Here is a 57,671-nt window from a genome sequence, read left to right on the forward strand (position 1 = left end):
CGAGCCCGTGCCGAAGGTTCCCCTGCGCCTCATCCGCGTCAACTACAGGCAGGGCTTCAAGGAGGCGGCGCGCATCCTCTCGGACGCGGACGGCGCGGCCACCTTCGACTCGGTCCCGGGTGATGGCTACCGCAGCTACGTCCTGGTGGCCGGCGTCGGGCGGAACGCGCTGCTGCACCCGGGCCAGGTGCCGTTCTACGAGCGCCATCAGCCCGGGGACGTCCAGTCGGCGCTCGTCTTCACCGATCGCGCGGTGTACCGGCCCCAGCAGAAGGTGCTGTGGAAGGCGGTGGCCTTCAGCGGCCGGGGCGAGCAGGCGCGCTACCAGACGCTGGCGGACCGCCCGCTCCAGGTGACGCTGTTCGACCCGAACCACCAAGTGGTGGAGTCCCGGGAGGTCCACACCAACGACTTCGGCTCCGCCGCGGGCGAGTTCACGATTCCCACCGGCCGGATGCTGGGGGCGTGGTCCGTGATCGTGAGCGCGGGGGGGCGCGCGGCGATTCGCGTGGAGGAGTACAAGCGGCCCACCTTCGAGGTGACGCTGAAGGACGCGAAGGCGCAGCTGCGCCTCAACCGGCCCGCGACGTTCCAGGGCGAGGCCCGCTACTACTTCGGCATGCCGGTGACGTCCGGCTCCGTGCGGTGGCGTGCGTACCGCGAGCCCGTGCTGCCCTGGTGGTGGTGGGGCCCGCCGTCCGGGGCCTCGCAGCGGCAGGTGGTGGCGACGGGCACGTCGCCGCTGGGCGCGGACGGAGGCTTCACCATCGGCTTCACCCCCGAGGCGGATGAGCGGTCCGCGGCCACGCCGGGGCTGACTTGGAACTACCGCATCGAGGCGGATGCGACGGACGAAGGCGGTGAGACGCGCTCGGCCAGCCGGGCCTTCCGGCTGGGCTTCGTCGCCGTGGAGGCGCGCGTGGACCTGGACACGGGGTTCCTCCGCGAGGGCGCCGCGGCCGAGGTCCGGCTGACGCGCTCCACGCTGGATGGCGCGCCGCAGCCGGGGCCGGGCAAGTGGCGGCTGGTGGCGCTGAAGCAGCCCGCGCAGCCCCTGCTGCCCGCGGACGAGCCCTACGGCCTGCCGGAGTACAAGGACCCCGAGGCGGTGTTCACGCCCACGCCTGGAGACAATCTGCGTCCTCGGTGGTTCGGGGCGTATTCGCCGGAGTCCACCATTCGCGGCTGGACGGATGGGGCCGAGCAGGCGACCGGCTCGGTGCAGCACGACACCGAGGGCCTGGCCGTGCTGAAGCTGCCGTCGCTCAAGGCGGGCGCGTACCGGCTGCACTACGAGACGACGGACGCCTTCGGTCAGACGTACACCGTGGGGCGCGAGCTGGTGGTGGCCGGGAAGGCGACGCCTCTCGCGGTGCCCGCGATGCTGGTGGCCGAGCGGGAGACGGCGCGGGTGGGAGAGGTGGTGCGGCTGATGGCCGTCTCGGGGTTCAAGGGACAGCCGCTGCTGCTCGACATCTACCAGGGAGAGCGGCGCATCTCCCGGCGCAAGCTCACCGCGGGCCAGACTTCCGGAGTGGTGGAGGTGCCGGTGACGGCGGAGCTGCGCGGCGGCTTCACCGTGGCGCTGTCCACGGTGCGTGACTACCAGTTCCTGCTCTTCTCGAAGTCCATCTTCGTGCCCTGGGACGACAAGGAGCTGCAGCTGGAGTTCGCCACCTTCCGCGACACGCTGCGCCCGGGCGCGAAGGAGACCTGGCGCGTGACGGTGAAGGGGCCGAAGGGCGCGAAGGTGGAGGCGGGCACTGCCGAGCTGCTCGCGTACATGTATGACCAGTCACTGGACCTGTTCGCGAAGCAGACGCCGCCCAGCGTGGCGTCGCTGTATCCCCAGGAGCACGCCCATGTGGACATGCAGTCGTCGGCGAGCCTGGGGGACACCCGGTGGGTGGTGAACGCGCGATATGGCGAGGTGCCGAGCTGGTCAGCACCTGAGCCTGACGCCTTGCTCTTCGGGGAGGGGTTTGAGGTGGGCGGCCCAGGCCGGCGGCGGATGCGGCAGATGGTTCGTGGTGAGATGGGCGGCATGCGGGAGGGCGCCGCGCCAAGGGCCGCCATGCCCATGGCCGCGCCACCGGTTCCGGGCGCGCCGCCCCCGCCGCCCGCCGAGGCGTCTGTTCGGGCCGAGGCGAAGATGCAGTCGGACAAGGAAGAGCGCTTTGGGCGTGGGGGCGGGACTCCGGACGCGCCGCAGCCGCTGCGCTCCAACTTCGCGGAGACGGCGTTCTGGGCGCCCCAGGTGCTCACCGGGGCGGATGGCTCGGCGACGCTGGAGTTCACCGTGCCGGACTCGGTGACGGCGTGGAGCGTCTGGGTGCACGCCGTCACGCGTGACTTGAAGGGCGGCTCGCTGCAGCGCGCCTCCCGGAGCGTGAAGGAGCTGATGGTGCGCCCCTACGTGCCGCGCTTCCTGCGCGAGGGCGACCGCGCGGTGTTGGAGGTGATGGTGAACAACGCGGCGTCGCGCCCGATGCAGGGCACGCTCACGTTGGACATCCAGGACCTGGAGCTGCAGAAGAGCGTGCTGTCGGACTTCGGCGTCCAGAAGGCGTCGCAGTCCTTCCGCGTGGAGGCGGGGAAGGGGACGCGCCTGCGCTTCCCGCTCACCACGCCCACGCGGGTGGGGCCCGTGGCCTTCCGTGTGGAGGCGCGCGCGGAGAATCACAGTGATGGTGAGCTGCGCCCGCTGCCGGTGTTGCCAAGCCGGATGCACCTGGCGCAGTCGCGCTTCGTGACGCTGAAGGGCAAGGACTCCAAGACGATGCAGTTCGAGGACCTGCGCGCGGGCGGTGACCCGACGCGGGTGAACGAGCAGTTGGTCGTCACCGTGGACACGCAGCTGTTCTACTCGGCGCTCCAGGCGCTGCCGTATCTGGTGAACTACCCCTACGAGTGCACGGAGCAGACGCTCAACCGCTTCGTGTCGACGGGCATCCTGTCCAGCCTGTACGGGCAGTACCCGTCGGTGGCGCGGATGGCCAAGCAGCTGAGCGAGCGCCCGACCCAGTTGGAGACGTGGGACTCCGTAGACCCCAACCGGAAGATGGCCCTGGAGGAGACGCCCTGGCTGGAGATGGCGAAGGGCGGCGCTGGGCCGGACGCCGGCCTGGTGAAGGTGTTGGACCCGAAGGTCGCCGCCGCCGAGCGCACGTCCGCGCTGGCGAAGCTCCGCAAGGCGCAGACGTCCAGCGGCGGCTTCCCCTGGTGGCCGGGTGGTCCGCCGTCGCCGTACATGACGCTCTACATCGTGCATGGCCTCTCCCGCGCGATGGAGTTCGGCGTGGAAGTCCCGCCGGAAATCACCCAGGGCGCCTGGGGCTACCTGGCGCGGCACTTCCGCGAGGAGTACGCGACGAAGCTGATGAAGGAGGAGCGCGGTTGGGAGTTCCTCACGTTCCTCAACTACACGGCCTCCGCGTATCCGAACGCGAGCTACACCGGTGATGCCCTCACCGCGGCGGAGCGGGCGCGGATGCTCGCGTTCAGCTACAAGCACTGGAAGAAGCACTCGCCCTACCTCAAGGGCTACCTGGCGCTGACGCTGAAGCGCGCGGGGCGCGGCGCGGACGCCAACCGCGTCTGGGAGAGCGTCATGGACTCGGCGAAGACGAGTCCCGAGCTGGGCACCTACTGGGCGCAGGAGGACCGCAGCTGGCTCTGGTACAACGACACCACGGAGACGCATGCCTTCGCGCTGCGCACGCTGACGGAGCTCAATCCGAAGGACGCCCGCCGTGAGGGCCTGGTCCAGTGGCTGCTGCTGGACAAGAAGCTCAACCACTGGAAGTCCACCCGGGCCACGGCGGAGTCGCTGTACGCGCTGGTGAAGTACCTCCAGGCGGAAGGCGCGCTGGGTGTGCGCGAGGACGCCCAGGTGACGGTGGGCCCGCGCGTGGTGCGCATGTCCTTCGCTCCGGACGAGTACACGGGCAAGAAGAACCAGGTCGTCGTGCCCGGGCCGGAGTTGAATCCGGCGACGATGAGCTCGGTGGTGGTGGAGAAGACGACGCCAGGCTTCGCCTTCGCGTCCGCGACGTGGCACTTCTCCACGGAGAAGCTGCCGGACAGCGACCGCGGGGACTTCTTCCAGGTGTCGCGGCGCTACTTCCTGCGTGAGCGGCAGGGGCGGGACGCCATGCTCGTGCCGCTGGCCGAGGGCGCCGTGGTGCTCCCCGGTGACGAAGTGGAGGTGCAGCTCTCCCTGCGCGCGAAGCACGCGGCGGAGTACGTGCACCTGAGGGACCCGCGCGCCGCGGGCCTGGAGCCAGAGAACGTGCAGTCCCGCCACCGCTGGGATTTGGGCATCGTCTGGTACGAGGAGACGCGGGACTCCGGCACCAACTTCTTCTTCGAGCAGCTGCCCGCCGGTGAGTACACCTTCAAGTACCGGCTGCGCGCCAACATGGGCGGCCAGTTCAAGGTGGGCCCCGCCACCGTGCAGTCCATGTACGCGCCGGAGTTCACCGCGTATTCCGCCGGGGCGGTGATCACGGTGGGCGCGGCGAAGTAGCGCGGTCCGCCGCGGGGAGTGGGCCCTTCAGTCCGGGCTCATTCCCCGCAGGTGGCCTTGTCGTCCGTGGGATGCAGGGTGGCGATGCCGTAGGTGCCATTGCGTGTGCCACACCAGACGCGCCAGTTCGTCCCGCCCAGGTCCGGCGCCGAGTACACGCCGCCTTCCTTCTTGGCCCCGCCGCGCGCGCAGCACCGGGCGAAGGCGCGCGTGCCAATGGACATCAGGCCCACCGCGTCCGGCGCGCGAGAGAAGCCACCGACGCGCTTCTCTCCGCAGGACCAGGGCGCCACGCCCTTGAACCGGATGAGGTAGGCGTCACCCTTCAAGGCCGCGTCGCCGCGCACCGGGCCCTGGTAGCAGAGGCGGCCCTCCGCCTCGAGCTGGGCATAACGCGGCAGGAAGTGCAGGCCGCCAATGGGGCCGCGCTGCCAGTCGTCGCCGCAGAAGACGTGCGTGAAGGCGTTGCGAGGCCCGGTGCTGACCCAGAGGCCCGTGAGCCAGTCGATGTTGGCCTGCCGCGCGCCGGGCCGTCCCGCCACGGACAAGGCCCGCTGGAGGCGCGGGTCGTCGTAGTGGCGGGAGAGGAAGCGCCGCACGTCGCCTTCACTCACGCTGACGTCGGGACGCGCGGGGCACAAGTCCAACACCTCGCGGTCCATGGCCGACAAGGGCGGCGGCTTCGCGAACAGCGGCGCGCTGTCACACGTCGCCGCGCAGCCGGTGGCGGGCTTCCAGCTCGCGGAGCCGGCCAGTTCCTCGTCGCCGTCGTTGTCAGCGTCACGCGCGGCCGCGTTGCCCGCGGGGCCCCGCATCGCCACCTGCCGCGCCGAGTGGGCACGGTCCGCGGCCACCAGGGCCGCCGCGCTCGGAGCAGCGGGCGCGGCGGACTCCGGCGCGCCTTCACACAACACCCAGCCTTCGGCGGACGCGCCGCTCAGCTTGCACCAGGCGCGGTTGGGGCCGCCCTTCTTCAACAGGGGGTAGGGCCTCCCGGCCTCCACCGTGAAGAGGACCTTGCGGGACTCGGGCTGCTCGACGGCGTCCACCGTGACGTCGGACACGAAGACACCGCGGCCCGCGAGGGCGGGCAGCGAGGCGCTCAGCAACAGGGCGAGACAGGGGAGGGAAAGACGCATGGCGCACGGGAGTCTACAGCAGTCCCCACCGTGCCCCTCGGAGGGAGGGGCAGGGGGGCTCGTCCTGCGCCTGCGACGGCCGTCACCGGCCGGAGATTCAACCGAGCTTCACGCGGGCGACCTTCAGCTTGCCCACCTGCACCGTGTATTCACCGGCGCCCAGCTCCGCCTTGGGGTCCTGCACCTTCTCGCCGTTGACGCGCACGCCGCCCTGCGCCATCAGCTTGCGGGCCTCGGTGGCGGACGCCACCAGCTTCGACTCCGGCAGCAGCTTCGTCACCGGCAGCTTCTCCGCGCCGCCCAGGGACACCTCCACCAGGGGCAGCTCGTCCGTGGACAGCTCCTTCTTCGCGAAGCGCTTCTCGAAGTCCTCGGCGGCCTTCTTCCCGGCCTCCTCGCCCTGGAAGCGCGCCGTCATCTCCTGCGCGAAGCCGAGCTTCACCGCCTTGGGGTGCAGCGCGCCAGACTCCACCTGGGCGCGCATCTCCGCCAGCTCCTTCCGCGTCTTCGCGGAGAGCAGCTCGTAGTAGCGCCACATCAGGTCGTCGGTGATGCTCATCAACTTGCCGAAGATGGTGTCCGCCGGCTCGTCGATGCCCACGTAGTTGTCCAGGCTCTTGGACATCTTGTCGCCGACAATCTTCCCGTCGACCGCCTTCGCGTTGAGGCCCTCCAGGATGGGGCCCGTCATGATGACCTGGGGCGCCATGCCCTCTTCCTTCATCAACTGGCGGCCCACCAGCAGGTTGAAGAGCTGGTCCGTCGCGCCCAGCTCCACGTCCGCCTTGAGCACCACCGAGTCGTAGCCCTGCAGGAGCGGGTAGAGGAACTCGTGGATGGAGATGGAGACCTCGCCGCGGAAGCGCTTCTTGAAGTCGTCGCGCTCCAGCATGCGCTGCACGGAGTAGCGCGAGGCCAGGCGGATCATCCCTTCCGTCCCCAGCGTGTCCAGCCAGCTGGAGTTGAAGCGCACCTGCGTCTTGGCCTCGTCCAACACCTTGAAGACCTGCTTCTTGTAGGTCTCCGCGTTGGCCTTCACCTCGTCGCGCGTGAGCGCCGGGCGCGTGGCGTTGCGGCCCGTCGGGTCGCCAATCAACCCCGTGAAGTCACCGATGAGGAACACCACCGTGTGGCCGAACTCCTGGAAGCGCCGCATGCGCGTGAGCAGCAGCGAGTGGCCCAGGTGCAGGTCCGGCCGGCTCGGGTCGAAGCCCGCCTTGATGACCAGCGGCTTGCCCGTGTCATACGAGTACTGAAGCTTCTTCTTCAGGTCCTCGGGCACGTGGAGGTCCACCGTGCCACGGGTCACTTCTTCGAACTGCTCCTCGGGGGTCGCCTTGCGCAGCGCGTCCGGATTCATGACGCCGCAAGCTACCCGAAGTGCGCCAGCCGTGGACGCACTTCCTCCACCGGGTTTCAGGTGCCTGGCAGGTGCTCACGCACGCGGTGGATGCTCCGTCCCCGTCCGGTGGCGTCGTCGATGTCCACCACCACGCCTTGCAGGTAGACGAGCCGCTCCGCCACCTCATAGGGCGCCGGCTTGCCCAGGAAGCGCGTCAGCGAGGACTCCTTCTTCATGCCGATGACGGAGTCCAACGGACCGCACATGCCGACATCCGTGATGAAGGCCGTGCCACCGGGGAGGATGCGCTCATCCGCCGTCTGCACGTGCGTGTGCGTCCCCACCACCACGGACACCCGCCCATCCAGGTGGACACCCATGGCGTTCTTCTCACTGGACGCCTCGCAGTGCATGTCCACCAGGATGCAGGGCGTCTGCTGGCGCAGCTCCTCCACCAGCCCTTCCACCACCTCGAAGGGGCTGGCCTCGGTGCGCATGAAGACGCGCCCCTCCAGGTTGATGACGCCCAGCGCGCGCCCATCCGGCAGCTTCACCACGCTGTGGCCCTTGCCCGGTGTGCCCTTGGGGTAGTTGGCCGGACGCAAGAGCAGGTCCGGATGCTCCTTCACCCAGGGGAGGATGGCTTTCTTGGAGTAGAAATGATTACCGCTCGTCAGCAGCTGGACGCCGCTGTCGAGCAGGTAGTGGGCCGTCTCTGAAGTGATGCCCGAGCCCTGGTCGCTGTTCTCCGCGTTGGCGACCACCACGTCCACGCCGTGCTGCGCGCGGACCCTCGGAAGGAGCGTGCGGACCGCCTGGAGACCCGGGCGGCCCACCACGTCCCCCATGAAGAGGACTTTCACGTATCGAGGAAGTCCCAGTCGCGGTACAGGCCGCGCAGGGACTCAGACTCCGTTACGACCAGGTCCATGTCGACGTCATCCCCGGTCGTGGGCAGCACGGGGACGACCTGGTCATTGAAGGCCAGGCCCACCCGACGACTGCGCTGACTGGCCGCGCGGAGGGTGGCGTCGTAGTAACCGCCCCCGCGCCCCAGCCGCTTGCCTTCCCGGGTGAAGCCCAGGCCCGGCACCACGAAGAGGTCAATCTGGTCCACCGCGATGAGGTCCGCGGAGTTGGTGGGCTCACGCACCCCCAAACGTCCCGGTTCCAGCTCGCTTTCCGACTTGATGGCACGGAACGAAAGAATCCGCCCGTGAACATGTGAGAGCGGGTAGCAGACAATCTTGCCGTCTTGCAACGCCGCAATCAGGATATCCCGGGTTGGCACTTCCCCCCGAATGGGGGCGTACAGCGCCACCGTGCGCGCCTTCTGATAATACGGCGCCGCCAGAAACCGAGACTGAACCTTGAGACCCCGCGTATCGATGAGATCCGGCGTCATCGCCTTCCGGCGCGCCGTGAGCTCCTCTCTTAGGGTCTGCTTCCTCGCCGCCGCCTCTTCCACCACCGTCTCGCTCACCGACGCCGCTCCAAAGAAAAAGTCCCCCGCAGCATGGCCGTGTGCCCGGCGTCCATTGAACCCTCAAAAAGCCAGGTGGGGACCGAAATCATGTCTCCGCAGGCTTCCCTCATCCCCCGTGAGGAGGGAGGGCTTGCACATGGAGACCGAAACGGACCCCGGAATGGACGTATCGGTTCGAATTTCTGCCGAGCATCACGCGCCCCGCAGGGGACAGCCCTTGAACAAAGCTACAGTGCTTCCAAATCCTCGAATCTATTGGGAATTCCCGCCAGAGTCTTTGGAAATGATAAGGACGGGGGGCGGCGGGGTCAAGGCATCCTCGCGCGTTTACAAGGCAGGCGCGGGACCTCTATGATGGAAAGAGCCCGAATCCACCCACATATGCCGCCCTCGCTATTGAACAAGGGTCTTGCGACGGTTCTTTCCGTTGCCTCCGGCCTCGCGTGGGCGGGACCGCCCACGGTGTCGAGCTCCTATCAAGGGGATTCCTATGGCGTGGTGTCCCTGCGCATGCAGGGAGACCAGCTGGTGGGGGTCGCGACTGGCGGACCCTGCGGATTCGAACCCGATACGGAGGTGCTCTCTGGCGAGTTCCAGGACAACGTCCTGGTGGGCCAGGTGTTGCTCTGCCAGTTGGGCCCCCACTGTGAGCCGCGGGTGAATCTGCCCGCGCTGGTCGTGTTCAACCCGGAAGATGGGGTGATGACGGCCCTGTTCCGCCTGAAGGACGGTTGCCGTTCGCCGGTGTTGAAGAACGACTCCCTCCTGCTGCTGCGGCCGCTGTCCCGGGACGCGGACGCGGTGTCGCCGGCGCGCGCGGCTTCGGCGACCACGGCCGTGGCCGCCTCGGCCACGCCGGACGGCGCGAACTCGTCCGCGGCGCAGGTGGCCGCGGGACTGGGCCGGCAGGGCGAGGTGTCACCCTTGGAGGAGGGGCAGCGTCAGCTGGCCGCGGGCAACGCGGGCGTGGCGCAGCGCCACTTCGAGCTGGCCCTGTCGAAGGACCCCCGCAGCGCCGCCGCGGTGGTGGGCCTGGGGGCCAGCCAGTTGATGCTCAATGACGTGAGCCGCGCGGTGAAGACGCTGGAGGCGGGCAGGGCGTTGGGGCGCGCGGACGTCCACCTGTGGCTGGCCTACGCGTATCAGCGCGAAGGCAACCGCAACCGCTCGCGCGAGTCGCTGCGCAAGGCCTTCGATCAGGGCTGGATGCCCGCGGGCCGCGCGGCGGAAGCGGTGGCGGAGCAGGCGCTGCGCGAAGACATCAGGGACATCGAAACGCTCATGCAGCAGCAGCGGACCCGGAAGCGGGTTCCCGTCCGCCCGCCGGCGGGGGCCGGAAACACCACGCCGTGAGCCAGCCGACTCCCCCGCAGAAGACCACGCGGGTCTTCGGCAACTACGAAGTCCTCTCCGTGCTGGGCAAGGGCGGGATGGCGGAGGTGTACCGGGCCCGGGTGTTGGCCGGCCCGCGTGAGGGCTGGACGGTGGCGCTCAAGCGCCTGTTGCCCGCGCTGACGCGGGATCCGGAGTCCGTGGCGCTCTTCGCCCGCGAGGCGCAGCTGTCCAAGCAGCTCCACCACCCCAACATCGTCACGGTGCTGGATGCCGGCGCGCTGGAGGGCATCTACTTCATCGTGATGGAGCTGGTGGACGGCCGCGACCTGGGGCAGATCCTCCGGCGCTGCAAGGTGCGCGGGATTCCACTGCCGCTCGACTTCGCGGTGTACCTGGGCAAGGTGCTGCTGGAGGCGCTCGCGTACGCGCACTCCGCCACGGGGCCCCAGGGCGAGCGGCTGGGCATCGTCCACTGCGACGTGTCGCCGTCCAACGTCTTCATCTCCCGCGTGGGCGAAATCAAGCTGGGCGACTTCGGCGTGTCGCGCGTGCTGGTGGACGGCAAGCTCCAGGGCGGCGACGTGCTGGGCAAGCCCTACTACCTGTCCCCCGAATCGCTGCTCGGCGAGGTGAGCCCGGAGGCCGACCTGTGGGCCGCCACGGTGGTGCTCTACGAGCTGCTGACGCTGGAGCGCCCCTTCACCGGCACGACGCCGGACGCCGTGTTCAACGCCATCCGCGCCCGGCAGTACCGGCCCCTGCGTGAGCTGCGGCCCGACATCCCGGAGGCGCTGGAGGCCGTGGTGGCCCGGGCCTTCGCGGAGCGTCCCGAGGACCGCTTCCCGACGGCGGAGGAGTTCGCCCAGGCGCTGACGCCCCACTACGACGAACGCGTGGGCACGCCGCTGGCCATCGCCGCCGTGGTGCGCGGCCTCTTCGGCGCCAGTGATGAGGTGCCCGCCACGCCGCCGCCCGGTGGGACGCCGCCGACGCCGGGCTCGCGCGCGGGGTAGGGGAGCGGGCACGCTGTTGTCCGCTCCACCGTCCCTGCCCACCTCCCAGGACGATGACGACCTTTCCTTCCGCCGCGCGGTGTCGCGTGGGGGGAGGAATTCACATGGCCAACGAGCCCAAGCAGCCGAAGCCGGAGCAGTCCGCACCCGAGCCCAAGGAGCGTGAGCGTCCGCGGATCTCCAAGGCGGATGAAGCCCGGGAAGACGGGATGCCCGGTTACGGGCAGCCCGACGAGGATGTTCGCGAGCAGCTGCTCCCGGAGCAGTCCTGGTAGCGACGCTGGAGGGCGTGAGGCGCTGGTTTTGCCTCGCGCCTGTCCAACAGCGTGCATCTGGCGCGTGACGGTGCCCCCAAGTCCGAGGGAGAGGCTTGGCCCCGCGCAGTCGGATTGTTAGGTCCCAGAAGAGGAGCGCGCTGAAAGTGTTCCTGCGCACGCTCATTCTGGCGGTCGAGTGACGCGAGCTTCCCCCCGCCAAGTGATGGACCCTGAATGGATCGCCGGACGTGGTCGCTCTTCGAGACAGGCATCCCGAGCTTCGACGCGTTGCTGGGCGGAGGCATCCCCCGACGACAGTCCCTCATCGTGGCCGGAGACCCGGGCAGCGGGAAGACGGTGCTGTGCAGCCAGCTGGCCTTCCTCGCCGCGGCGCGAGGGTTGCCTGTCGTGCTGGTCACCGTCACGTCCGAGCCCCACGACAAGCTCGTGGGCGAGCTGACCAGCTTCAGCTTCTTCAAGGAGGAGCTGCTGGACGACAAGCTCTTCGTGATTAGCGCCTACTCCTCGCTCAAGCAGGGCGCGAAGGAGACGCGTGACCTCATCGTCCAGACGGTGCGCAAGCGGGGCGCGAAGCTGCTCTTCATCGATGGCCTGCGCGCCATCCGGGACCTCTGGCAGGACGAGGCGCGCCTGCGCGAGTTTCTCTACGAGCTGGGCATTGGACTGGCCGCGGCGGATTGCGTCGGCCTCTTCACCACCGAGTACCCACTGGAAAAGCTGCTGACGTTGCCCGAGGCCACCACGGTGGACGGCATCGTCTCCCTGTCCGTGTCGAAGCACGGTGCCCGCCGCATGCGCCGCGTGGAGGTCGTGAAGCTGCGCGGTCGGCCACACCTGTCGGGTGAGCATCTGATGCGTATCGACGGGGACGGGGTGTCCTTCATCCCTCGGCTCGAGGCGCTGGAGCCCACCGGCGTGGACGTGGAGCCGCCCGTGAACCGCGTCAGCTTCGGCCTGCCGGAGCTGGACGTCTTGATGGAGGGCGGACTGCCCCGCACGAGCGCCACGCTGCTCGCCGGAAGCATGGGCATCGGGAAGACGCTGCTGGCCGCGCACTTCGCGGTGGAAGGCGCGCGCCGGGAGGAGCACGCCCTCTTCGTCTCCTTCCATGACTCCACGGCGTCACTGGCCGCCCGGGCGCGGCGCATCCAATTGGACGTGGCGCGCTTCGTGAAGAGCGGCATGCTCACCTACCTGTACATCCCTCCGATGGAGCTGGAGGCGGACCTCGTGGTGGACCGCATCCTCCAGGAGGTGGCGCGGCTGGATGTGAAGCGGCTGGTCATCGATGGCCTCACGACGCTGGAGTCGTCCATCATCGAGCGGGAGCGCCGGCCGCTCTTCCTGGCCGCGCTCGCGGAGAAGCTGCGCCGGGCGGGGGTGACGACGCTGTACACGCGGGAAGTCTCGAAGGTGGCCGGCACGGAGCTCGACTTCAGCGACGCGCCCGTCTCCATCCTCGGGGAGAACCTGCTCCTCTTGCGCTACGTGGAGTTGCGCGGGCGCATCCACCGCATCCTGTCGGTGCTCAAGATGCGGGACAGCAAGTACGACAATGACTTGCGCGAGTTCCAGATCGCCGATTCGGGGATGAAGGTCCTGGCGACGATGCGCTCCGCGGAAGGGCTGCTGACAGGGCAGGCCCGGCCGATTGGGACGAGCATCGGGGTCGTGGAATGAGCGGCGTCCTCATCGCGGAGGACGAGGAAGCCCTGCTCGAGGTCTTCGCCGAGGTCGTGGAGGCGCTCGGCTACCGCGCCATCCGGGCCCACAATGGAGAAGACGCGCTCATGTTGGCGCGCACGGAGCCGCCAGACCTGGTGGTGAGCGACCACATGATGCCCCGCCGCACGGGCATGGAGTTGCTGCGCGCTATGCGGGCGGAGCCGAGCCTCGCGTCGGTTCCCTTCGTGCTGCTGAGCGCCGCGCGGCCCGCGGGCCGTGAGGAGGCGGATGTCTTTCTCGCCAAGCCGGTGGACCTGACCGCTTTCGAGGATGCCGTCACCAACGCCCTTCGCGAGCGTCCGCCCGTGGCCGTGCCCACCCTCTCCGAGCCGAAAGCCTCCTCGAACGCGCGCAGGGGGCCCATCCTGGCCCGTGAGGAGGTGCTCAACTGGGTGGCCCACGAGCTGAAGACGCCGCTCTCCTCGGCCCGCCTCCACGCGCAGGTCCTGCTGCGCAAGGTGGGGAAGCGGGGCGCGGAGGACGAGGTCCGTTCGACGGAAGCCGTCCTGCGGCAACTGGACCGGATGAACCACCTCATCTCCTCCATCCTGGACGCCTCGCGCCTGGCCGAAGGCAAGGTGGAGCTGAGGCCCATGCAGGGCGACATCGCCGCCTTCCTCCGGGAACTCATCCAGGAGTGGCGAGATTTGGAATCGCAGGTGGACTTCGTGCTGCTGGGCGCCGGGGAGCCCGTGTTTCTTCCCTTCGACGGGGAGCGGGTGCGGCAGGTGCTCAACAACCTGCTCTCCAACGCGGTGAAGTACGGGGGCGAGACACGGCGCGTCGAAGTGGGCCTCTCACAGCATCCCGGACTGGCGGACATCCACGTCCGGGATTGGGGCATCGGCATCTCGGCGGGGGCGCTTCCCTTCGTCTTCGAGCGCTTCCAGCGGGCCGACGGCGAGCCCGCCCAGGGCCATGGGCTGGGGCTCTACATCGCCTCGTCGCTGGCGAAGCTGCACGGCGGCTCGTTGTCGGTGAAGTCCGAATTGGGGGAGGGGTCGACCTTCCACCTCCGGCTTCCCCTGAGCCGGCGTCCCGTGTCCTAGCCGGCCAGCGCGCGGACGTTGGGCACGTGCCGGACGAGCGCGTCCACCACGTGCGCCACGTCCGCTTCCTTCGTGCCGGGCCCCAGGCTGAAGCGAAGGCTGCCTCGGGCCTGCGCTGGCGACAGGCCCATGGCCCGCAGGACATGCGACGGCGTCAGCGTGCCGGATGCGCAGGCGGCGCCGGACGACACGCAGATGCCCTCCAGGTCCAGGGCGATGAGCAGCGACTCACCCTCCACGCCGTCGAAGCGCAGGTTGCTGGTGTTGGGCACGCGCGGGGCAGCGCCGCCGTTGACGTGCACGTCGGGCAGGCGCGTCGTCACCTCCCGCTCGAACGCATCGCGGAGCGCGGTCAGCCGCGCCGTTGTCTCGGGCAGCTCCGCGTCGGCCAGCGCCAGCGCCAGTGCCAGCGCCTCGGCATAGGGCACGTTCTGCGTCCCCCCGCGACGGCCGCCTTCCTGGTGGCCCGGCGTGAGCGCGCGGACATCCACGCTCTTGCGCACCATCAGCACGCCCACGCCCGGAGGGCCGCCGAACTTGTGCGCGGACAGGGACAGCAGGTCCGCATCCACCTCGCGCAAGGACAGGGGCACCTTGCCCGCGGCTTGCACCGCGTCCGTGTGGAACAGCACGCCACGCTGTCGGCACGCGCGCGCCACCTCCCGCGCGGGTTGGAGCACGCCCGTCTCGTTGTTGGCCCACATCAACGAGCACAAGGCCGCGTCCGGCGTCAGGGCCTCCAGCATGTCGGCTTCGCGCACGCGCCCGTCCGGACCGGGCGCCACCCGCACGACGTGGGCGCCTTCCCGCTCCAACTGCGCCACCGCGCCCAGCAGGGCAGGGTGCTCCACCGCGGATGTCACCACCCGCCGCCGTTCGGGATGAGGGCGAAGGTGCCAGGCGCCCACGAGCGCCAGCGCGTCCGCCTCACTGCCGGAGCCGGTGAAGCTGACTTCCTTCGGCTCGCAGCCGAGCACGCGCGCCACCTTCGCCCGTGCCGCGTCCAACCGGGCCCGGGCCGCGCGGCCCTCCTGGTGCACGCTGGACGCATTGCCATAACCGCTCGACGCGAAGGCGCGCGACAGCAGCGTCGCCACCTCCGCTCGCACCGGCGCGGCCGCGTTGTAGTCCCAGTACGTCACGAGTCCTGCGCGTACAGCAGCGACACCGGCCGCTCGTTGGCGACGCCGAAGGCCTCCAGGAACTTGGCCACCAGCTCGCGCTTGAGTGCCTTGCGCTGCGCCAGCTTCCCGGACAGCGGCAGCCGCGCTCCGGCCATGCTGCCGTGGCCGCCGGAGGAGCCGCCGTAGTCCTCGCAGATTTCGCGGATGAGGCGCCCCGCGTTCATCCGCCGGTCCTTCACGCGCAAGCTGAGGAAGAGCTGGTTGCGGTACGTCCCGAAGGCCAGCGACCACTTCATGCCTTCGAGGAACATCAGCCGCTCGGCCACCTCCGCCACCATGTCCGGGGAGTAGACCTCCTCCAGGTCGGTGACGATGGCCGTCCCGTACACCTTCGCCCGCTCGTAGGCCGTGTGGTACAGCTGGAAGTAGCGCGCGGGCAGCTCGGGGTGCTCAATCTGCGCCAGCAGCGTCTTGTCCATGCGCGGGAACAGCCACAGGTAGCTGTCCACGTCTGTGGGCGTCGTCTCCCGGCCCAGGTCGCGCGTGTCCGCCTTGATGCCGTAGAACAGGCCCGTGGCCACCTCCACGGAGGGCTCCAACCGGGCCGCGCGCAGGTACTCCACCAGCATGGTGGACGTGGCGCCGAAGTCGCCGCCCACGTCCGCGAAAGGGGCCTCCAGGCTCTCCTGGCGCAGCGGATGGTGGTCCACCACCAGGTGCGCTTCCAGCCGCGCCGGCAGGGAGTGGTTGCCCACCTTGGGCTGCGTGTCCACCAGCCCGAAGAGGTCGTACTCATCGAAGTCGATGGTCGACACGTGCGAGACGGGCAGGCGCAGCACCTTCACGAAGGCGATGTTCTCCGCCCGGCCGATGATGCCCCCGTAGCCGATGTGGGCCTTCAGCCCCGCCTTGCGCTCGAGCAGGTGCGCCAACGCCACCGCCGCCGCCAGCGAGTCCGGGTCCGGATTGTCGTGGGTGAGGATGAGCGCCTTGTGGTGGCCTTGGGCCACTTGCAGGAGCCGCTCCAGCTTGGCACGGGCTGGCATATGGGCCAATCGCGCTGGCGGAGGCTCCGTCAGCTCGCCTCCCGAATTTCCGGTTCCGCGGCGGCTGTTGAGGGACTGTGTCACAGGCATGGGTATTCTTCTTACTTCCTCCCGTCCTGGGATTCGAGAATCCGGGGTCTGTTGCCAACACACCAATGGTGTCGACGGACCCCGCATCCTTCACGACGCGCGAGAGGAGCGTGAGCCTGCGCGCTCCCTCGCCGGGCCGCCGCGGGACGTGGGCTAGCTGTTCAGGGCCTTGTACTTGCGCCCCAGGTCCCTGAAGTACTTCATGCCGTTGTCGAGCGAGTTCTCCATCGCGTCCATCAGCACCGTCCGGAAGCCCGCCACGGGTCCCCGGAAGGACTCGTAGTAGCGCTGCCGGTCGATGGAGTGGATGACAGCGGGCATGTAGCCGTTGCGCAGCAGGATGAGGTTGCTGCACATGCGCCCCACCTTCCCGCTGTGCTCGGTGAAGGGGAAGATCTGCACGAACTTGTGCTGGACCGTGGCCGCCTGCTTGATGGGGTGGAACTCGCGGAACTCGGCGCTGGCCGTGTAGTCCACGAGCTTCTCCAACTCCGGCTGGATTTTCGCCGGCTGGGAGATGTCGTGGAAGTACGTGCGGTGCAGCGGCATGTCCTTGCGCAGCCCGGACCTGTCGCGTTCCTTGGCCAGCTCCTTCTCCGTGCGCTCGCGGCGCTCCATGCGCGCGCGCTCCGTCTGGGCCTCCGGCGTGTTGCCCAGGAAGAGGTCGTGCATCCGCTTGATGGTGGTCAGCGTGATTTGCGCCTGCTTCTTCGCGCCCGCTGCCTCCTCACGGATGAAGTCACAGACGGCCTTGTGGTTCCGGATTTCGAGGACCACCGGAATCATGGAGGCTTCCGCGCTGGTTCGATGAGGGAACAGCGCGGCCATCAGTTCCTGATGCGTGTAGACGACTCCCTCTAGCGCGGCGTCGTGGTAGATCCACGACATCTCCATCTTGTCCAAGAACTCGCGCGCGTCAGGCTTGTCCTTGTAGATGTCGAGGTACCCACGCAGCGTTTCGTTCTTCTCGTCGATGTCCTGGTAGCGTTCCTTCACGGACTGCGGCTCCTTCTCGCTGCGGGTCCGCCGCGGGCGGTACTCGAAGCATGCGGCCGAGCGGTACAACGGCGCGTGGATTCTAGAAATTCCGCGCGGTTGTAACAACGAAATCATCACAGATTGACGAGGAACACCTCGCACGCCTGGTCGAGCAGGTCCTTGGAGAGCGCCGGAGGTATCTGCCGGTAGCGCGCCGAGTCCCGAATGAGGCTCACCAGGTCCCGAGGGTGGCACGAGCGAAGCTCCATGCTCCGGGGCTTGTAGTAGTGCTCGATGAGGTACGTGACGGCCTGGTCCACGTACGGGATTCCCGCTGCCTCGCAGACGCGACTGAAGATTTCCCGGTAAGCCTCTTCGTCGGGATTCCCGACCTCAATCTTGTACTTGATGCGGCGTAGGAAGGCCTCGTCCACCAGTTCCTTGGGGTCCAGGTTGGTGGAGAAGACGAGGAGCTGGTCGAAGGGGATTTCGAACTTCTTGCCGGTGTGGAGGGTGAGGAAGTCCACCCGCTTCTCCAGGGGGACAATCCACCGGTTGAGCAGGTCCGTGGGGTGGACCTTCTGGCGGCCGAAGTCGTCGATGAGGAGCATGCCGCCGTTGGCCTTCACCTGGAACGGGGCCTCGTAGAAGCGGGTGCTCTCCGAATAGATGAGGTCCAGCATCGCCAGCGTCAGCTCGCCGCCCACGACGACGGAGGGCCGGCGGCACACGAGCCACCGGTTGTCCATTTCGAAGGTCTGCCGGCGGCCGGAGGCATCCCGGCCGACCTCCAGCGACACCGGCGTGTGGATGAGCCGGTCGTGGACCTGGATGATCTGATTCCCAATCTCCAGGCAGTGGGGGACGAACACCTCGCCGCCGAACATGTTGGAGACGGCCTCGGCCAGGCTCGTCTTTCCGTTGCCAGGGGAGCCGTAGAGGAACAGCGAGCGGCCGGAGTTCACCGCCGGGCCCAGCTTGTCCATCAGCTCCGCGGGGACGGTGAGGTGGCTGAGCGCCATCACCAGCTCCTCCTGGCTGACGACGGGCGTCTCCTCCGTCTGGCTGGTGATGAGCGCGTTGTACTGCTCGATGGGCACCGGCGCGGGGCCCACGTAGGTGGTGCGGGTGAGGGCGTCTCGCGCGTACTCGCGGCCCTTCTCCGACAGGATGAACTCCACTGACGCGCGGCCAAAGCCCTTGCCGCCGCGCAGGTCCACCAGCTTCTCCGTGGCGAGGAAGTCCACCACGTGCTCGATGACGCCCGGCCACGGCAGCCGCATCTCGTCCGCGATGCCCATGCCCGTGCCCGTGCCCGCGTAATAGAGGTACTTCAGGGCGATGTCGGACAGGATGCCCATCTTGAGCCCCGTGTCCTCCACCGACTTCGGCTCCGGTGGAGCGATGTCGAGGATGGATGGGTTCTCGAGCTTGAACGGATTGTCGTCGTAGTCGTAGCCAGCGGGAGGAGCCATCAAGCCCCGTTCTAGCCCATTCGATGGGCGGTCGGGCGCGGGACGTGGCGTCTTCCCTGGCTGCCCGCCCCCCTCCCATGCCGAAGAGGGGGGGGCGAGGCGGGGTGGCTCAGATGTACGTGAGCCAATCCGCGTAGCGCGGCTCCTGGCCACGCACGATGCGGAAGTACATGTCCTGCACGTACCGGGTGATGGGGCCGGGCTTGCCGTCGGCCACCTGGCGGTTGTCCACCTCGCGCACGGGGGTGATCTCCGCCGCCGTGCCGCAGAGGAAGATCTCGTTGGTGATGTAGAGCGCGTCGCGGGTGAAGGTGACCTCCTCCACCGTGCGGCCGCTGTCGCGCAGGATGTGCAGCACCGTGTCGCGGGTGATGCCGTCCAGGATGGGGCCGGACAGCGGGGGCGTCTTGATGATGCCCTTCTTGTTCACCTGGAAGATGTTCTCGCCGGAGGCCTCGGCCACGAAGCCGCTGATGTCCAGGAGGATGGCCTCGTCGTAGCCCGCCATCACCGCCTCGCGCTTGGCGAGGATGGAGTTGACGTACTGGCCGGTAATCTTCCCGCGCACCATGTTCACGTTGACGTGCATGCGCGTGTACGAGCTGACCTTGGCGCGGATGCCTTCCTTGATGCCCTTGTCGCCCAGGTACGCGCCCCAGTCCCAGGCCGTCACGGCCGTGCGGGTGGGGTTCACCGCGCCCAGGCCCATGGCGCCGTCGCCCATGAAGGCCACCGGCCGCAGGTACGCGCCGTTGGCGAACAGGTCCTTCTGTGCGCGGAGCAGATTCACGCACGCGTCGAAGAGCTCGTCCTCGGTGTACGGAATCTTCAGCATGATGATGTGGGCCGAGTCGAGCAGCCGGCGGACGTGCTCACGCAGCCGGAAGACAGCCAGCCGTCCGTCGTGCGTCTTGTATGCGCGGATGCCCTCGAAGACACCCAGGCCATAGTGAAGCGCGTGCGTCATCAGATGCACGTGGCCTTCGTCCCATTTCATCAGTCGGCCGTCGAGCCAGATTTGCTCGGCGCGCACTCCACTACTCGAGGTCGAGCTCATTCGATGTTCCTTCGCCTGGATGTGTGAGGGGACAGCCCGGGCCTTCTAGTCAGTGAAACCTATGAGGTCAAAGCGTGTTTCTCGTTCCGAAAAAGTCACAGCACCGGTGGCAGGGGGGCAAGCATCCGTCGGAGGAACGGGAGGTCCTCCGCCAGTGCGGTCCTGCCAAAGTGTAACGCCTTCGAGGCGAGTTCCACCGACGGTACGACGTCCAGCGGTGACAGTGTTCGCGGAAAGCGTTTGACGTGGTGCGTATAGGGAAGGTTCGGCGCCACCGTCATCGCGGCCAGCCGCTGGAGGGGCAGCCAGAAGGGCGTGGTCAGCTTCGGGGCGAAGCCGTCGAGCGCGAGGATGAACGCGTTGCGCGTGCCGATGCGGCCCCGGGCCACTGCCTTCCACGCCGCCTTCGCTGGCAGGTTGTCCACCAGTCCTCCGTCGATGAGCCTCGCGACGCCGTGCTGGCCCATGAGTCCTTCCACCAACGTGTGCATGCCGGGGTCCTTGCGCAGCACGTCGTAGTGGATGACGCCGGGCAGCGCGGATGAGAAGCCCGCGGCGTCGAGCGCGTCGAAGTCGCCGGTGGTGTCGTCCGCGCCCAGGTAGAGGCGGGTGGTGATTTCGGGGCGGGTGAAGAGCTCGGCCATGGCGCCCATGGCGGCCTGGATGCGGCGTGCCACACCCGCGGGGTTGAGCAGGCCCAGCGGACTGGTGCCCAACAGGCGCTCGTAATACTCCAGCGGCCGGGGAAGCATGCCGCGGCGGATGCCTCCCACGGCGATGAGCGTCGGCACCGGCAAGTCCTTGAGCCGCATGCCGCTGCTCTCCGGTCCCGCTCCGAAGAAGCGGCCCAGCCCCGCGCGCAGGAACAGCCGCAGCGCGGCGGGCAGGCCATAGCGGCTCTCCGTGGAGATGAAGCGGAAGAGCTTCCGGAAGGACAGCCCGCGGACGATGTTGATCATGTCCGTGGGGTCGAAGCGCGTCAGGCGCGAGCGCATGATGGCGAGGATGGCGCCCATGGACGTCCCGGCGAGCAGGCGCGGCTCCAGGCCGTATTCGTCCAGGATGCTCATCACCCCCAGGTAGACGTAGGCCGTTCCGCCGCCGCCGCCGGTGACCAGCACCAACTCCTTGTGCCGGATTTCCCGGTCCAGTGCCTCCGGTGGAACGCGCCCGCGCAGCCGTTGCGCCACCATGTCGCGCGCCTTGGCGGCGTGCTGGCGCAGGTCCTTCACGTGCGGCATCAGCCGGTCCCGCGTGGGCGGGAAGGGGGCTTGGAGGACGGGGCCCAGGCGGCGCTCCACCTCCTCGCGAAACGGGGTGAGCAGCGCGCCCACGCCCACGTCGAGTTCGCCGTGCCGCACCTTGTAGAGGCGCGCCAGCGACAGGGCGGTGCGGAGGATGGCTTCCTCGCGCGGGTCGACGAGGGCCGCGTTGGCCAGCGACGCGCGCACGAGGCGGAGCTCCATCTCCTCGAGCGGCCGGGTGATTTGGAAGCGTTCCTTCAGCAGCACGCGCTTCGAGGGCCCGTCAGGCCTGGGCAATCTGCGAGAGGTTGGCCTTCGCCTTCTCGATGTCGCCTTCGTATTTGAGGACGAGGTTCAGCGTGGAGGCCACCACGTCGGCGGTGAGCTGCTCCGCGTTCAGCAGCGCCAGGCTCTGGGCCCAGTCGAGCGTCTCGCTGATGGAGGGCGCCTTCTTCAGGTCGAGCGAGCGGATGGCGGCCACCGCTTCCACCACCTGCTCCGCCAGCACCTGCGGCACCTGGGGCAGTCGCGAGCGGACGATGCGCAGCTCGCGCTCGCGGTCCGGGAAGTCGATGTGCAGGTGGAGGCAGCGGCGCTTGAGCGCGTCGGACAGCTCGCGCGCGGCGTTGGAGGTGAGCAGCACGCGGGGGATGTGCTTTGCCCGGAAGGTGCCCAACTCGGGGATGGTGACGGCGTTGTCGGAGAGCACCTCCAGCAGGAAGGCCTCGAACTCCGGGTCCGCCTTGTCGATTTCGTCCACCAGCAGCAGGGCGGGGCGCTCGGAGAGCTGCGCCTTCAGCACGGGGCGGGGCAGCAGGAAGCGTTCGGAGAAGAACACCGCGTCGCTGGAGGCCAGCCGGTCCGCCGCCTGCGCCAGTGTGGTGGTGCCTTGCACCATGTCCCCAATCTTGTCCTTGAGGAGCTGGGTGTAGAGCAGCTGCTTGGCGTACTCCCACTCGTAGAGGGCCTTCGCTTCGTCCAGGCCTTCGTAGCACTGGAGCCGGATGAACTCGCGGCCCAGCGCCTGGGCCAGGGCCTTGGCCAGCTCCGTCTTGCCGACGCCGGCGGGGCCTTCCACCAGGATGGGCTTGTCCATCCGGTCCGCCAGGAAGGCCGCCGTGGCGATCTCCGGCGAGGATAGATAGCCCACCTGCTCCAGGCGCTTTTCCGCGTCCTCCACGCTGGTGAAGGCGTGGCTCTCAACCGTCGAAGGGGTGCTCACCCTGTGAACTTAACCGACGCCCTCCGGTCGACTGCGGCAAAAATGCCAGGGTTCCGGCGTCGTCACCGTGGCCCGTTCGCCTCGCTGCCTGGCAAACCCGCGTAACTGTGGAGGGAAATTTTCTGCGCAACGTGGGCACACGTCGTGCATCTCATGGATTCGAATCGGTATTCAGGGAGGTGAGCGGTCATGGTGTGGGCGTGGTTGCGGATGGTGATGATGGTGGCGGTGGTCCTGCTTCCGGGCGGCTTCCCGCTCCTGCTGGCCTATGTCTCCTTGCGTACACTCCGCAACAGTTGGCGCCGTGCCCAGGAGGAGGCCCAGACGGGGGGCCGCGTGGTGTCGCTCCGGGACGTCGTCTCCACGCTCCACTTCAAGGAGCTGGTCCGCGAGGCACGCGCCGCGCTCTGAGCGCGGATGGAACCGCTCGACGCTTCCTGGGTTGGAACTGAAACGGCCCTGACACACCTGCCCGGCTAGGGCACGGATGTCAGGGCCGCTTCATTGAGGCCTCGGGGTTTCGAGGCCGAGGCCGTCGGGATTCCGGCGGGGTGCCGGAATCCCGGCGCCGTTACTTGTCCAGCTCGTCCACCAGGGCCGTCCAGTCGTCGTCTTCCTTGGCCGTGGGCAACTGGATGACCAGGGTCCGGTCGGTGGGCTCGGACTCGTCACTCAGCGCCGCCGGCGGGGCGGGAGCCGGGGCAGGGGCCTTCTTCGCGGCGGCGGCCTGGGCCGCAGGCTTGGCGGCCGGCTTCTTCGCCGGGGCCTGGGCTGCAGCGGGCGCGATGACCTGGTTGAGCTGCGTCCTCACGGCCAGCTCGTCGTCCTCGGCCGCGGCGGGCTTGGCGGCGGCCTTGGCCGGGGTGGCCGCGGTGGCGGACTTGCTCTTGTAGCGGGCCAGCTCCAGCTCGGCGACCTTGAGGGCCTTGCTCTTCTCCTGCACGGACTGCTGCAGGCGGGCGACCTCCTGCGCCTTGATGGCGTCGCGACGCTCCAGCTCCGCCTTCTGCTTGGCGGTGAGGTCTTCCTGCTCCTTGGCGTGCCGCGCCTCCAGGTCCTTGCGCTCCTTCTGCGCGGCGGCCAGGCGGGTGGAAGCCTCGTGGGCCTTGCTCTCGGCGGCGGCCACCTTGGCGTTGAGCTCCTTCTCTGCGCGGGACTTGGCGCCCTGCGCGTTCTCCACCGCCAGCTCTAGGTCCTGGATCTTCTTCGCCCGCGCGCTCAGCTGGCCCTGCAGGTCCTTGGCCCTGGCGTCGGCCTCGGTGGCCTGCGTCTGGGCGTCCTGCGTGAACTGGGCGATGCGCTGCTCGGCCTTGGCCAGCTTCGCGGCCAGTTCGTCCGCCGCGCGCTTGGCGTCGGCACGTTCCTGGTTCGCCTGCTGGACCTGCTGCTGGAGCCGGGCCTCGGCCTGCTGGACCTGGCCCGCGAGGCCGTCCCGCTCGGCGGTGAGTTTCTGCTGGGCGGCGCCCGCGGCGCGCAGCTGGTCCTCGCGGCCCGCCAGCGCCTTGCGGCCCTGTTCGAGCTGCTCGTTGAGACCGGTAATCTGCTGACCCAGGCCCTCGGCCTGACGGTGGGCCTCGGTGGCCTGCGTCTGGAGCTTGGCCTCCAGGGCCTTGAGCTGCTCGGTGCGGGTGGCGACCTCGCGGTTGAGCACCTCCGCCTGACGCATCTTCTCCTGCGTCACGTGGGTGAGCTTGCGGAGCGTGTCCGACAGCTCCGTGCCCTTCTGCGTCAGGTCGTTCTGGAGGAGCTCCTCGCGGCGCTGCGACTCCTCGGTGAGCGTGTGCAGCCGCTCCTCGAGGTGGGCCCGGGTGTTCTCCGTCTGCGCCAGCGTGGCGGTGAGCTGCGTCAGCTCGGCGACGCGTGTGCCCAGCTCGTGCTTGGTGAGGGTGAGGTGTTCGCCCAGGTCCTCGCCATGGGCACGCGCTTCGGCCAGCTGGCCTTCCAGCGCGGCCTGGGTGCTCGCGGCGGCCTTCCGGCTCTCCTGGTGCGCGTGCTGCTCGCGCGCCAGCGCGTCGCGGGTGGCGGCGAGCTGGCCTTGGGTCTGCTCCAGCGTCTGGCTGGTGGCCTCCAGCTCGGAGCGGAGCCCGTCGCGCTCACTGGTGAGGTCACCGATGTGCGCGCTCGTCTCCTCGGCCAGCTTCTCGTGCGCGGCCCGCTCGGCCTCGTAGTTGCCCTGCGTCTCGGACAGCTCGCTGCGGAGCTGACCAATCTGCCCGGTGAGGTCCTGCTCCAGCGCGTCCTTGGCCGCGCCCAGGTCCGCCAGCTCCGCGATGCGCTGGTCGCGCTCGCGGGTGGTGTGGGCCAGTGTGTCGCTGGTCTCCTGGAGCGCGCCGCGCGTGTCCTCCAGCGCCGCATGCGTCTGCTGGAGCGTCTGGGAGGTGGCCTCCAGCTCGCCGCGCGTCTGCGCCAGCGTGTCCTCGGTCTGGGCCAGCGTCTGCTGCGTCTGAGCCAGCGTCTGGGAAGTGGCCTCCAGCTCGCCGCGGGTCTCCGCCAGCGCGCCTTCCGTCTGGGCCAACGTCTGCTGCGTCTGGCCCAGTGTCTGGCTGGTGGCGTCCAGCTCGCCGCGCGTCTGCGCCAGCGTGTCCTCGGTCTGGGCCAGCGTCTGCTGCGTCTGAGCCAGCGTCTGGGAAGTGGCCTCCAGCTCGCCGCGGGTCTCCGCCAGCGCGCCTTCCGTCTGGGCCAGCGCCTGCTGCGTCTGGCCTAGTGTCTGGCTGGTGGCGTCCAGCTCGCCGCGCGTCTCCGCCAGCGCGCCCTCGGTATCCGAGAGGCGCGCCTGCGTATCCGCCAGCGTCTGGCTGGTGGCGTCCAGTTCGCCGCGCGTCTCCGCCAGCGTGCCTTCGGTGCTGGCGAGCGTGTTCTGCGTGTCGGCGAGCTGCTGCTCCGTCTGCGCCAGCGTCTGTTGTGTCTGCGTCAGCGTCTGGCTGGTGGCCTCCAGGTCTCCGCTCAGCTCGGAGATGCGCTGGTCGCGCGCGGCCACGTCCCCTTGCAGGGACTCGATGGTGGACTCCCGCTGGGTGACGGTGTCCTCCAACTGGGCCACGCGCGCGGAGAGCTGTTCGCCGGTCCGCTGCGAGTCATCGAGCTGCCGCTGCGTCTCCTCGAGCTGCGAGGTGAGCGCCTGAATCTGGCCGGTGAGGTCCGCTTCGAGCTCGGCCTTGGCGGAGCGCAACTCCTCCAGCTGACGGGAGAGGTCCGCCTCCAGCGCGTCCTTCGCCTGGGAGAGGGCCTGGAGCCGGTCGTTGAGGTCCGTCTCCAGTTCGTCCTTGGCCTGGCCCAGCGCCTGGAGCTCCGCGGTCAGCTCATTCTCGCGGTCCTCCAGGTGCGTCTTGACGGCCTCGACTTCGCCCTCGAGCTCGCCGATGCGCTCCAACTGCTGCTGGATGTTGGCGTTGAGCTCCGCCTCGGTGTGCTCGTTCCGGGCGATGGTCTCCGACAGCTCACGCTCGAGCGTGCCGAGCTTCGCGTCACGCTCCTCGACGCGCTGGGTGAGCTCGGCCTCCTGGGCGTCCTTGTCCAGCCGGAGCTGGTCGCGCTCGCCCGTGGTGCGCGCGAGGTCCGCCTCCAGGTCCGCGACCTGCTGGCTGAGCTTCGCCTCCAGCGCATCACGCTCGGCGTTGAGCCGGTGGATTTCCGCGTCCGCCTGGGTGCCGTGCTCCTCGGCGCGGGCAGCGCGGGCTTCCAGTCCGCGCACGGTGGTGTCGCGCTCCTGCTCGGTCTGCTGCAGCCGCTCCTGGAGGGCCTGGATTTCACCGTCCAGCTCGGCGAAGCGCTGGTCACGCTCGCTGATGGTGCGGTTCAGCTCGGCCTCGAAGTCGTCACCGCGCTTCGTCAGCCGCGCGATTTCGCCTTCATTCGCGAGGACGGTGTCCTGGAGCTTCTGCTCCTTGACCTCGAACTCGAGCGTGACGACGCCGAGGTGCTTCTCCAGCTTGTCGTACTCGTTGCGGCCGTGCTCCAGCTCGCCGGCGCGGCGGCTCAGCTCCTCCTCGGCGCGGGAGACTTCCCGGCGCAGGAGGTTGATGTCCTTCTCCTTGGAGGCGACGACCTCGATGAGGTCCTTCTCCGCGGAGAACTTCTGGAGGAGCAGGTCGTCGACGGTGGCGCCGTGCTCGCGTTCCTTCTGGATGGTGGCCTGCTGGGCCTCGTTGAAGCGGCGCAGCAGGTCGTCCACCTGCATCTTCAGGCCCTGCAGCTCCACGTCCTTCTCGTGGATGCGGTCCTCGCCGGAGAGCAGCTCGCGCTCGCGCACGTTCCAGATCTCGGAGAGGCGGGCGAGCTGGGCCTCGCGCGTCTTCAGCTCGTCGCGGAGGATTTGAATCTTGCCCTCGGGCGTGCCCATCAGCTCGCGCCGCGGCGGCGGACGCTTGAGCTGGCGGGACTCGGCGAGCAGCTCCGCCTTGCGGTCCGCGATGGACTGGAAGGTGCGGTCGAGGAACGCGCGGTCCTCTTCCGTCATCGCGCTGCGGCGCTCGCGCTTGGGCAGCTTCGGCGGCCCACCCGCGGCGGCCTTGAGTGACGGAGGCATGGGCGGCGGCGCCTCGCGCGTCCCGTTCAGCGCGGCATCCAGCGACGCGCCCGTGTCATCCGTGCCCGGCGGCACGATGCCGTGGCTCAGGGCGGCCAGCTCGCCCATCTCGAATGGGATGGCGAGGTAGCCGTCCGCGGCCTGTGGCGTCTGACGATGCTGCGCCAGACCATCCACGCCGCTCTCGGAGGAGAGCAGGAGGACCTTGAGGTTCTGACCCCACTTGCCCTTCTTGATGTTGCCGCAGAGGACGAAGCCGGACTGATCCTTCAGCTCCGCGCGGAGGACGACCAGGTCTGGCCGGCGCTTCTCCAGCTCACGCTGTGCGTCAGCCGCCGTCTCAGCCAAGGCTGTCTGGTATCCCGCGCCCTTGAGCACGGTGGCCATACTGAGCGCAAAATCATGCTCGCTTTCGACGATGAGGACCCGACGCTCCATGAAGCCCTTTGTCCCGGAAAAAGTGCTGTGAAAACCGGAACATCCTATCGGGCGGGTGCGACCCTTGGAAAGTTTCCAGGAGCAGGTCGGTTGGCTGCCTCACGAGTTCTTGCCGCGGACGACGACTTCCGAACGGCCTGAGGGGGCCGGGTGGGTGGGGTTCGTGGGCTCGTCGCGGCCGGGGAACGTCGTAGGGGGCGTGTGCCGGTCGAAGCGGATTCCGTCGGGGGGGCAGTACCCGTGCGCGAGCTGGGCGAACCACGGGTTCAGCGTCGAGGGGACGGGCTCCGGGGCGGGGCCCTCGTCGTGGGGCTCGGGGGCCACGTCGGCGTCGGCTTCCTCGAGGTCGTCGTCCGATTCGATGAGCTGCGCTGCACTGCTAACGGAAATCTCCGCTTCCTCCACTTCGTCGCTGCTGATTTCGTCCGGCTCCTCGGGCTGGGGCAGCGCGCGGGAGAGGCTGTCGTCGTCGCCCTCGTCGATGGACTGGGCTTCGTCCTCGGAGATTTCCTCGGGCTCTTCGTCCTCGCCGCTGGGGACGGGGACCGAGGCTGAGGCCTTGAGCGCCTGCGGGCTGACGGGTTCGAGCCGGGGGGGACCGTCCACGGACTGGAGCCGGGGCGGACGCTGCCGGGGAACGGGCGGGGGCGCCGCCGCGCGCGGAGGCAGGGCGGGGGGCTGGTCGGCTTCCGGCGTCGAGGTGCTCTGGCGGAGGGTCGGAGGCGGGCGCTCCGGTGTGCTCGCGGATGCGCCTCCCCGGATGGGCGGCAGGCGCTCTGCTTCGGAGGCACCCGGGCGGGAGATGGGCGGCGGCCGTTCCGTGTTCGTGGACCGCGGCTGTGGCGTCAGTGCCGTCATCCGTCCGACGGGCGTCTCCATGCGTGCGGAGATGCTCCGGCTCGACAGCGAGGAGGGCGCGGGGACGATGGGCGTGGGGGTGGGGTGCTCTTCCGGCCGGCTTGAGGAATGGGGGCCACGGCTGCTGGATGAGCGCGTGGGGATGAGCTCCTGGAGCAGCTCGGTGGGCACGCGGATGATGGGCGTCGGCGCGGGTGGCTCGTCCCGCTGGCGGTCGTAGGGCGAGCGCACCACGGGCGTGGCGGAGGAGGTCTCATCCCGTTCCGTCTCGAAGGGCGAGCGCACCACCGGCGTGTGCGAGGGCGGCTCGTAACGCGCTCCGATGACGGGGCTGCGGACGACCGGGGTCGGCGCGGGGGCTTCAGCAGAGTCCCCGGCAGGTTCGCTGGTGCCCGCGTCCGTCCGGTTCAGCGCGGCGGGCGCCTTGATGATGGGCGTCGCTGATGAGGTTTCGCTGGAATCCGCGCCCACGGGCGAAGGAGACCGGCCCGGAGGTGGGGGGACCTTGACGACGGGCGTCGTCGCCGAGGCTTCGCTTCCGTCCTCGTTCAGCACCGACGGCAGTCGGCCTGAAGACGATGGCGCCTTGACAATGGGCGTCTTCCCCGAGGCTTCGCTGTCGTCGTCACTCTGCACGGAGGAGAACCGGCCCGATGAGGAGGGCGCTTTCACGACGGGCGTCGTCGCCGCGTGCTCACTCGTATCGTCGCTCACCGTCGAAGAGGCCTGCGCAGACGGAGCCGGCGCCTTGACGATGGGCGTCGGCGACGGGGGCGCGTCCGCGTCTTCGACCTCTGTTGCCTGCACGATGGGAAGCGCGCTTTCAGAATCGTCGTCGTCGCTCGCGTCGTGCGCGGAACCTTCCGGCGTCGCGTCCTTGCCGGCCACGCTGGACGCGGAGGCCTCGCTCTCGCGGACCGTGCTGGTCGCGGCATCGGCGGCCGCTGCGAAACGCTCTCGCAGCGGCGCGCCCATCACCACGGGCGGCTCGATGGGATTCGTCTCGAGCTCCGTCTTGATGAGGCGCGTGTCGAGCCCCTCCTCGAGCACCTGCCCCATGACCAGCGGCAGGTCTTCGCGCGCACGCCCCGTGGCAGGCGCGTCCTTGTCCTTCCGAGGCTCCGGCGCCTTCTTGGAGACCGGTGCCGCCGTGGGGGCGGGCTCGGGGGGCAGCAGCGCCGCCAGCCGGTTCGTGGGCGTTCCCGTCACCGTGGTGGGCGCGGGCAGGTTGTCCTCGCTCGTGGTGGAGACTGGCTCCGACCGCTTCTCCAGCAGCGAGTCATACAGGTCCAGGAGCTTGCCGCGGATGAGCCCCGCGTCGAGCGCCGCCTCCGCGTGCGCCCGAGCCACCTGGCCCAGCTCCATCCGGCGCTTCACGTCGCGCGCCAGCTCGATGATGCGGTCGGCCAAGGCCTGGCTGTCGCCCGGAGGAAAGAAGACGCCCGCGCCAGCCGGGATGAGCTCCCGCGTCACGGGCAGATCCGCCGCGATGATGGGGCGGCCCGCGGCGCAGTACTCCGACACCTTCGCCAGCGGTCCGCCCTGAACGCGATTGCGCTCCACGTCATCCATGGGCAGCACACCCACGTCCGCGAGCGCGAGCACCTTGGCCAGGTCGTCGTGGTGCACCGGGGGTTGGAACTCCACCCGGTCGCCCAGGCCCAGCTCCTTCGCCAGGTCATCCAGGTGCGGCTGCCAGTCCGCGTGGCGCGCGCCCACCACCGTGAGGCGCACCTCTTCCTTCCGGGCCGCCACCTCCACTGCGCGCAGCAGCGTGGACAGGCCCTGCCACCCCACCTGGCTGCCCAGGTACATCATCCGGAGCGGTTCGCCGTCCGGGGCGCCCAGCACCTCGGGCGTGAAGGGCTGGAGGTCCACCGGCGCGGGCAGCACCCGGACCTGCTCCTCACTGGCGCCGAGCGACTGGATGTACGCGCGCGTCGTCTCCGAGCCAGTGACGACGAGGTCCGCGTTCATCAGGCAGAACAGCTCCTGCCTGCGAATCTTCGACAGGAAGCGCCGGTCCCCCTCCGTCTGCGGGTGGGTGTACCGCAGCTCCTGCGAGGGGAACGTCTGGGCCTCGTAGATGAGCCGGTACCCGTAGTCTCCCTTCAGCTCGCACAACGCGTATCCGCCGAAGGGGTCCGTGAAGTGGGCGAGCGCGTAGTCCTCGCTTTCGAGCTGCCGGCGCACGGCCCGCTCGAAGGCCTGGATGCGTGAGGCCAGGTCCCCCGAGCCTACCGGGACGCGCAGCAGCCGGGCGCCCTGGTACTTCTCGATGTGGGAGTGGTCAGGCGTCTTCGCCGACAGCACCACCACGGAGAAGCGGTCCGGCAACGCCTTCAAGTATTCGGTCAAACGCCGGGATGAACCCGACGGACCGGGGATGACGTCGAAACTGCACAGGAGCAGTCTGGGCAGGTCGCTCAAGCGTGGGCAGGATACCTAGCCGCCCCCTGAGTGTCATCGGGTGATGAAACGAAAGGGGGTCGGGCGAAGAACACATGTAATGCTGGCACGTTGACCCTCTACGACCAGCGACCTAAAGGCCTGCTTGCCTATGGAAGACCTCAAGAGCGTGACGGTCAGCTACCTCAGGGAGTTGGCACGGAAGCACCTGGGGAGCGGCTACAGCCGGATGAAAAAAGAGGAGCTGCTCGCAGCTCTGGCCGCCTACGTCCCCGCCCTGGCGAAGCTCGCCCGGTTGGCAGGCATCCGCGTGCCTCCCAAGCGTTCGGCCGCGAAACCCGCAGCGTCTCCTGCCCGGGCCTCCGCCGCCAAGAAGGCCAAGGCGCCCACCACTGACGCCGCGAAGGCGCCCCGGAAGTCGAAGACCCCGACCGCCGCGAAGCCCAAGACCGACGGCGCGCAAGGCCAGGGGAGGGTGTCCGCGCCCAAGCGGGTGGCCGCCAAGCGGGCCTCCGAGAAGCCCGGGAGCAAGCCGGCCGTCAAACCCGCGAAGGTGGTCACGTTCCCGCCCAAGCCCCGAGTGGAACGGGCGCGTGAGCCGGTGACGCCCGTCATGCCTTCCGTCACGAGGCCGCCCGTTCCCGTGCCGGAACCGGTGCCGCAACCCGTCACGCGGCCCGCTCCCGTGCAAAAGCCCGCGGAGCCCGTGGTGGAGGGCTTCTTCGTGGCGCGCGTGGCTGGCGAGGAGGAGGCGCGTAGCCACCACCTGGTGGAAAGCGTGCCTGTTCCGCCTCCGGCCTCCGCGGATACCGAAAGATTGGGTGAGCTGCCGGAGGGGTATCAGGACGACGCCGTCCTCCTGTTGCCCAGGGACCCGCACACACTCTTCGTGTCCTGGGACTTCAGTCTGGGGGCCCTGCTGCGCGCGCGGGATGCACTGGAGGCGCCGCGTCCCGTGCTTCGCGTGTTCGGTGATGAACAGATGGAGCGGGAGTTGGACTTCGCGGTGGAGGCTCCCGGCTTCTACATCCACGGGTTGCCGGCGGGGCGGACGTATCGCGTGGAGGCGCACTTCGCCGGTCGTGATGGGCGGAGCCGCCGCATCGGTGCTTCGAGCAACCGCGTGACGCTGCCTCCCGCGGGTGTCTCCACGGATTTGACGGTGCGTTTCCTTCGGGTTCCTCCGCTTGAGGCGGCGCTGCCCGCGGCGGTCGTGGAAGCGCCGCCGCCGGAAGAGGAGCGCGAGTACGTGTCGTGGCGCCGGGTGAACCTGCCTGGCAGTGGCGGCGTACTGGATGTGCCGGAAGTCCACAGACAGCGTCGTGGCGGTGACATGACGGAGGCGCACCTGGAGGGCCCCGCGCGAGCGCCGGGCGCTTCGGACCAGCGGTACGTGGAGTCGGTGGAACGCGTGCCTGGGGCTTCGGACCAACGGTACGTGGACTCGGTGGGGCGAGCGGCGGGGGCTTCGGACCAGCGCTATCAGTCGGACGCGGCGCAGCGGAATGCGCGCGAGGTGCGTGGCCCCGTGACTGCTCCCGTGTCGCGCTACCTGGAGACCCTGGGCCGTGCACCGGGGGCTTCGGATATGCGTCATGCGGAAGGGGACGCTCGCGAGGCGGGGAGGGGGCAAGGGTCCCGTGCGTATCTGGAGGTGAAGGGCGTCCCGGGCGCATCGGACCTGCGCTACGCGGAAGGCGGCGCGGCACGCCAGGCAGGCAGTGACACGTCACCGCACCGCTACCTGGACGTGAAGGGCATCCCGGGCGCATCAGACCTGCGCTACGCGGAAGGCGGTGCGACGCGCGCGCCGGTCAGCGGCGCTTCGCCTTATCGCTATCTCGATGTGAGGGGCATTCCGGGTGCATCGGACCTCCGCTATGCGGAAGGTGCGGCGACTTCGCATCAGCATCACCTGGACGTAAGGCGCATTCTGGGAGCGTCGGACATGCGCTACCTGGAGTCGCCGCCCCGCGCGCCGGGTGCATCGGAGCAACGCTACCTGGCGCCACCTCCACAGCGGGCAGGCGCCTCGGATCTTCGTTACCTGGATGCCCCGGAACGGGCGTCGGGTGCCTCGGAGCGTCGCTACCTGGAGCCATCGCAGCCGCAGCCGGGCGCATCGGATCGCCGCCACCTGGATTCTCCTCGGCAGGGGACAGGCGCCTCGGGTCGTGGCTTCCTCGAGGCTCCGACTCAACCGTCGGGCGCTTCCGACAGCCAGCACGCGGACGCGTCGTCAGCACGCACAGAAACCGGAACCACCGCCAAGGATGCTCGCGGCTCCGGTACTCAACCCCCTGCGGTCGAGGAGAACCACCGCGACTTCGAGGCTCCTCCACGTTCATCCCGCGCCACGGTTCCGGGCAGCGACGCCCAGGCGCAGGGAGACGCCGGCGCGGAGGAGAACCACCGCTACTTCGAAGTGCCCCGGTCCCGAGCGGAAGGCGCGCCACATCACCGCACGGCGGCTCCTTCCTCCTTCGAGGCCCGCGACGGCCATGCCACCCCCGACGCGGCCGAGCCACCTCCCCAGAAGCCGCCTTCGGACGACGGCCGCTCCTGAACCCGCACGGAGACATTGAACGACCATGAGTCTGGGCTCCCTCGCGCTGGTGCTCCACGCGCACCTTCCCTTCGTCCGGCACCCCGAGCATGAGGACTTCCTCGAGGAGGACTGGCTCTACGAGGCCATCTCCGAGACGTACCTCCCGCTGCTCCAGGTCTTCGACGGACTGGCGGAGGACGGCGTCCCGTTCCGCCTGGCGATGACGCTGTCTCCAACGCTCGTCTCCATGCTGCGCGACGAGCTGCTGATGAGCCGCTACGCACGGCGGCTGGACCTGCTCTGCGAACTGGGCGCGCGAGAGGCGCACCGGACGCGAGACGACGCCACCTTCGGCCCCATTGCCCGCTTCTACCGGGACCACTTCGAGTCTCTGCGCCGCGCGTTCCACGACCGCTACAAGCGCGACCTCGTCTCTGGGTTCCGGCGGCTCCAGGACGCGGGCTACCTGGACATCCTCACCTGCAACGCGACGCACGGTTTCCTGCCGTTGATGCAGCAGGTGCCCGAAGCCGTTCGCGCCCAGGTGACGGTGGCCGCGAATCACTACCGCCAGCACTTCGGCAGGGACCCGGCCGGTATCTGGCTCGCCGAGTGCGGCTACTACCCGGGCCTGGAGCGCCTGCTGGCCAGCGAGCGCATCCGTTACTTCTTCGTCGACACGCACGGCCTGACGGACGCCGTGCCCCGGCCCTTGCATGGCCCCTACGCACCCGTCTTCACCGAGGCGGGCGTCGCCGCGTATGCCCGAGACCCGGAGAGCAGCCAGCAGGTGTGGAGCACCGAGCACGGCTACCCGGGCGACCCGGACTACCGCGAGTTCTACCGGGACATCGGCTGGGACCTGGACCTGGACTACATTCGCCCGTTCATCCAGCCCACCGGCGAGCGCAAGAACACCGGCTTCAAGTACTTCCGCATCACCGGGAAGACGAACGACAAGCGCCCGTATGATCCGCTCGCTGCGCGTGAGCGGGCCTCGGTGCATGCGGGCAACTTCCTGTTCAACCGCCAACGGCAGATTGAAGACCTGGCCTCGCGCCTGGGTGGCCGGGAGCCCGTGGTCGTCGCGCCCTATGACGCCGAGCTCTTCGGCCACTGGTGGTTCGAGGGGCCCCAGTTCCTCGACTTCCTCATCCGCAAGGTCGCGTATGACCAGACGACGTTCCGGCTGGTGACGCCGTTGGATGACCTGCGGGAGCATCCGGAGAACCAGGTGGCGACGCCGCCGCTGTCCTCGTGGGGCGCGGGGGGCTACGCCAACATGTGGCTCGACGGGAGCAATGATTGGATCTACCGCCACCTCAACCACTGCGCGAAGCAGATGGTGGAGCTGGCGCGGGACTTCCCGGATGCCGGTGAGCTGCAACGTCGCGCGCTCAATCAGGCCGCCAGGGAGTTGTTGCTCGCCCAGTCCTCCGACTGGGCCTTCATCATGAAGACGGGCACCATGGTGGAGTACGCCCAGCGCCGCACGCGCGAGCACATCCTGCGCTTCCAGCGCCTGCACGAGCAGCTGCGCGGCGGCAGTCTGGACGAGGGCTGGCTCACCCACGTGGAAGGCCGGGACAACCTCTATCCAGAGCTGGACTACCGCCTCTATCTGCCTGCCTGAGGCCAGGGGGAAGCAGGGTGGGGCGATGTGTCCTCCTGTCGCCACGGCAGACGGTTTGGCTTGCGGGGCGGGTTTTCGGCTTTAGCTTGGTCTGCATATGAACCGTTCGACCGTCTCGTTCCGGAAGGCGCTCGTCGCCGCGCTCCTGGTCGCGTTGCCCCCCGCTGGTGCTGTCGCCCAGGCGCCGAAGTCGCCGCCCGCGGCCACCCAGCCAGGCGCCGGCAACGTTCTCCAGCCCGCGACGCGGGAGGCCCAGACGCTTCCGTCGCTGGCGCCGCTGGTGGAGTCGGTGAAGTCGGCGGTGGTCAACGTGGACGTGCAGGCCCGAGGGGGCGGCATGCCGCGTGGGATGGAGGACAACCCGCTCTTCGAGCGCTTCTTCGGTGGAGGCCGCGAGGGCGGCAGTCAGCGCCGCGAGCCGCTGCGACAGGGGGCAGGGTCCGGCTTCATCATCGACCCGAAGGGCGTCGTCCTCACCAACAACCACGTGGTGGAGGATGCCATCAGCATCACCATCCGCCTGGATGACGGACGCAGCTTCAGTGGCGAAGTGGTGGGGCGGGATCCGCTCACCGACGTGGCGCTCGTGCGGCTCAAGGAGAAGGTGGAGAACCTGCCCACCGTGAAGCTGGGCGACTCGGACGCGCTGCGTGTGGGTGACTGGGTGGTGGCCATCGGCAACCCCTTCGGTCTGGCCTCCAGCGTCAGCCTGGGCATCGTCTCCGCGCGGGCGCGCGAGATTGGCGCCAGCCAGTACGACGAGTTCCTCCAGACGGACGCGGCCATCAACCCGGGCAACTCGGGCGGCCCGCTCTTCAACATGAAGGGCGAAGTGGTGGGCATCAACACCGCCATCGTCGGCGGTGGCTCCGGCATCGGCTTCGCGGTGCCCAGCAATCTCATCGGCTCGCTGCTGCCGCAGCTGGAGAAGGAAGGCTCCGTCACGCGCGCATGGTTGGGCGTGGGCATCCAGGATTTGACGCGGGACCTGGCCAGCGCGCTCAATCTCCCCGTGAATCAGGGCGCCATCCTCACGCAGGTGATGCCGTCTTCTCCCGCGGCGAAGGCGGGCCTGAAGCAGGACGACGTCGTCATCGCCATCGACGGGCGGACCGTCACCTCCAGCGGCGAGCTGACGCGCACCGTGGCGCTCAAGCGTCCCGGAAGTACATCCACGCTGACGCTCTTCCGCGACGGCAAGAAGCAAGACGTGAAGGTGGCGCTGGGCACGCGCCCGGACCTGGAGGGAGTGGCCTCGGCGAAGCAGCGGCCGGAGGACCAGCAAGAAAGCTCCCGGCGCGTGGGCGTCAGCCTCCAGAACCTGGATGCGCGCACCGCACAGCAGGCCGGCTTCACGGACAGCAGCGGCGCGCTCATCACCGACGTGGTGCCCGGCTCGCCGGCGGACCGCGCGCAGCTGGAGCCCGGCATGGTCGTCATCGAGGCCAACCGCAAGAAGGTGGAGAACGCGGACGCCCTGGCCCGCATCATCAAGGGCGCCGCGTCCGGGAGCACCTTGCTGTTGCGCGTGACGGCGCCGGGTGGGGCTCGCAACCTGCGCGCCCTGCGGGTGCCGTGAGTCCGGAGCGTGGGAGCGGCGGATGAGCGTCAACTACGTCGCGCTGGGAGACAGCACGGCCGTGGGCGTGGGGGCGGCGCGAGGAGGGGGCTATCCCGAGCGCCTCGCCTCCCGGCTGCGCGCTGTCGGCCTGCCCGTGGGCCTCACCAACCTGGGGCAGAGCGGCGCGCGCATCCGTGACGTCTTCACGGGGCAGGTGAAGCGCGCCGTGGCCGTGCAGCCCACGCTGGTGACGCTGGGCATCGGGACGAATGACCTCTGGCGCGGCACGCCTGTGGAGGACTTCCAGGACGATCTGGACCGCATCGCGCGAAGGTTGAAGCAGACCGGAGCGCCGCTGGTGGTGGTGAACCTCGCGGACCTGGCGCTGGCCCCGGTGGCGCGGCTGGTGCCCGCGGCGCTGTACGAAGGGCGCATCGAGCCCTTCAACGCCGCCATCGCGGAGGTGGCCCGGGTGCACGGCATGCACCACGTGGACCTCTTCACGGCAAGCAAGGACATGATTCCCAGGGGTCCGCACTTCTTCTCGGACGACGGCTTCCATCCGTCGGCCGATGGCTATGAGGAGTGGGCGGACCTGCTGCTGCCCACGGTGCAGACGCTCGTGAGCCGCTGAGCGCCTACGCTTTGGCCACGCCACCCGGAGGCTTGGGGGCGGCAGTCACGGCGGGAGGCTCGGCCGTGGGCGTGTGCGGGCCCCGCTCGCGGCCCGGGTGCAGCTCCATGCCACCTTCGTACAAGGTGGTGCGGTTCCGGCCGGTGCGCTTGCTGAAGTAGAGCGCCGCGTCCGCGCAGTCCACCAGCTCTTCCTGGGCGGAGGCATCGGAGGGGAAGTGCGACACGCCAATGGACACCGTGATGTGGTTGCCCGGCAGGCCCGGCTGGACCAGCGCCACGGATTCCGCCACGGCCCGGCGCAGCTTCTCCGCGACCTCCATGGCCTCCGTCTTGTTCGTCTGGGGCAGGAGGATGACGAACTCCTCGCCGCCGTAGCGCGCCAGCGTGTCCACCTTGCGCACGCGCAGCCGCAGCACGTCGCACACCCGGCGCAGCGTCTCGTCACCCACGCGGTGGCCGGCCAGGTCGTTGATGCGCTTGAAGTGGTCCACGTCCACCATGAGCAGCGCCAGCGGGGTGCCGAAGCGGTTCGCGCGTGCCAGCTCCAGCTCCATGCGCTGGAAGAGGTGGCGGCGGTTGGGCACGCCGGTGAGCGGGTCCGTCATGGTGAGCTTCACCGTCTCCGCGTGCAGCCGGGCGTTCTTCACCGCCGTGGCCACCACGTCCGCCACCGCGGTGAGCAGCTCGATTTCCTCCGCGGAGAAGCTGGCCACCTCGGGGCGCTGGAAGTTCATCACGCCCAGCAGCGTCTCCATGTGCACCATGGGCGCCGCCAGCAGCGCGCCGCTGTTCAGCCCGCCCTTCACCAGGTCCGGCCTGGCGAACACGCTGGAGCGGTCCGCCGTGTCCGGCAGGTACACCGACTTGCGCGTCTCCGCCGCGCGCCCGCAGGCGCCTTCGCCCAGCGCGAAGGTGAGGCCCTCCGCGCCGCGGCCCTCCGGCCAGGCGTGCTTGATCTCCAGCAGGCCCTCCGGGTTCATCAACATGATGGAGAACTCGGGGATGCGCAGGCGCTCCGTCACCAGCCGGGTGACGGCGTCCAGCAGCTCATCCAGCTCCAGCGTGGCGTTGAGCGAGCGCGCCACGTCGAAGAGCAACGACAGCTCCTTGAGGCGGTCCTCCAACTCGTCCTTGAGGGCCAGCTTCTCCTTCACCAGCTCCAGGTCGCGGTGGGTGTCGATCTCCTCCGCCTTCATGGAGGTGAGCCGCGCCAGCATCTGGTTGAAGGCCGCGCCCAGCTGCGCGAGCTCGTCGGTGCCTCGTGCCTCTGCGCGCACCAGCAGGTCACCCGCCTCCGCGCGCCGCATGGCCACGCTCAGCTTGCGCAGCGGGCGGGTGAGGACGAAGTGCAGCGCCAGCCCGGTGATGAGCGCCAGCAGCACCACGAACAGGCCCATGGAGCCGAGCGCCGCGCCGAACACGGACGACAGCTCCTGGTGCAGCGCCGGCTCCGCCATGCGCAGCTGCAGGATGCTGGCGCCCGGCACGTCGCCGGAGGTGTGGCAGCCGGCGCACTCCGGCCCGCCGAGGGGACGGATGACCTCCGTCATCTGCGCCACCGAGCGCGCCCGCTCGGGGCCAGGGGCCGTCAGCCGCGCGGCCTCCGGGTGCGTCGTGCCTTCTTCACCCGTGCGGCGGGACCAGAGGATGCGCCCGTCCGGCGTCAGCACCCGGACGTCCTCCACCGAGCGGAAGAGCCGGGTGTCGGAGCGCATCACCTCCGTCACCGCGCCATGGGCCGGAGCCCCGCGCGCCTGCGGAAGGGTGAAGGTGGAAGCGACGAACTCCGCCAGCGCCAGAGACTCCACCTGGGTGGCGTCCTGGACCGCGACCCGCGCCTCACGCCAGAAGTGGCCGACGCCCAGCAGTGCCACGAGCAGCCCGGGCAGGGCGATGCTCCACAGCAGCTTGCGACCAACGGTGTCGGGACCCAGGGGCATGCGGGTGCTCGCAGCTCTCGAGCGCGAAGTTTCGGACTGGTTTCACGGAGTTCGGACGGTCCGTGAATTGTCTGGTGGCTGACGCTACCTGTCAAACGAAGCGGCGAAATCATCCTACGATTGCGCTGACGTTGGATCACCTCTTGGTGCATCAATCAGGTGGATTCCTGGAGATTCCATGTCGACCGAGTTTCTCACCTCCGCGCTGTTGCCGGTGCCGCACGGCTTCACCACCCGCGCTGGCGGTTGTTCGGAGGGGCCCTACGCGTCACTCAACCTGGGTTTCTCCGTGGGCGACGAGCGCTCGCGCGTGGAGGAGAACCACCGCCGCCTGGCACAGGCCGCTGGCGCGCCGCTCGAAGCGCTGAGCCGCGTGTCGCAGGTGCACGGTGATCGCGTGGTGGAGGCCCGGAGCGGGGAGGGGGCCCAGGGGCTGCGCCCCACGGAGGGCGAGGCGGACGGACTGTGGACGCAGGCACCGGGAAGCTGGGTGGCGGTGGGCACGGCGGACTGCGTGCCGGTGCTGCTGGTGGACCCGGACGGGCGCTGCGTGGCGGCGGTGCACTCCGGCTGGCGGGGGACGGACGCGGACATCAGCGCGCGCGCCGTGGAGGTGCTGGTGGCGCGCGGTGCGAGGCCAGAGCGGCTGCTGGCGGCGGTGGGGCCGTCGATACAGGTCTGTTGCTACGAGGTGTCGGAGGAACTGGCGCAGCGCTTCAGCGCGCGCTTCGGGGATGAAGTGGTGCGGTGGGTGGAAGGCAAGCCACGGCTGGACCTGACCCTCGCGGTGCGTCAGACGTTGGTGGGGGCGGGACTCAAGCTGGCCCACGTCGATGTGCTACAGGCCTGTACGGCGTGTGAGCCCACGCGCTTCTTCTCCCACCGGCGGGACGCGGGGCGGACGGGGCGGCACCTCAATTACGTGGTACACCGCTTCTAGCCACCCGGTGTGGGGGCCGATTTCTTGACGCTCTCTGACGGGCCTTCCTATCCTCGGGGGGACCCCTCTGCTGAAAAAGGCCCGTGCCCGCGCGCTCCGTCATCTTCCGTCTGCTCGCCGCCGCGCCCCTGTGTGCGCTGGGCGCTTGCGCCACCACCGCTTCCTCGGATGCGGAGGTGAGCGCGCTGCGCTCCGAGCTGCGCACGCTGCGCGCGTCCCAGGAACGGCTGGTGGAGCGGGTGGCCCGGCTGGAGGCGCACGACGCCGTGTCGCGCGCGGGGGCTTCGAGTGAGCGCCCGCCCGCGCGTTCCATTCCGGTGAAGGTGGAGGCGTCCGCCCAGGAGTCGATGGGCGCCACGCCGGAGCTGGCGGTGGTGAAGCTCAAGCCGCGCCACGAGCCCGCGCCGAAGCTGCCCACCGCCGTGGCGGTGATGGAGCCGGACGACGAGCAGATGGAGATGTTCATCAGCCCCGCGCCAGACGAAGGGCCCGCCTCGTCGGCGAGCGCCGAGTCGGCCGCGACCATGGTGGCGTCGAACGAGGACGCGGGGGAGCAGCAGGACCCCGACGTGCTCGACGCGGAGTTCGACAAGGCCGTGAACATGCTGCGCACCGGGAACGTGGAGGGCGGGGTGGAGAAGCTGCGCCGCTTCGCCGATGAGAACCCGCGTCACCCGCGCGCCGACAACGCGCTCTATTTCAGCGGGTTGGGCCAGATTGGCCTCAACGAGTTCAAGGGGGCCGCGAAGACGTTCGAGCGGCTCATCGACAAGTATCCCGCCGGGGACGCCATGCTGGACGGCATGCTCCGGCTCGCCGAGTGCCGGATGCGGCTCAACCAGGCCGCGGATGCCAAGGTGCTCTACACCCGCGTCGTCACCCAGTTCCCGGGGACGGCGGCTGCTACCCAGGCGGAACAGCGGCTCGCCGCGATCCCCCAGTGATGCTTCTTTCGAAAGGACGTCCCGCGATGCGCTCCCGGATTCTCACCTCGCTGATGTTGAGCCTCGCCGTCGCGCCAACCGTGTACGCCCAGCAGGAGAACGAGGAAGAGCAGGACACGGGCGGTGAGATGGACGGCGCCGAGGTGATGGACGAGGCGCCCGATTCCGCGCGGCCGACCTCCGTGGCCATTCCGCCCGGCGCGCCCCGGGGCCGTGAGAGCGCCCCCGGTGAGGTCCACTCCGTGGAGTCGGGTGACACGCTGTGGGACTTGTCCCAGCGTTACCTGGGCAGCCCCTGGTACTGGCCCAAGGTCTGGTCCTACAACCCGGAGATCGCCAACCCGCACTGGATCTACCCCGGCAACCAGGTGCGCTTCTTCGCCGCGGGCGAGGAGGTCCCCACCCAGGTGACGGAGATGGTGGTGGACGAGGGCGACGTGACGGCCCCCATGGAGATGGCCTCCAACGACCAGGTCACCGTGACGGGCAAGATTGGCTTCGACGTGGCCAGCTCCGTCCCTGTGACGACGCAGGGCTTCGTCACCCAGCGCGAGCTGGACGAGGCCGGCCGCATCGAGGGCTCGCCCTCCAACGCGGTGATGCTCTCCTTCCCGGACAGCGTCTACGTGCGCTTCAAGCGGAAGGGTGACGTGAAGGTGGGGGACCGCTACGTCGTCTACCACACCACCCAGGCCGTGAAGCACCCGGTGAACGGGCGTCAGCTGGGCTTCCTCACCGACTTCGTGGGCACCCTGCGCGTGCAGCGCGTGGGCGACGGCATCGTCACCGCGCAGATCATGGACACCTGGGACGGCATTGAGCGTGGCGACCTGGTGGGCCCCGTGGGTGAGCGCCTCACCGAGCGCGTGGCGCCGAAGCCAAACGCGAAGCAGGTGGACGGCACCGTCATCACCGCGCTGGTGCCGTACCTCACGGTGCTGGGTGAGAACCACAGCATCGTCGTGGACAAGGGCAGCGCGGACGGCGTGGAGCTGGGCAACACCTTCAACATCCTCCGCAAGGGCGACCCGTCCCGCCACGTGCTGGGCCACGACGTGCGCAAGCCGTCCAAGGAGGAGCAGTCCTTCCCCTGGCGGAGCATCGGCGCGTGCATGGTGACCGAGGTCAAGGAGCGCACCTCCAACTGCCTCATGACCCGCTCCCTGGAGGAACTGGTCCCCGGCGACCGCGCCCACATGTCCGCGGGCTCGTCGCCCTCGGCCAGCCGCTGAGCGGCGCGGCAGGAAAAGTGCAACGGGCCCCTCGGATGGAGGGGCTGAGTGCTTGACCGGTGGCGGTCCGGTGTCTATGTGTCGCGCCCCTCCCAGCGGCCCCACCTTCTATATAGGTGGGTATCGAGCGGGGGACGGGTATGGCGGACGCTGAGACGGACAGCCTCACGGCGGAGCAGCAGGCATGCCTCGCACTCTGGGCCGTTCCCGGCCTGGGGCCGAGGACGCTGGTCGCCCTGCGTGCGTTCGCGGACGGAAGCCTCGCGCCGCTCGCCGCGACTCCGGTGCGAGACTGGGTGTCCCAGGCGCCGGTTTCCTCACAGGTTCGTCGCAAGCTCGCCTCCGTGGAGCGCCTGGCGCCGGTGGCGTGGCGGGTGTGGGACGCCTGCCGGACGTCGGGCATGAAGGTGGCGTTCCAGGGGCAGGCGGCCTATCCAGAGCGGCTGGCGGAGGTGGTGGATGCGCCGCCGGTGCTCTTCTACCGGGGCGTGCCGGGGCTGCCGCGGCGCCGGCTGGCCATGGTAGGCAGCCGTCATCCGGATCAGGGCTTCCTGCCGTTCGCGCGGCGCTTCGCCCGGCAGGTGGCGGAGTCGGGCGTGGGGGTGGTGTCAGGGGCGGCGGCGGGGGTGGACCGGGCCTGTCACTGGGGCGCGCTGGAGGCGGGGGGAGAGACGTGGGCCTTCCTGGGGTCCGCCCTGGATGCACTCGACACGGCGCAAGCCCGCCTGCTTCCTCATTTCCTGGACCGAGGGGGCGTGTTCTTCAGCGAGCTGCCTCCCGGCGTCCGGGCAAGCACCACGACGTTTCCCCGGCGCAACCGGCTCATCTCCGGGGCATCCGACGCAGTCTTGGTGCTGAGGGCGGGGAAGGATTCGGGGAGCCTGTACACGGCGGAGGCGGGGCGGGCGCAGGGGCGGCCGGTGTTCGCGATGCCCGGTGACGTACGCCAGGAGGAGGCGGCCGGCTGCAACGCATTGCTGCGGGACGGGGAGGCGGCGGTGTGCCTGGGCCCGGATGATGTGTGGAGGGTGCTGAAAGTCGACCCTCTGGCGGCGGTTCCTCCTGGGACGATGGGCTCATGGGAGGACCTCTCCGTGGAAGCGAAGGGGGCCTTCGCGATGTTGGACCGGGTTCCCCGGAGCTTCGACGAGGTGCTGGTCGGCAGCACCTTCTCACCGGCGGCGCTCGCCAGCGCGCTGGTGGAGCTGGAATTGACGGGGCTGGTCATCCAGCACCCCGGAAGGCTGTACGAAAGAATCTAGGTAGGAGAGTCATGGCCACGCGGACGAAGAAGAAGGTGGAAGAGACTGAGGCGGCCGAGGTGAAGGCGCCCGCCAAGAAGGCCGCCGCCAAGAAGAAGCCTGCGGCCAAGAAGAAGGCCGCCGCCAAGAAGAAGACGGCGGCCCGCCGCCGCACCAAGAAGGGCGACGAGGACGAACTCCCCACCGTGGAAGCAGACGCGGAGGAGGAGGTCACGCCCCGTGGCAAGGGCCCGCACTACCTGGTCGTCGTGGAGTCTCCCGCCAAGGCGAAGACCATCAAGAAGTACCTGGGCTCCGGCTACACGGTGAAGGCCTCCGTGGGCCACGTGAAGGACCTGCCCAAGAGCAAGATGGGCGTCGACGTGGAGCACGACTTCCGGCCCGAGTACACGGTCATCAAGGGCAAGGAGAAGGTCCTCAACGAGCTCAAGAAGATGGCGAAGTCGGCCGACCGCGTCTTCCTGGCCACGGACCCCGACCGCGAGGGCGAGGCGATTGCCTGGCACATCAAGGAGGAGCTGGCGCATCCCGACGCGCTCCGGGTGACCTTCAACGAAATCACCAAGAAGGCCATCCAGGAAGCCATCGCCCAGCCGCGCCAGCTCAACCAGGACAACTACGACTCGCAGCAGACGCGCCGCATCCTCGACCGGCTGGTGGGGTATCAAATCTCCCCGCTGCTCTGGAAGAAGGTGCGCCGAGGCCTGTCCGCCGGCCGCGTGCAGTCCGTGGCGGTGCGCCTCATCGTGGAGCGCGAGGACGAAATCAAGGCCTTCGTCCCCGAGGAGTATTGGACGCTGGACGCGCTGCTGGAGGGACCCGCGGGCCCGCCGCCGTTCAAGGCCAAGCTGTCCAAGCTGGACGGCAAGAAGGTGGAGCTGAAGGAGCGCGTCTTCACGGAGAGCCTGGTCGCCGAACTCCAGACGGCCAGCTTCGTGGTGGCGAAGGTGGACCGCCGCGAGCGCCGCCGCAACGCGCCCGCGCCGTTCATCACCTCCAAGCTCCAGCAGGAGGCGGCGAACCGGCTGTCCTTCACCGCGAAGAAGACGATGACGCTGGCGCAGCGCCTCTACGAAGGTGTGCCGCTGGGTGACGAGGGCCAGACGGCGCTCATCACATACATGCGTACGGACTCCACCCGTCTGTCCGACGACGCGGTGACGCAGGTGCGCGAGTTCATCGGCGGCAAGTACGGCAAGGACTTCCTGCCCGACGAGCCCATGGTGTACCGCAGCAAGAAGAGCGCCCAGGACGCGCACGAGGCCATCCGGCCCACGTCGCTGGAGTACCCGCCGGAGCGGGTGAAGTCCTTCTTCGAGGCCATGGGCGAGGAGGACATGTACCGCCTCTACGAGCTCATCTGGAACCGCTTCGTCGCGTGTCAGATGAAGCCCGCCGTCTATGACCAGACCAGCGCGGACATCGCCGCGGGCCGGGCCACCTTCCGCGCCTCCGGCAGCACGCTGAAGTTCGCCGGCTACCTGGCGGTGTACGGCGCTGGCCTGACGCCGGAGGAAGAGGCGGAGAAGGAGAAGGCCAAGGCCGCAGGTGACGAGAACGCCGAGGGCGCCGACGCCGTGGGCGACCTGCCGGTGCTCAACGACGGTGACGCGCTGAACCTCCAGAAGCTGCTCCACGAGCAGCACTTCACCCAGCCGCCCCCGCGCTTCAGCGAGGCCACGCTGGTGAAGGAGCTGGAAGAGCGCGGCATCGGCCGTCCGTCCACCTACGCGGCCATTCTCTCCACCATCCAGGACAAGAAGTACGTGGAGAAGCTGGAGGGGCGCTTCCGGCCCACGGACCTGGGGAACATGACCAACGAGATGCTGGTCAAGCACTTCCCCCACGAACTGGACGTCACCTTCACGGCGACCATGGAGGAGAAGCTCGACCAGATCTCCGAGGGCGGCGCCAACTGGAAGTCCGTGCTGCACGACTTCTACGGGCCCTTCAAGGAGACGCTCGAGAAGGCCGAAGCGGAGATGCGCGACGTCAAGCGGGAGGAGATCAAGACGGACATCCCCTGCGAGAAGTGCGGCAACCTCTTCGTCATCAAGTTCGGGAAGATGGGGCACTTCCTCGCGTGCTCGAACTACCCGGACTGCAAGAACACGAAGGACTTCAAGCGCGACGCCGAGGGCAAGATCGTCATGGTGGAGGAGGAGACCACCGACGAGATTTGCGAGAAGTGCGGCAAGCCCATGGTCATCAAGCGGGGTCGCTTCGGGCGCTTCCTGGCCTGTTCGGGCTACCCGGACTGCAAGACGTCCAAGCCCATCTCCATCGGCGTGTCGTGTCCGGAGTGCAAGGAGGGCTACCTGACGGAGCGCCGCAGTGGCCGCGGGAAGATCTTCTTCGGCTGCAACCGCTACCCGGACTGCAAGTTCGCCGCCTGGGACCGGCCGCTGGCCGAGCCGTGCCCCACCTGCGCGTCGCCCTACCTGCTCCAGAAGTTCTCCAAGCGGGACGGCCCGTACGTGGCGTGCCCCAACAAGGAGTGCGACTACCGGCGCGAAATCACCGAGCAGCCCGGGGGCCCGGGTGGGTCACCCGAAGCCTCCTCGGCTGCTTGAAAGCCCAGTAGTTACATGGGCATGGCCCGTCCTCGGCTTGACAGCCTTGGCGGGCCCGCCCTAGAAGTCCAGGCTGCTCCCTCCCCGGGAACGTCGAACGGGTGCCCGCCTCTGGATGGGCGCGCCCCGGGGGGCGGGCGTCGAAAGGACTCTGGGCGCAATGATTCCCTCGGTAAGCGAGCTGCTGCTGGACGTGACCCTCGCGGCCACGGAAGGGGGCAAGCTGGGCGTCACGGACTCCGTCATCAAGTTCTTCAAGGATGGCGGACCGTTCATGTTCGTGAACCTGTTCTGGCTGGCGTGCTCGCTGGCGGTCGCGCTGGAGCGCATCGTCACCCTGGTGTTCCGCTACAACCTCAACGCGCCGCCCTTCATGGAACAGATCGCCAAGCTGGTGCGCAGCGGCAACCTGGACCGGGCCGTGAAGGTGTGCGCCATGGCGCCCAACGCGCCGTTGGCCAAGGTGGTCCGCGCGGGCCTGGTGAACGCCAACCGCGGTGAGATTGAGGTCTCCAAGGCGGTGGAAGAGGCCATCGTCGAGCACAGCCCGAACGTGTCCAAGCGCATCCCCTGGCTGTGGTCGCTGGCGAACATCGCCACGCTGGTGGGGTTGGTGGGCACCATCTTCGGCCTCATCGGCACCTTCCAGGCGCTGGGCAACGTGCCGGCGGAGCAGAAGCAGGTGCTGCTGTCGGACGGCATCTCCAAGGCGATGAACAACACCGCCTTCGCGCTCTCCATCGCCGTCATCTGCATCATCTTCCACCTGTTCCTCACGTCGTACGCGAAGAGCATGGTGGAGGGGCTGGAGCTCAACGCGCTCAAGCTGGAGAACCTCCTGTCGCGCCGCGGTTCCGTGGACCCGGCCACCACGGAGCTCGAGGCGCGCGCGTCGTAGAGCGCAAGGGCACGCGGCCATGGCGTTCCACTACTCCCGGCGCAAGCTGAAGGTTCGTGAGGAAGAAGAGGCGGGCGAGCTGAACATCGTCCCGTACCTCGACATCCTCATGAACCTCATCATCTTCATGCTGCTGTCCATCACCGGCCTGGCGACGTTCGGCATCATCAACGTCAACGCCCCCGCCTACGGTGCGCCGACGACGGGCATGGCCCAGGAGAACCCGGACGATGCGCCGAAGCTGACGCTGTCCGTGCTCATCTCCAAGAAGGGGCACTTCGTCAGCAGCGAGAACGCCATCCTCGGGGAGGCGGGTACGCCCACCATCCCCGTGAAGGCGGACGGCGCGCACGACTTCTCCGCGCTCAACGCGAAGATGGTGGAGATCAAGTCCGCCTTCCCCAAGGAGACGAAGGTCATCGTGGGCGCGGACCCGGACGTCCCCTACGAGACGCTGACGCAGACGCTGGACGCCATCCGTGAGACGCAGGGCCGCGAGCGCCGGCTGCTGTTCCCGGACGTCACCCTGGGAGCCATCTGAGCCATGGCCGACCCGACGACATCCGCCCTGGAGACGCCCGACGCGGAAGCCGTGGCGCGGCTGAGCTACCGCCGGGCCCTGGCGCGCAAGAAGCGCAAGGAGCGCGAGGCGGCGGGGGAGATCAAGGAGCTGAACATCACCGCGATGATGGACATGATGACCATCCTCCTGGTGTTCCTGCTCAAGTCCTTCGCCTCGTCGTCCGCGGCGGTGACGGCGTCCGAGGACGTGCGCCCGCCCGTGTCCTCCACGCGCGCCACGCCCAAGGACACCGTGGCCGTCACCATCACGCCCAGGAATGTGCTGGTGGGTGAGCGGGAGGTCCTGCGGCTGCAGAACGGTCAGTTCCCGGCCGACAAGGTCCAGGGGCGGCTGGTGCTGCCGCTGGATGCGCAGCTGAAGAAGGAAGTGGAGAAGCTGAAGTACATCGCCGCGCGCAACCCGTCGGCGCCCTTCAGCGGGGAACTGTCCGTCATCGCGGACAAGAAGATTCCCTACGACATGCTCCTCACCGTGCTCTACACGGCGGGGCAGAACGAGCTGGAGAACTACCGCTTCGTGGTGCTCCAGAAAGAGGGCGAGTAGCACGCTCCCGGGGCGGCACCGGGAGCGCGCGCTCGCATCGCCTCAGAGAGACGGGCTGGCCATGGGGCCGCCGCGCGTCTCGAGTTCGTGGATGCTGGCGTCCTCCTCGCAGCGGATGGCGAAGGGCAGGGCCTCCAGGCGTTCGATGGGAATCTCGAAGCCGCAGTCCACGCACTCGCCGAACACGCCCATCTCCATGCGGCGCAGCGCCGCGTCGATGAGCATGATTTCGCGCCGCTGCGATTCCATCAGACTGGAAAGGGTGTAGTCGGCCAGCTCGGACTGGGCGTTCTCTTCGTATTCGGGGTCCCGCTCCTGGTTCTTCAGGGCGGTGAGCTCGCGGTGCGCACCCTCGTTGGCGCTGAGAATCTCCCGGCGGCGGCGCTGCAGGAGTTCGCGGATCCGGATCAGGTCCTGATTTCGGCGGGTCGCCATGGCTTCGGTACTCCCAGTGTTCGAGTTCATTGGCGCTCGCCCGGATGCTGGCCGCCCCCGAGCGGCGAACGCGAGAAACGTAGGGGTTCAACCCAGGTAGGGAAACCGCGCCTTCCAGCCGGAGACGGAGGCGGCCTGCTGGGCAGCCGGCCAGGTGCGAAACCATTGCGAAAGCGTGGGGTTGCACACGGCTGAATCGACGCTGGGCCAGGGCGTGTCAGTCCTGCTAACAGTTGCTGGACGGCCCAGCGGCGCGGGCCTGGAGGAAGCGGATGGCGGATCAGAAGCAGCGGGTGACGGTGATTGGCGGCGGCCTGGCGGGGACGGAGTGTGCCTACCAGCTCGCCCGCCGCGGGGTGCCGGTGGTGCTGCGGGAGATGAAGCCCCAGAAGCGTTCGCCCGCGCACAAGTCGGACACGCTGGCGGAGCTGGTGTGCAGCAACTCGCTGCGCTCGGACAACCCGGAGAGCGCCATTGGCCTGCTACACGCGGAGCTGCGCGCGCTGGGCTCGCTGGTGCTGGGCTCGGCGGACGCGAACCGGGTGCCCGCGGGTGACGCGCTGGCGGTGGAGCGCGAGCGCTTCTCCGCCACGATTACGGAGTCCCTGCTGCGCCAGCCCGGCGTGGAGATGGTGGCCGGCGAGGTGGAGCACCTGCCCGAGGACGGCCCGGTGGTGATTGCCACGGGGCCGCTCACGTCGGACGCGCTCACGCGGGAGCTGGAGCGCCACGTGGGCGCCAAGCTCTACTTCTATGACTCCATCGCGCCCATCCTGTCGGCGGACTCCATCGACATGAACGTGGCGTTCCGCCAGAGCCGCTATGGCAAGGGCGGCGGGGACGACTACCTCAACCTGCCGATGACGAAGGACGAGTACTACCGCTTCATCGCCGAGGTGAAGGCGGGGCAGAAGGTGGTGCCGCACGCTTTCGAGGAACCCAAGTACTTCGAAGGGTGTCTGCCCATTGAAGTGATGGCCGAGCGTGGCGACGACACCCTGGCCTACGGGCCCATGAAGCCGGTGGGCCTGAGGGACCCGCGCACGGGCCAGGATCCCCACGCGGTGGTGCAACTGCGCATGGAGGACGTGGGCGGCACGTCCTGGAACATGGTGGGCTTCCAGACGCGGCTGACCTGGGGTGAACAGAAGCGCATCTTCAGCAACTTCATCCCCGGACTTCAGCAAGCGGAGTTCCTCCGGATGGGGCAGATCCACCGGAACACCTTCATCGACTCGCCCCGGCTGCTGGCGAAGGACTTGTCGCTGAAGACGGAGCCCCGGCTCTACTTCGCGGGGCAGATCTCCGGCGTGGAGGGCTACGTGGAGAGCGCGGCATGTGGATACCTGGTGGCGTTGGCGCTGCACGCCCGGCTGACGGGGACGGAGTTCGTTCCGCCGCCGGCCACCACGGCGATGGGCGCGCTGCTGCGGCACGTGACGGGCGAGGCGCATCCGCCGGACTACCCGCACCAGCCCTCCAACATCATCTTCGGCATCTTTCCTCCGCTGACCGGGCGGATGAAGAAGGCGGAGAAGCGCGCGGCGTATTCGGCGCGAGCGAAGCAGGACCTGGCGGCATGGCTGCCGCATGCGGGCGTCCCGGCGGCGGGCGCCCCCGAGCACGTGGATCAGAGGAGCGCATGATGCGGATGCGGCAGGGGCGGCTGTGGACCGCGGGCCTGATGGCCTCGCTGGTGATGGCGGGCACGGGCTGCAAGCAGGGTGAGAATGGCGGCTCGGAGGCCCCGGGCGTGCGGCGTACCAAGGCCGCCGCGACGGCGGAGAAGTCGCCACCGCCCGGTGCCCCTGGCGCGGGGCAGGGCACGCTGCTGGCCTCGGGCCGCGTGACGGACCTGCGGGTGACGCCGGACGGCCGCTTCGCCACGTACATCGTCAACGGGCAGAAGCCCCGGATGGATGGCATCCCGCCGCAGATGGTGCTGGGCGAGCTGTACGTGGTTCCGGTGGAGGGCGGCGAACCGCGCAAGCTGGGCGAGGGCGTGACGAACGTCCCGGGCGGCCAGCTGGTTGCGCCAGGCTCGAAGCACGTCCTCTTCCTCTTCGGCTACAACCCGGCGACGCAGTCGGGTTCGCTGACCGTGGCGTCGTTGGATGACGCGAAGGCGGCGCCTGTCATGCTGGGCACGGCGGTCAGCTACATGCTGCCCAGCCCGGATGGAACGAAGCTGGCCTACGTGGACGGCGGCAAGCTGAAGCTGGGCGCGCTGCCGTCGGGGCCCTTCACGGACGTGGCGGCGGAGGTCAGCACGGCCCAGTTCACGCCGGACGGCAAGACGCTGCTCTTCAAGCGCCGGCTGTCCGCGGCGGGGGGCCTTGCGGCCATCTCCGTGGAGAAGCCAGACGCGCCGCCCGTCAAGGTGGGGGACCAGGTGGGGGACTACGAAGTCTCCCCGGATGGTCAGCGCGTGGCCTTCCAGGTGCGCAGCGAGTCGGTGCGGGGGCTGTATGACTTGTACCTGGCGGAGCTGCCGGAGCTGAAGGCGAAGCGGCTGGCGGTGGCCTCGGGGGTGTTTGCCTTTTCGCCCGACGGCAAGTGGCTGGCGCGCACGGAGAATGGCAAGCCGAACGTGCCCGGGGACTTGCACCTGGGCCCGGCGACGGGGGGCGCGGGGCGCAAGCTGGGCGTGCAGGTGGAGAAGCTGGTCTTCTCGCCGGACTCGCAGGCGGTGGGCTTCTTGGAGAAGTATGACTCAACGGCGAACGCGGGGCTGATGTCGGTGGCCGCGCTGCCGGACGGCACGACGAAGCAGGTGGGCGGCCGCGTGCCCAACTTCGTCTGGGGCTCGGACGGGCGCTATGTGGCGTTCCTCTCGCGCATCCTCAAGCCCGCGTACTCGGTGGACCTGATGCTGTACACCCTGGGTGAGGAGCGGGCGGCGAAGGTGCAGCAGGGCGTCTTCGGCTATGGCTTCACGCCGGGCAACGGGCAGGTGGTGTTCCGCTCCAACTGCATCCGCAACGGGCGCTCGTGTGACTTCATGGCCATGGACCTGCCCCGGCAGGCGGACCCCCGCACGTGGCTGCAGGGCATCTTCAGCTACAAGCTGTCCGAGGACGGCCAGCGGGTGCTTGTCACCTATGCCCGCATGGACTCGGACACCTATGACGTGGCGGTGTACGACGTGAAGACGCAGGCGCGGAAGACGCTGGACCAGGGCGTCCAGGTGCCGGTGTCCTTCGGGGGCAAGAATGACTCGCTTGCCGTGTACGCCATTACGCAGGGGCCCAAGGCCGGCATCTACAGCGTCCCCGCGACGCCGTAGCTTTTGACTGTTGAGGATCGTGCGATTCGCCGGGCGGTGTGCTTACTTCCGCCGCCTGAATGGCTTCGCTCATCTATCGCCGCTACGGCGGCTCGCTCCAGGTCGACATCCCCTCCTTCGATGTGCTGGTGGAGGCGATCCGCATCCCTGAAACGCAGTGGATTGCCACGGCGTGCCCGTTGGAGGGCCTGAGCTGTGATCCTCGCCTGCTGACGTTGATGGACGCGGACGGCAATGGCCGCATCCGCGTGGCGGAGGTGCGCACGGCGGTGGACTGGGCCGCCAAACAGCTCAAGGACCGGCGCGGCGCGGACGCCTCCAGTGACGTGCTGGAGCTGGACGCGCTCAGCGAGGAGGCGAAGCCCCTGCGCGGCGCGGCGGAGATGATTCTCCGGACGCTGAAGGCGACGGACGCCGGGCGCATCTCCCTGGCGCAGGTTCGCGAGAGCGAGAAGGCCCTGCGAGAGGCCGGGCAGAACGGCGATGGCATCGTCGCGCCCGAGCACCTGCCCGAGCACCTGCGGCCCCTGGCCCAGGAGCTGATGGCCAGCTTTCCCGCGCTGACGAACCGGGCGGGCAAGGTGGGCGTGGACGCGACGCTGGTGGCACGCTTCCGCGAGGAGCGCGCGAAGCTGAGGGAGCACCGGGAGAAGCAGGGCGCGGCGTTCGTCTGGGGCGACGTCAGCCTGGACACGGCGAAGCGCGTGCGCGACGTGGCGCCGCTGCTGGATGCGTACTTCGTGCAGTGCCGGCTGGTGGCCGCGCAGCCCGAAGCGGCGGCGAGCCTGCGCCTGCGCGCGGAGCGGGTGGAGGGGGCGCTGGGTGACGTGGCGGCGCTGGGGAAGGCGGCGGGCGACCTGCCCATCGCGCCGCCGGATGCGTCGGGTGTGCTGGAGTGGGCCCGTCTCCTGCGAGGGCCCGCGTACGAGGTGCTGGAGGCGTTCCGGACGGACGTCGCCACGCCGATGACGGGGGATTCGCAGCGGCTGTCGGACTCGGCGTGGCGGGAGTTGGTGGCGAAGGCGGACGGCGTGCTGGCGTGGCAGGCGCAGCTCGAGGCGAACCCGGTGCGCAAGCTGATGGACGCGCTGCCGTCGGTTTCGGACGCGGACCTTGGTGCCCTGGACGCCGCGAGCGCGGCGGACCTCGCGCTCAAGCCCACGCTGGATGCAGTCAATGAGTTGGAGCGGTTGGTGCTCTACCAGCGCTGGCTGCTGCTGTTCGCGAACAACTTCATCAGCATGCCCAGCCTCTACATGCCCAAGCGGTTGGCGCTGGTGGAGAAGGGGACGCTCATCCTGGGCGGGCGCAAGTACACGCTGTCGGTGCTGGTGACGAACCGGGCCGCGCACTCCGCGCTCACCGCGCTGGGGACCACCTGCATCCTCTACGTCCAGGTGGCGCCGAAGGACGGGACGCCCGGGTATGAAGTGGCGGTGCCGGTGACGAGCGGCCGGAGCACGGAGCTCGCGGTGGGCAAGCGGGGCGTCTTCTACGACGTGGACGGCGTGGAGAGCGACGCCATCGTGACGCAGGTGGTACGTCAGCCCGTGTCGCTGTGGGAGGCGATGACCATGCCCTTCGCGCGCATTGGTGACTTCATCACCAGTAAGGTGGAGGGCCTGGCCTCGGCGGGGGAGAAGACGTTCGATTCGACGCTGGAGCAGGGCTACACGAACGCGACGAACGCGCCGCTGGTGGCGCCTCCTCCGGCGGCGGGCGCGGCTCCCGCTGCTGCCGCGGCGCCCGCGGGAGGCGGGTTGGCGGGCATCGTGGCGGCGGGCGGTCTGGCGGCGGCGGCGCTGGGGTCGTCCTTCGCGTTCATCATGACGCAGGTGAAGTCGCTGACGCTGGTGGACCTCATCTCCGCGGCGACGCTGATTGCCATTGTCGTCATGGCCCCGGCGGGGCTCCTGGGCTGGCTGAAGCTGCGCCGGCGCAACCTGGCGCTGCTGTTGGAAGGCTCGGGCTGGGCGCTGAATGACCGTCTGATGCTGACGCCGGAGCTGTCCTCGCTGGTGACGCGCCGTCCGAAGCTGCCCTCGAACGCCCGGGTGGACCGCATGGACATGGTGCGCTCGGCGCTGGCTCGGCAGCAGCAGGACGACGAGGCGGAGGGCACGTCCGGGTGGACGAAGCTGGCCATTACGCTGGCGGTGATTTTCGTCCTGCTCTGGCAGATCCGGATTCCGCTGCTGACCTGGTTCTGCCACGCGGGCTGGTTGTCTCAGGACACTTGCCTGGCGGTGTTGCCGTCCCAGGCGGAACTGGCTCCGGCGGCGGCAGCGGCGCCTGCCGCGGCTCCAGCCAAGGCACCATAGGCTCACCGCGAATCTTGCCAGGATTTCTCCGGCCCGTAGGCTCGTCCCCGATGACGAGCCTGTCGCCGCTGCTGGAGAAGTTCCGCGCCCACCTGGAGGACGAGAAGGGCTCGTCCCCGCACACGGTGCGCAACTACCTCATCGACCTGGTGGACTTCGAGCGCTACCTGGTGGAGCGAATGAAGTTATCGCTCCTGTCGGGGACGCACGCGGCGATTCGTGGCTACCTGGGCACGTTGAGCACGGACCACGCCCCGGCGAGCCGGGCGCGGCGGCTGGCGAGCATCAAGTCGTTCTACAAGTACCTCGTTCGGCAGAAGCTGTTGCCCGCGAGCCCCGCGAAGCTGGTGAAGAGTCCGAAGCTGCCGAAGACGCTGCCCAAGGTGCTGCCGGTGGAGGAGGTCTTCGCCATCCTGGACATGCCCGACCTGAAGACGGTGCTCGGGCTGCGGGACAGGGCGATTCTCGAGCTGCTCTATGGCGGCGGCCTGCGTATCAGTGAGTTGTGCGGGTTGGACCTGCTGGACATCGACCGGAGCGGGCGAATCGTCCGGGTGATGGGCAAGGGGAGCAAGGAGCGGCTCGTGCCCGTGAATGCGCAGTCCATCCGGGCGCTGGAGGCGTACCTCGCGAGGCGGGGAGAGCTGCTGGCCACGATTCGGAAGGACCAGGCGCCGGATGCGATGTTCCTCAACTTCCGGGGTGGACGCCTGACGCCGAGGAGCATCGCGCGGCACCTGGATACATACGTGCTGAAGTGCGCGCTGACGCGGAAGGTGAGCCCGCACGCCATGCGTCACTCCTTCGCCACGCACCTGCTGGGCGGCGGCGCGGACATCCGCAGCATCCAGGAGTTGCTGGGCCATTCGAGCCTGTCCACCACGCAGCGGTATACCCAGGTGACGTGGGAGCAGCTCCAGCAGGTCTACGATTCCGCGCACCCGCGGGCGTGAGTGCTCGTCGACCAGGCGACGCCGCGTGATGGGGACCGTCATTGCTATCGCGAACGGGCTGGCTTGGTTCCTCCTGCCCTGGGTTTGTTGACGGACAGGTACACCGCGTTTCTGTTCCTCGGGACGGCACGCATGCAGCAGATGGCTTCGGGCGTTCCCGTGGTCTCACTGATTTTTTACGCCCGGTTCTGCTCCATTCGTTCGGCGTTGTCCCTGTCCTGTTTTGCTCCGGTACTCGCGGCGTTCTGTCTCGTCCATCTGGGCGTGCAGTGGGGCTTGCCGGTGCTATTGGCGCGCCAGCGGTCGTGACATCGAACCTGGGGCGTGGGCTGGGCGTAGGGGTAGCGAATCCCTATGTGGGGTGTCATAGCTGCTCGATGTGACCCCTCCCGCGCTCATCACCCTTGGCGTCCTCGCCGTCTCCCTGGTGCTCTTCGTGAGCGACCGGGTACGGCTGGACATCGTGGCGTTGCTCGCGCTGCTGTCGCTCCTCCTCTTCGACATCGTTCCTGTGGAGGATGCGCTCGCGGGTTTCAGCAACCCGGTGGTCATCATGCTGGTGGGGCTCTTCGTGATTGGCGGCGCCATCACGGAGACAGGACTGGCGGGGTGGCTGGGCCAGCGGCTGGGGCACCTCGCGGGGGAAGGGGAGGGGCGAACCATCGCCGTGGTGATGCTGGCCACCGCCGCGCTGTCTGCCTTCATGAGCTCCACGGGGACCGTGGCCATCCTGATGCCGGTGGTGGGGACGCTCGCCCTCCGGCGCGGAATCGCGCCCGCCCGCATCTACCTGCCCTTCGCGTTCGCCGCCCACCTGGGCAGCATGCTGACGCTCATCAGCACCCCGCCCAACCTCATCGTGAGTGGAGCACTTCGGGACGCAGGCCATGAGCCGTTCCGCTTCTTCACCTTCTTCCCCATCGGCGTGGTGATGCTCGCCGCGGGCATGCTGTTCCTCATCTTCGCCGGCAAATACCTGCTGCCCTCGGCGGCGCAGGGGCAGGTCACGGCGCAGGCCGTGCTGTCGCCCGAGGACTTCGCCACTGAGTACGGCCTGGGAACGTTGCTTCATTCCCTCCGCGTTCCTCGTGGTTCGAAGCTCATGGGCCGGACGCTCGGCGAAGCCAACCTGCGCTCCGCGCACGCAGTGAACGTGGTGGGCATCTCATTGGCGGGCGCTGCGCATCCGGTGGTTCCGCACCGTCCCTTCGGAGCAGACGAAGTCCTGGTCGTCCAGGGCCATGAGGATGCAGTCGTCGCGACGGTGGAGCACTGGGGGTTGGAGCGGCTCCCGTCCTTGCAATCGCTGTCGCTGCCTCCCGAGGAGTCGCTCGCGGAGGTGGTGATTCCCCGCCGCTCGGCGCTGGTGGGCCGGACGCTCCGTCAGGCGCGCTTTCGTGACCAGTTCCGGGCCACGGTGCTCGCGATTCGCCGGGGCACGGACGCGGTGGTGGATGCCTCGTCTCCCGCACTCAAGGACTTCACGCTGCGGCGCGGCGACACCCTGCTCGTGAAGGGCCGCAAGAAGCACCTGCGCAACCTGTCCGAGGCCCGAAGGGACCTCGTCCTGCTCGCAGAACCCGACCCGCGCACCGACCGCCTCGCGGATCCGCGGCGGGCGGCGCTCACCGTCATCATCACCCTGGCGATGCTGACGGTGATGGCCCTGGGCCTGCTGCCCAACGTGGTCGCTGTGCTGCTCGCAGCGGTTGCCATGGTGCTCACGGGCTGCGTGCGCCCCGCGGATGTCTACCGCACGGTCAACTGGGAGAGCGTCGTGCTCATCGCAGGAATGTTCCCGCTGGCCACCGCGCTGGAGCGGACCGGCGTGACGCAATTGGCGGTGGCGGGCCTGGAGCGGCTCTTCACCGGCGCCAGCCCCCACGCCGTGTTGGCGGTGCTCGCCATCGTGACCTCCACCCTGGGCCTGTTCATCTCCAACACGGCCACCGCCGTCCTCGTGGCCCCGGTGGCCCTCCGCATCGCGGAGTCCATGGACCTCCGGCCCGAGCCGCTGTTGATGGCGGTGGCCATCACCGCGTCGGCGGCGTTCGCCACACCCATCGCGTCGCCCGTGAACACGCTGGTCATGAGCCCCGGGGGCTACCGGTTCGCCGACTATGCCCGGGTGGGCATCCCGCTCCAGGTGCTCATCGTCGCGCTGGCGGTGCTGGTAGTGCCGTGGGTGCTTCCTTTTTGAAGTCTGAGAGCAGACAGCCAGTCACTGTTCCTTGGAAACACCGCGCCCGGCTTGTTAAACCCCGGGTCCTATGTTCCACGGCACCACCATTCTCTGCGTGCGGCGCGACGGGAAGGTCGCCATCGCCAGCGACGGCCAGGTCTCCCTCGAAAAGACCGTGATGAAGAACACGGCGAAGAAGGTCCGCCGGCTGGGCGAAGGCCAGGTGCTCGCCGGCTTCGCTGGCAGCACCGCAGACGCCTTCACGCTCTTCGAGCGCTTCGAGGCCAAGCTCAAGGAGCACCAGAAGAACATGGCCCGCGCCTGCGTGGAGCTGGGAAAGGACTGGCGCACCGACCGCTTCCTCCGCCGGCTGGAAGCGCTCCTCATCGTCGCCGACAAGGAGAAGACGTTCATCCTCTCCGGCGCGGGTGACGTGATTGAACCCGACTACGGCATCGCCGCCGTGGGCAGTGGTGGCCCCTACGCGTTCGCCGCCGCGCGCGCCCTCATGGCGCACACGCAGATGTCTGCTCGCGACGTGGTGCACCAGTCGCTCACCATCGCGGGTGAAATCGACATCTACACCAACGCCAACATCTCCATCGAAGAGCTCTAGGAGACACACCCCGTGGCCGAATCGCGCAAGTTGTCCGCCTTCACGCCTCGCGAGGTCGTCAGCGAGCTGGACCGCTACATCGTCGGGCAGAACGCCGCCAAGCGCGCCGTCGCCATTGCCCTGCGCAACCGGTGGCGCCGCCAGCAGGTCAACGACGACCTGCGGGACGAAATCCACCCGAAGAACATCATCATGATTGGCCCCACCGGCGTGGGGAAGACGGA

Annotated in this window: 41 protein-coding genes and 1 other RNA gene (2 of these 42 cut by a window edge); 26 read left to right on the forward strand and 16 right to left on the reverse strand. The window is 68.9% G+C overall.

The features are described from left to right. Nucleotides 1–4,528 carry the 3' portion of an alpha-2-macroglobulin family protein gene (locus OZ403_RS15150; RefSeq protein WP_268784500.1) on the forward strand. The gene continues 1,508 nt to the left of window position 1, outside the view, so only the last 4,528 of its 6,036 coding nucleotides appear in the window; its start codon lies beyond the left edge, outside the window; it ends in the stop codon at nucleotides 4,526–4,528. Nucleotides 4,529–4,566: 38 nt separating this feature from the next. Here OZ403_RS15150 and OZ403_RS15155 read toward each other — a convergent pair whose 3' ends face one another. The 5 genes from OZ403_RS15155 to ssrS form a co-directional block, all read right to left on the reverse strand. Further along, nucleotides 4,567–5,667, reverse strand: coding sequence for a hypothetical protein (locus OZ403_RS15155; RefSeq protein ID WP_140790625.1), 1,101 nt, complete (start codon nucleotides 5,665–5,667; stop codon nucleotides 4,567–4,569). Between the two features lie 97 nt (nucleotides 5,668–5,764). Continuing rightward, nucleotides 5,765–7,027: a tyrosine--tRNA ligase gene (tyrS, locus tag OZ403_RS15160; RefSeq protein WP_140790627.1), complete on the reverse strand. Its 1,263-nt coding sequence runs from the start codon at nucleotides 7,025–7,027 to the stop codon at nucleotides 5,765–5,767. Nucleotides 7,028–7,083: 56 nt separating this feature from the next. Next, entirely contained in the window at nucleotides 7,084–7,872 is a 789-nt protein-coding gene (locus OZ403_RS15165; protein WP_140790629.1) for a TIGR00282 family metallophosphoesterase, read from the reverse strand. Next, on the reverse strand, nucleotides 7,869–8,492 hold the full coding sequence (locus tag OZ403_RS15170; protein ID WP_002639727.1) for a 5-formyltetrahydrofolate cyclo-ligase: 624 nt from the start codon (nucleotides 8,490–8,492) through the stop codon (nucleotides 7,869–7,871). The genes OZ403_RS15165 and OZ403_RS15170 overlap by 4 nt, the downstream gene beginning before the upstream one ends. A gap of 19 nt (nucleotides 8,493–8,511) precedes the next feature. Then, nucleotides 8,512–8,708: non-coding RNA, 6S RNA (gene ssrS, locus OZ403_RS15175), on the reverse strand. Between the two features lie 249 nt (nucleotides 8,709–8,957). Here ssrS and OZ403_RS15180 point away from each other — a divergent pair. The 5 genes from OZ403_RS15180 to OZ403_RS15200 all read left to right on the forward strand — a co-directional run bounded on the left by OZ403_RS15180 (nucleotide 8,958) and on the right by OZ403_RS15200 (nucleotide 13,895). Further along, nucleotides 8,958–9,848, forward strand: coding sequence for a tetratricopeptide repeat protein (locus OZ403_RS15180; RefSeq protein WP_268784501.1), 891 nt, complete (start codon nucleotides 8,958–8,960; stop codon nucleotides 9,846–9,848). After that, entirely contained in the window at nucleotides 9,845–10,843 is a 999-nt protein-coding gene (locus OZ403_RS15185) for a serine/threonine-protein kinase (RefSeq protein ID WP_140798187.1), read from the forward strand. The genes OZ403_RS15180 and OZ403_RS15185 overlap by 4 nt, the downstream gene beginning before the upstream one ends. 104 nt (nucleotides 10,844–10,947) lie before the next feature. Continuing rightward, nucleotides 10,948–11,118 (forward strand): hypothetical protein, encoded by a 171-nt coding sequence (locus OZ403_RS15190; RefSeq protein ID WP_268784502.1) that lies wholly within the window; start codon nucleotides 10,948–10,950, stop codon nucleotides 11,116–11,118. 216 nt (nucleotides 11,119–11,334) lie between these two features. Beyond that, the gene (locus tag OZ403_RS15195; RefSeq protein ID WP_268784503.1) at nucleotides 11,335–12,801 is read left to right on the forward strand and encodes an ATPase domain-containing protein; all 1,467 of its coding nucleotides are present in this window, start codon (nucleotides 11,335–11,337) and stop codon (nucleotides 12,799–12,801) included. Next, on the forward strand, nucleotides 12,798–13,895 hold the full coding sequence (locus OZ403_RS15200; RefSeq protein WP_140790637.1) for an ATP-binding response regulator: 1,098 nt from the start codon (nucleotides 12,798–12,800) through the stop codon (nucleotides 13,893–13,895). The genes OZ403_RS15195 and OZ403_RS15200 overlap by 4 nt, the downstream gene beginning before the upstream one ends. Here the strand turns inward: OZ403_RS15200 and OZ403_RS15205 are convergent. The 7 genes from OZ403_RS15205 to OZ403_RS15235 form a co-directional block, all read right to left on the reverse strand. Then, nucleotides 13,892–15,037 carry a cysteine desulfurase family protein gene (locus OZ403_RS15205; RefSeq protein WP_268784504.1) on the reverse strand — a complete coding sequence of 382 codons (1,146 nt, stop codon included), beginning with the start codon at nucleotides 15,035–15,037 and terminating at the stop codon, nucleotides 13,892–13,894. The genes OZ403_RS15200 and OZ403_RS15205 overlap by 4 nt on opposite strands. Further along, nucleotides 15,034–16,155 carry a DHH family phosphoesterase gene (locus OZ403_RS15210; RefSeq protein WP_140790641.1) on the reverse strand — a complete coding sequence of 374 codons (1,122 nt, stop codon included), beginning with the start codon at nucleotides 16,153–16,155 and terminating at the stop codon, nucleotides 15,034–15,036. Before OZ403_RS15210 ends, OZ403_RS15205 begins: the two co-directional genes overlap by 4 nt. A 153-nt stretch (nucleotides 16,156–16,308) precedes the next feature. Further along, nucleotides 16,309–17,151, reverse strand: coding sequence for a Fic family protein (locus OZ403_RS15215; RefSeq protein ID WP_163884489.1), 843 nt, complete (start codon nucleotides 17,149–17,151; stop codon nucleotides 16,309–16,311). Between the two features lie 116 nt (nucleotides 17,152–17,267). Further along, nucleotides 17,268–18,608, reverse strand: a complete 1,341-nt coding sequence (locus tag OZ403_RS15220) for an AAA family ATPase (RefSeq protein ID WP_140790643.1) — start codon at nucleotides 18,606–18,608, stop codon at nucleotides 17,268–17,270. A 109-nt stretch (nucleotides 18,609–18,717) separates the two neighbouring features. Then, nucleotides 18,718–19,665 carry a branched-chain amino acid transaminase gene (locus tag OZ403_RS15225; protein ID WP_140790645.1) on the reverse strand — a complete coding sequence of 316 codons (948 nt, stop codon included), beginning with the start codon at nucleotides 19,663–19,665 and terminating at the stop codon, nucleotides 18,718–18,720. Nucleotides 19,666–19,760: 95 nt separating this feature from the next. Then, nucleotides 19,761–21,176, reverse strand: coding sequence for a patatin-like phospholipase family protein (locus tag OZ403_RS15230; RefSeq protein ID WP_174258779.1), 1,416 nt, complete (start codon nucleotides 21,174–21,176; stop codon nucleotides 19,761–19,763). A 16-nt stretch (nucleotides 21,177–21,192) separates the two neighbouring features. Continuing rightward, the gene (locus OZ403_RS15235) at nucleotides 21,193–22,131 is read right to left on the reverse strand and encodes an AAA family ATPase (protein ID WP_011553045.1); all 939 of its coding nucleotides are present in this window, start codon (nucleotides 22,129–22,131) and stop codon (nucleotides 21,193–21,195) included. Nucleotides 22,132–22,320: 189 nt separating this feature from the next. Here OZ403_RS15235 and OZ403_RS15240 point away from each other — a divergent pair, with 189 nt between their 5' ends. After that, nucleotides 22,321–22,542: a hypothetical protein gene (locus tag OZ403_RS15240; protein ID WP_140790649.1), complete on the forward strand. Its 222-nt coding sequence runs from the start codon at nucleotides 22,321–22,323 to the stop codon at nucleotides 22,540–22,542. Between the two features lie 160 nt (nucleotides 22,543–22,702). On the opposite strand, the gene OZ403_RS15245 is transcribed toward OZ403_RS15240, so the two are convergent. Then, entirely contained in the window at nucleotides 22,703–27,094 is a 4,392-nt protein-coding gene (locus tag OZ403_RS15245; RefSeq protein ID WP_268784505.1) for a response regulator, read from the reverse strand. A 99-nt stretch (nucleotides 27,095–27,193) separates the two neighbouring features. Next, nucleotides 27,194–30,289 carry a glycosyltransferase gene (locus OZ403_RS15250; protein WP_442929812.1) on the reverse strand — a complete coding sequence of 1,032 codons (3,096 nt, stop codon included), beginning with the start codon at nucleotides 30,287–30,289 and terminating at the stop codon, nucleotides 27,194–27,196. 223 nt (nucleotides 30,290–30,512) lie between these two features. Between OZ403_RS15250 and OZ403_RS15255 the strand changes: the two genes are divergently transcribed. The 4 genes from OZ403_RS15255 (at nucleotide 30,513) to OZ403_RS15270 (ending at nucleotide 36,737) form a co-directional block, all read left to right on the forward strand. After that, entirely contained in the window at nucleotides 30,513–32,927 is a 2,415-nt protein-coding gene (locus OZ403_RS15255; protein WP_268784506.1) for a DUF4912 domain-containing protein, read from the forward strand. A 25-nt stretch (nucleotides 32,928–32,952) separates the two neighbouring features. Continuing rightward, nucleotides 32,953–34,542: a glycoside hydrolase family 57 protein gene (locus OZ403_RS15260; protein ID WP_140798193.1), complete on the forward strand. Its 1,590-nt coding sequence runs from the start codon at nucleotides 32,953–32,955 to the stop codon at nucleotides 34,540–34,542. A 97-nt stretch (nucleotides 34,543–34,639) separates the two neighbouring features. Then, nucleotides 34,640–36,121 carry a trypsin-like peptidase domain-containing protein gene (locus OZ403_RS15265; RefSeq protein ID WP_140798194.1) on the forward strand — a complete coding sequence of 494 codons (1,482 nt, stop codon included), beginning with the start codon at nucleotides 34,640–34,642 and terminating at the stop codon, nucleotides 36,119–36,121. Between the two features lie 22 nt (nucleotides 36,122–36,143). Next, complete coding sequence (locus OZ403_RS15270) at nucleotides 36,144–36,737, forward strand: SGNH/GDSL hydrolase family protein (RefSeq protein ID WP_140798195.1); 594 nt, start codon at nucleotides 36,144–36,146, stop codon at nucleotides 36,735–36,737. A gap of 4 nt (nucleotides 36,738–36,741) precedes the next feature. Here OZ403_RS15270 and OZ403_RS15275 read toward each other — a convergent pair whose 3' ends face one another. After that, nucleotides 36,742–38,679: a GGDEF domain-containing protein gene (locus OZ403_RS15275; protein ID WP_140790662.1), complete on the reverse strand. Its 1,938-nt coding sequence runs from the start codon at nucleotides 38,677–38,679 to the stop codon at nucleotides 36,742–36,744. A gap of 178 nt (nucleotides 38,680–38,857) precedes the next feature. On the opposite strand from OZ403_RS15275, the gene pgeF reads away from it, so the two are divergent. The 8 genes from pgeF to OZ403_RS15315 all read left to right on the forward strand — a co-directional run bounded on the left by pgeF (nucleotide 38,858) and on the right by OZ403_RS15315 (nucleotide 47,654). Then, nucleotides 38,858–39,619, forward strand: coding sequence for a peptidoglycan editing factor PgeF (gene pgeF, locus OZ403_RS15280; RefSeq protein WP_140790664.1), 762 nt, complete (start codon nucleotides 38,858–38,860; stop codon nucleotides 39,617–39,619). Nucleotides 39,620–39,702: 83 nt separating this feature from the next. Beyond that, nucleotides 39,703–40,563 carry a tetratricopeptide repeat protein gene (locus OZ403_RS15285; protein WP_140790666.1) on the forward strand — a complete coding sequence of 287 codons (861 nt, stop codon included), beginning with the start codon at nucleotides 39,703–39,705 and terminating at the stop codon, nucleotides 40,561–40,563. A 26-nt stretch (nucleotides 40,564–40,589) separates the two neighbouring features. Next, nucleotides 40,590–41,795 carry a LysM peptidoglycan-binding domain-containing protein gene (locus OZ403_RS15290; RefSeq protein WP_174259271.1) on the forward strand — a complete coding sequence of 402 codons (1,206 nt, stop codon included), beginning with the start codon at nucleotides 40,590–40,592 and terminating at the stop codon, nucleotides 41,793–41,795. Between the two features lie 140 nt (nucleotides 41,796–41,935). Then, complete coding sequence (locus OZ403_RS15295) at nucleotides 41,936–43,057, forward strand: DNA-processing protein DprA (RefSeq protein ID WP_140790670.1); 1,122 nt, start codon at nucleotides 41,936–41,938, stop codon at nucleotides 43,055–43,057. A gap of 11 nt (nucleotides 43,058–43,068) precedes the next feature. Continuing rightward, nucleotides 43,069–45,630 carry a type I DNA topoisomerase gene (gene topA / locus OZ403_RS15300; protein WP_268784507.1) on the forward strand — a complete coding sequence of 854 codons (2,562 nt, stop codon included), beginning with the start codon at nucleotides 43,069–43,071 and terminating at the stop codon, nucleotides 45,628–45,630. A gap of 160 nt (nucleotides 45,631–45,790) precedes the next feature. Next, the gene (locus OZ403_RS15305; protein WP_026114210.1) at nucleotides 45,791–46,528 is read left to right on the forward strand and encodes a MotA/TolQ/ExbB proton channel family protein; all 738 of its coding nucleotides are present in this window, start codon (nucleotides 45,791–45,793) and stop codon (nucleotides 46,526–46,528) included. Nucleotides 46,529–46,547: 19 nt separating this feature from the next. Further along, the gene (locus OZ403_RS15310; RefSeq protein WP_011553060.1) at nucleotides 46,548–47,069 is read left to right on the forward strand and encodes an ExbD/TolR family protein; all 522 of its coding nucleotides are present in this window, start codon (nucleotides 46,548–46,550) and stop codon (nucleotides 47,067–47,069) included. 3 nt (nucleotides 47,070–47,072) lie between these two features. Continuing rightward, a complete protein-coding gene (locus OZ403_RS15315; RefSeq protein ID WP_140798197.1) occupies nucleotides 47,073–47,654 on the forward strand; it encodes an ExbD/TolR family protein in 582 nt (193 codons plus the stop codon). A 42-nt stretch (nucleotides 47,655–47,696) separates the two neighbouring features. Here the strand turns inward: OZ403_RS15315 and OZ403_RS15320 are convergent, their stop codons facing one another. Continuing rightward, a complete protein-coding gene (locus tag OZ403_RS15320) occupies nucleotides 47,697–48,089 on the reverse strand; it encodes a TraR/DksA family transcriptional regulator (protein ID WP_140790676.1) in 393 nt (130 codons plus the stop codon). 272 nt (nucleotides 48,090–48,361) lie between these two features. Between OZ403_RS15320 and trmFO the strand changes: the two genes are divergently transcribed. The 7 genes from trmFO to hslU form a co-directional block, all read left to right on the forward strand. Beyond that, complete coding sequence (gene trmFO, locus OZ403_RS15325) at nucleotides 48,362–49,735, forward strand: methylenetetrahydrofolate--tRNA-(uracil(54)-C(5))-methyltransferase (FADH(2)-oxidizing) TrmFO (RefSeq protein ID WP_268784508.1); 1,374 nt, start codon at nucleotides 48,362–48,364, stop codon at nucleotides 49,733–49,735. Then, nucleotides 49,732–51,375 (forward strand): gliding motility protein, encoded by a 1,644-nt coding sequence (locus tag OZ403_RS15330; RefSeq protein WP_268784509.1) that lies wholly within the window; start codon nucleotides 49,732–49,734, stop codon nucleotides 51,373–51,375. Before trmFO ends, OZ403_RS15330 begins: the two co-directional genes overlap by 4 nt. A gap of 59 nt (nucleotides 51,376–51,434) precedes the next feature. Then, the gene (locus OZ403_RS15335; RefSeq protein ID WP_268784510.1) at nucleotides 51,435–53,696 is read left to right on the forward strand and encodes a kinesin; all 2,262 of its coding nucleotides are present in this window, start codon (nucleotides 51,435–51,437) and stop codon (nucleotides 53,694–53,696) included. 50 nt (nucleotides 53,697–53,746) lie between these two features. Continuing rightward, the gene (locus OZ403_RS15340) at nucleotides 53,747–54,649 is read left to right on the forward strand and encodes a tyrosine recombinase XerC (protein ID WP_268784511.1); all 903 of its coding nucleotides are present in this window, start codon (nucleotides 53,747–53,749) and stop codon (nucleotides 54,647–54,649) included. Between the two features lie 379 nt (nucleotides 54,650–55,028). Beyond that, nucleotides 55,029–56,849 carry an SLC13 family permease gene (locus OZ403_RS15345; RefSeq protein WP_268784512.1) on the forward strand — a complete coding sequence of 607 codons (1,821 nt, stop codon included), beginning with the start codon at nucleotides 55,029–55,031 and terminating at the stop codon, nucleotides 56,847–56,849. A 70-nt stretch (nucleotides 56,850–56,919) separates the two neighbouring features. Next, nucleotides 56,920–57,447, forward strand: coding sequence for an ATP-dependent protease subunit HslV (hslV, locus tag OZ403_RS15350; RefSeq protein ID WP_011553068.1), 528 nt, complete (start codon nucleotides 56,920–56,922; stop codon nucleotides 57,445–57,447). Nucleotides 57,448–57,459: 12 nt separating this feature from the next. Beyond that, on the forward strand, nucleotides 57,460–57,671 hold the 5' end (the start) of the coding sequence (gene hslU, locus OZ403_RS15355; RefSeq protein WP_140790688.1) for an ATP-dependent protease ATPase subunit HslU. 1,186 nt of this gene lie beyond the right edge of the window; 212 of the gene's 1,398 nt are visible here — the first part of the coding sequence; its start codon is at nucleotides 57,460–57,462; its stop codon lies off the right edge, out of view.

The organism is Myxococcus sp. NMCA1, assembly GCF_026810205.1.
Lineage (GTDB): Bacteria > Myxococcota > Myxococcia > Myxococcales > Myxococcaceae > Myxococcus > Myxococcus xanthus_A.

Coding starts and splice junctions, on each gene's coding strand:
- OZ403_RS15155 (WP_140790625.1), bottom strand. CDS start 5,667: ATGCGTCTTTCCCTCCCCTGTCTCGCCCTGTTGCTGAGCGCCTCGCTG.
- tyrS (WP_140790627.1), bottom strand. CDS start 7,027: ATGAATCCGGACGCGCTGCGCAAGGCGACCCCCGAGGAGCAGTTCGAA.
- OZ403_RS15190 (WP_268784502.1), top strand. CDS start 10,948: ATGGCCAACGAGCCCAAGCAGCCGAAGCCGGAGCAGTCCGCACCCGAG.
- OZ403_RS15195 (WP_268784503.1), top strand. CDS start 11,335: ATGGATCGCCGGACGTGGTCGCTCTTCGAGACAGGCATCCCGAGCTTC.
- OZ403_RS15200 (WP_140790637.1), top strand. CDS start 12,798: ATGAGCGGCGTCCTCATCGCGGAGGACGAGGAAGCCCTGCTCGAGGTC.
- OZ403_RS15210 (WP_140790641.1), bottom strand. CDS start 16,155: ATGCCTGTGACACAGTCCCTCAACAGCCGCCGCGGAACCGGAAATTCG.
- OZ403_RS15220 (WP_140790643.1), bottom strand. CDS start 18,608: ATGGCTCCTCCCGCTGGCTACGACTACGACGACAATCCGTTCAAGCTC.
- OZ403_RS15225 (WP_140790645.1), bottom strand. CDS start 19,665: ATGAGCTCGACCTCGAGTAGTGGAGTGCGCGCCGAGCAAATCTGGCTC.
- OZ403_RS15240 (WP_140790649.1), top strand. CDS start 22,321: ATGGTGTGGGCGTGGTTGCGGATGGTGATGATGGTGGCGGTGGTCCTG.
- OZ403_RS15245 (WP_268784505.1), bottom strand. CDS start 27,094: ATGGAGCGTCGGGTCCTCATCGTCGAAAGCGAGCATGATTTTGCGCTC.
- OZ403_RS15255 (WP_268784506.1), top strand. CDS start 30,513: ATGGAAGACCTCAAGAGCGTGACGGTCAGCTACCTCAGGGAGTTGGCA.
- OZ403_RS15260 (WP_140798193.1), top strand. CDS start 32,953: ATGAGTCTGGGCTCCCTCGCGCTGGTGCTCCACGCGCACCTTCCCTTC.
- OZ403_RS15265 (WP_140798194.1), top strand. CDS start 34,640: ATGAACCGTTCGACCGTCTCGTTCCGGAAGGCGCTCGTCGCCGCGCTC.
- OZ403_RS15270 (WP_140798195.1), top strand. CDS start 36,144: ATGAGCGTCAACTACGTCGCGCTGGGAGACAGCACGGCCGTGGGCGTG.
- OZ403_RS15275 (WP_140790662.1), bottom strand. CDS start 38,679: ATGCCCCTGGGTCCCGACACCGTTGGTCGCAAGCTGCTGTGGAGCATC.
- pgeF (WP_140790664.1), top strand. CDS start 38,858: ATGTCGACCGAGTTTCTCACCTCCGCGCTGTTGCCGGTGCCGCACGGC.
- OZ403_RS15290 (WP_174259271.1), top strand. CDS start 40,590: ATGCGCTCCCGGATTCTCACCTCGCTGATGTTGAGCCTCGCCGTCGCG.
- OZ403_RS15295 (WP_140790670.1), top strand. CDS start 41,936: ATGGCGGACGCTGAGACGGACAGCCTCACGGCGGAGCAGCAGGCATGC.
- topA (WP_268784507.1), top strand. CDS start 43,069: ATGGCCACGCGGACGAAGAAGAAGGTGGAAGAGACTGAGGCGGCCGAG.
- OZ403_RS15305 (WP_026114210.1), top strand. CDS start 45,791: ATGATTCCCTCGGTAAGCGAGCTGCTGCTGGACGTGACCCTCGCGGCC.
- OZ403_RS15310 (WP_011553060.1), top strand. CDS start 46,548: ATGGCGTTCCACTACTCCCGGCGCAAGCTGAAGGTTCGTGAGGAAGAA.
- OZ403_RS15315 (WP_140798197.1), top strand. CDS start 47,073: ATGGCCGACCCGACGACATCCGCCCTGGAGACGCCCGACGCGGAAGCC.
- OZ403_RS15320 (WP_140790676.1), bottom strand. CDS start 48,089: ATGGCGACCCGCCGAAATCAGGACCTGATCCGGATCCGCGAACTCCTG.
- trmFO (WP_268784508.1), top strand. CDS start 48,362: ATGGCGGATCAGAAGCAGCGGGTGACGGTGATTGGCGGCGGCCTGGCG.
- OZ403_RS15330 (WP_268784509.1), top strand. CDS start 49,732: ATGATGCGGATGCGGCAGGGGCGGCTGTGGACCGCGGGCCTGATGGCC.
- OZ403_RS15335 (WP_268784510.1), top strand. CDS start 51,435: ATGGCTTCGCTCATCTATCGCCGCTACGGCGGCTCGCTCCAGGTCGAC.
- OZ403_RS15340 (WP_268784511.1), top strand. CDS start 53,747: ATGACGAGCCTGTCGCCGCTGCTGGAGAAGTTCCGCGCCCACCTGGAG.
- hslV (WP_011553068.1), top strand. CDS start 56,920: ATGTTCCACGGCACCACCATTCTCTGCGTGCGGCGCGACGGGAAGGTC.